Annotated in this window: 51 protein-coding genes and 1 pseudogene (1 of these 52 cut by a window edge); 32 read left to right on the forward strand and 20 right to left on the reverse strand. The window is 39.6% G+C overall.

Annotated features, from left to right (window positions below):
• From C9J47_RS05705 to C9J47_RS05745, 9 genes are all read left to right on the forward strand, one after another.
• Window positions 1–518, forward strand: partial view of a tail fiber protein gene (locus tag C9J47_RS05705; protein WP_107252629.1) — the 3' portion only. Its footprint begins 178 nt before the window's first position; the window shows 518 of its 696 coding nt (coding positions 179–696); its start codon lies off the left edge, out of view; the stop codon is at window positions 516–518.
• A complete protein-coding gene (locus C9J47_RS05710; RefSeq protein ID WP_107252630.1) occupies window positions 515–1,567 on the forward strand; it encodes a glycine-rich domain-containing protein in 1,053 nt (350 codons plus the stop codon). Before C9J47_RS05705 ends, C9J47_RS05710 begins: the two co-directional genes overlap by 4 nt.
• 413 nt (window positions 1,568–1,980) lie before the next feature.
• Entirely contained in the window at window positions 1,981–2,394 is a 414-nt protein-coding gene (locus C9J47_RS05715; protein WP_170107431.1) for a GNAT family N-acetyltransferase, read from the forward strand.
• A 125-nt stretch (window positions 2,395–2,519) separates the two neighbouring features.
• Window positions 2,520–3,329: a hypothetical protein gene (locus C9J47_RS05720; protein ID WP_170107432.1), complete on the forward strand. Its 810-nt coding sequence runs from the start codon at window positions 2,520–2,522 to the stop codon at window positions 3,327–3,329.
• A gap of 148 nt (window positions 3,330–3,477) precedes the next feature.
• Window positions 3,478–4,272, forward strand: a complete 795-nt coding sequence (locus tag C9J47_RS05725; protein ID WP_107252632.1) for an endonuclease NucS domain-containing protein — start codon at window positions 3,478–3,480, stop codon at window positions 4,270–4,272.
• Window positions 4,273–4,452: 180 nt separating this feature from the next.
• Window positions 4,453–4,983 carry a hypothetical protein gene (locus C9J47_RS05730; protein ID WP_146150839.1) on the forward strand — a complete coding sequence of 177 codons (531 nt, stop codon included), beginning with the start codon at window positions 4,453–4,455 and terminating at the stop codon, window positions 4,981–4,983.
• Window positions 4,984–5,108: 125 nt separating this feature from the next.
• The gene (locus tag C9J47_RS05735) at window positions 5,109–6,092 is read left to right on the forward strand and encodes a hypothetical protein (protein ID WP_107252634.1); all 984 of its coding nucleotides are present in this window, start codon (window positions 5,109–5,111) and stop codon (window positions 6,090–6,092) included.
• Window positions 6,093–6,865: 773 nt separating this feature from the next.
• Window positions 6,866–7,306: a PDZ domain-containing protein gene (locus C9J47_RS27505; RefSeq protein WP_107252635.1), complete on the forward strand. Its 441-nt coding sequence runs from the start codon at window positions 6,866–6,868 to the stop codon at window positions 7,304–7,306.
• A 185-nt stretch (window positions 7,307–7,491) separates the two neighbouring features.
• Window positions 7,492–8,946 carry a cobyric acid synthase gene (locus tag C9J47_RS05745; RefSeq protein WP_107252636.1) on the forward strand — a complete coding sequence of 485 codons (1,455 nt, stop codon included), beginning with the start codon at window positions 7,492–7,494 and terminating at the stop codon, window positions 8,944–8,946.
• A 132-nt stretch (window positions 8,947–9,078) separates the two neighbouring features.
• Here C9J47_RS05745 and C9J47_RS05750 read toward each other — a convergent pair whose 3' ends face one another.
• Window positions 9,079–10,182 carry a YdcF family protein gene (locus C9J47_RS05750; protein WP_107252637.1) on the reverse strand — a complete coding sequence of 368 codons (1,104 nt, stop codon included), beginning with the start codon at window positions 10,180–10,182 and terminating at the stop codon, window positions 9,079–9,081.
• 181 nt (window positions 10,183–10,363) lie between these two features.
• Here C9J47_RS05750 and C9J47_RS05755 point away from each other — a divergent pair, with 181 nt between their 5' ends.
• Window positions 10,364–10,915 (forward strand): GNAT family N-acetyltransferase, encoded by a 552-nt coding sequence (locus C9J47_RS05755; RefSeq protein WP_107252638.1) that lies wholly within the window; start codon window positions 10,364–10,366, stop codon window positions 10,913–10,915.
• A 137-nt stretch (window positions 10,916–11,052) separates the two neighbouring features.
• Here the strand turns inward: C9J47_RS05755 and C9J47_RS05760 are convergent, their stop codons facing one another.
• The 4 genes from C9J47_RS05760 to C9J47_RS05775 all read right to left on the reverse strand — a co-directional run bounded on the left by C9J47_RS05760 (window position 11,053) and on the right by C9J47_RS05775 (window position 14,668).
• The gene (locus C9J47_RS05760) at window positions 11,053–11,625 is read right to left on the reverse strand and encodes a hypothetical protein (protein ID WP_107252639.1); all 573 of its coding nucleotides are present in this window, start codon (window positions 11,623–11,625) and stop codon (window positions 11,053–11,055) included.
• A 258-nt stretch (window positions 11,626–11,883) separates the two neighbouring features.
• A complete protein-coding gene (locus C9J47_RS05765; RefSeq protein ID WP_107252640.1) occupies window positions 11,884–12,411 on the reverse strand; it encodes an NUDIX hydrolase in 528 nt (175 codons plus the stop codon).
• Between the two features lie 159 nt (window positions 12,412–12,570).
• Window positions 12,571–13,620 carry a GGDEF domain-containing protein gene (locus C9J47_RS05770; RefSeq protein WP_107252641.1) on the reverse strand — a complete coding sequence of 350 codons (1,050 nt, stop codon included), beginning with the start codon at window positions 13,618–13,620 and terminating at the stop codon, window positions 12,571–12,573.
• A gap of 127 nt (window positions 13,621–13,747) precedes the next feature.
• Window positions 13,748–14,668 (reverse strand): alpha/beta fold hydrolase, encoded by a 921-nt coding sequence (locus tag C9J47_RS05775; RefSeq protein WP_107252642.1) that lies wholly within the window; start codon window positions 14,666–14,668, stop codon window positions 13,748–13,750.
• Between the two features lie 348 nt (window positions 14,669–15,016).
• Here C9J47_RS05775 and galE point away from each other — a divergent pair, with 348 nt between their 5' ends.
• Together galE and C9J47_RS05785 are read left to right on the forward strand one after the other, a co-directional pair.
• Window positions 15,017–16,033 (forward strand): UDP-glucose 4-epimerase GalE, encoded by a 1,017-nt coding sequence (galE, locus tag C9J47_RS05780; protein ID WP_107252643.1) that lies wholly within the window; start codon window positions 15,017–15,019, stop codon window positions 16,031–16,033.
• A gap of 254 nt (window positions 16,034–16,287) precedes the next feature.
• Window positions 16,288–17,631: a DEAD/DEAH box helicase gene (locus tag C9J47_RS05785; protein ID WP_107252644.1), complete on the forward strand. Its 1,344-nt coding sequence runs from the start codon at window positions 16,288–16,290 to the stop codon at window positions 17,629–17,631.
• Between the two features lie 129 nt (window positions 17,632–17,760).
• Here C9J47_RS05785 and C9J47_RS05790 read toward each other — a convergent pair whose 3' ends face one another.
• Window positions 17,761–18,729, reverse strand: coding sequence for a LysR family transcriptional regulator (locus C9J47_RS05790; RefSeq protein ID WP_107252645.1), 969 nt, complete (start codon window positions 18,727–18,729; stop codon window positions 17,761–17,763).
• Between the two features lie 170 nt (window positions 18,730–18,899).
• Here C9J47_RS05790 and C9J47_RS05795 point away from each other — a divergent pair, with 170 nt between their 5' ends.
• From C9J47_RS05795 to C9J47_RS05820, 6 genes are all read left to right on the forward strand, one after another.
• A complete protein-coding gene (locus tag C9J47_RS05795) occupies window positions 18,900–20,309 on the forward strand; it encodes an MATE family efflux transporter (RefSeq protein ID WP_107252646.1) in 1,410 nt (469 codons plus the stop codon).
• Window positions 20,310–20,523: 214 nt separating this feature from the next.
• Window positions 20,524–22,533: a prolyl oligopeptidase family serine peptidase gene (locus C9J47_RS05800; RefSeq protein WP_107252647.1), complete on the forward strand. Its 2,010-nt coding sequence runs from the start codon at window positions 20,524–20,526 to the stop codon at window positions 22,531–22,533.
• 17 nt (window positions 22,534–22,550) lie between these two features.
• On the forward strand, window positions 22,551–24,668 hold the full coding sequence (locus C9J47_RS05805) for a TonB-dependent hemoglobin/transferrin/lactoferrin family receptor (protein ID WP_107252648.1): 2,118 nt from the start codon (window positions 22,551–22,553) through the stop codon (window positions 24,666–24,668).
• Window positions 24,669–24,680: 12 nt separating this feature from the next.
• Window positions 24,681–26,984 (forward strand): proprotein convertase P-domain-containing protein, encoded by a 2,304-nt coding sequence (locus tag C9J47_RS05810; RefSeq protein ID WP_107252649.1) that lies wholly within the window; start codon window positions 24,681–24,683, stop codon window positions 26,982–26,984.
• A 14-nt stretch (window positions 26,985–26,998) separates the two neighbouring features.
• Complete coding sequence (locus C9J47_RS05815) at window positions 26,999–28,477, forward strand: Lcl C-terminal domain-containing protein (protein WP_107252650.1); 1,479 nt, start codon at window positions 26,999–27,001, stop codon at window positions 28,475–28,477.
• Between the two features lie 12 nt (window positions 28,478–28,489).
• Window positions 28,490–29,059, forward strand: coding sequence for an Lcl C-terminal domain-containing protein (locus C9J47_RS05820; RefSeq protein ID WP_107252651.1), 570 nt, complete (start codon window positions 28,490–28,492; stop codon window positions 29,057–29,059).
• A gap of 127 nt (window positions 29,060–29,186) precedes the next feature.
• Here the strand turns inward: C9J47_RS05820 and C9J47_RS05825 are convergent, their stop codons facing one another.
• Window positions 29,187–29,591 (reverse strand): SPOR domain-containing protein, encoded by a 405-nt coding sequence (locus C9J47_RS05825; protein WP_107252652.1) that lies wholly within the window; start codon window positions 29,589–29,591, stop codon window positions 29,187–29,189.
• 250 nt (window positions 29,592–29,841) lie between these two features.
• Here C9J47_RS05825 and C9J47_RS05830 point away from each other — a divergent pair, with 250 nt between their 5' ends.
• The 3 genes from C9J47_RS05830 (at window position 29,842) to C9J47_RS27005 (ending at window position 31,888) form a co-directional block, all read left to right on the forward strand.
• Entirely contained in the window at window positions 29,842–30,228 is a 387-nt protein-coding gene (locus tag C9J47_RS05830; RefSeq protein WP_107252653.1) for a LexA family protein, read from the forward strand.
• Window positions 30,228–31,532, forward strand: coding sequence for a Y-family DNA polymerase (locus C9J47_RS05835; protein WP_107252654.1), 1,305 nt, complete (start codon window positions 30,228–30,230; stop codon window positions 31,530–31,532). The genes C9J47_RS05830 and C9J47_RS05835 overlap by 1 nt, the downstream gene beginning before the upstream one ends.
• A 146-nt stretch (window positions 31,533–31,678) precedes the next feature.
• Window positions 31,679–31,888, forward strand: a complete 210-nt coding sequence (locus C9J47_RS27005; RefSeq protein ID WP_170107433.1) for a hypothetical protein — start codon at window positions 31,679–31,681, stop codon at window positions 31,886–31,888.
• Between the two features lie 395 nt (window positions 31,889–32,283).
• On the opposite strand, the gene C9J47_RS05845 is transcribed toward C9J47_RS27005, so the two are convergent.
• The 4 genes from C9J47_RS05845 to C9J47_RS05860 form a co-directional block, all read right to left on the reverse strand.
• On the reverse strand, window positions 32,284–33,264 hold the full coding sequence (locus tag C9J47_RS05845; protein ID WP_211321687.1) for a YeiH family protein: 981 nt from the start codon (window positions 33,262–33,264) through the stop codon (window positions 32,284–32,286).
• A gap of 197 nt (window positions 33,265–33,461) precedes the next feature.
• The gene (locus C9J47_RS05850; protein ID WP_107252656.1) at window positions 33,462–33,785 is read right to left on the reverse strand and encodes a YdbL family probable chaperone protein; all 324 of its coding nucleotides are present in this window, start codon (window positions 33,783–33,785) and stop codon (window positions 33,462–33,464) included.
• Between the two features lie 18 nt (window positions 33,786–33,803).
• A complete protein-coding gene (locus C9J47_RS05855; RefSeq protein WP_107252657.1) occupies window positions 33,804–34,013 on the reverse strand; it encodes a YnbE family lipoprotein in 210 nt (69 codons plus the stop codon).
• 49 nt (window positions 34,014–34,062) lie between these two features.
• Complete coding sequence (locus C9J47_RS05860) at window positions 34,063–37,359, reverse strand: intermembrane phospholipid transport YdbH family protein (RefSeq protein WP_107252658.1); 3,297 nt, start codon at window positions 37,357–37,359, stop codon at window positions 34,063–34,065.
• Window positions 37,360–37,989: 630 nt separating this feature from the next.
• Here C9J47_RS05860 and C9J47_RS05865 point away from each other — a divergent pair.
• Window positions 37,990–39,267, forward strand: a complete 1,278-nt coding sequence (locus C9J47_RS05865) for an NRAMP family divalent metal transporter (RefSeq protein ID WP_107252659.1) — start codon at window positions 37,990–37,992, stop codon at window positions 39,265–39,267.
• Between the two features lie 127 nt (window positions 39,268–39,394).
• Here C9J47_RS05865 and C9J47_RS05870 read toward each other — a convergent pair whose 3' ends face one another.
• Window positions 39,395–39,718, reverse strand: a complete 324-nt coding sequence (locus C9J47_RS05870) for a hypothetical protein (protein ID WP_107252660.1) — start codon at window positions 39,716–39,718, stop codon at window positions 39,395–39,397.
• A gap of 235 nt (window positions 39,719–39,953) precedes the next feature.
• Window positions 39,954–40,805 (reverse strand): DUF4344 domain-containing metallopeptidase, encoded by an 852-nt coding sequence (locus C9J47_RS05875; protein WP_107252661.1) that lies wholly within the window; start codon window positions 40,803–40,805, stop codon window positions 39,954–39,956.
• Window positions 40,806–41,005: 200 nt separating this feature from the next.
• Between C9J47_RS05875 and C9J47_RS05880 the strand changes: the two genes are divergently transcribed.
• On the forward strand, window positions 41,006–41,899 hold the full coding sequence (locus tag C9J47_RS05880) for a LysR family transcriptional regulator (RefSeq protein WP_107252662.1): 894 nt from the start codon (window positions 41,006–41,008) through the stop codon (window positions 41,897–41,899).
• A 133-nt stretch (window positions 41,900–42,032) separates the two neighbouring features.
• Here the strand turns inward: C9J47_RS05880 and C9J47_RS05885 are convergent, their stop codons facing one another.
• Both C9J47_RS05885 and C9J47_RS05890 read right to left on the reverse strand, forming a co-directional pair.
• Entirely contained in the window at window positions 42,033–44,762 is a 2,730-nt protein-coding gene (locus tag C9J47_RS05885) for a bifunctional acetate--CoA ligase family protein/GNAT family N-acetyltransferase (protein ID WP_107252663.1), read from the reverse strand.
• A gap of 179 nt (window positions 44,763–44,941) precedes the next feature.
• The gene (locus C9J47_RS05890) at window positions 44,942–45,451 is read right to left on the reverse strand and encodes a DUF2301 domain-containing membrane protein (protein ID WP_107252664.1); all 510 of its coding nucleotides are present in this window, start codon (window positions 45,449–45,451) and stop codon (window positions 44,942–44,944) included.
• Window positions 45,452–45,622: 171 nt separating this feature from the next.
• Between C9J47_RS05890 and C9J47_RS05895 the strand changes: the two genes are divergently transcribed.
• The 5 genes from C9J47_RS05895 to C9J47_RS05915 all read left to right on the forward strand — a co-directional run bounded on the left by C9J47_RS05895 (window position 45,623) and on the right by C9J47_RS05915 (window position 49,029).
• Window positions 45,623–46,162, forward strand: a complete 540-nt coding sequence (locus C9J47_RS05895) for an SPOR domain-containing protein (protein WP_107252665.1) — start codon at window positions 45,623–45,625, stop codon at window positions 46,160–46,162.
• Between the two features lie 61 nt (window positions 46,163–46,223).
• Complete coding sequence (locus C9J47_RS05900; RefSeq protein ID WP_107252666.1) at window positions 46,224–46,787, forward strand: sugar O-acetyltransferase; 564 nt, start codon at window positions 46,224–46,226, stop codon at window positions 46,785–46,787.
• A gap of 219 nt (window positions 46,788–47,006) precedes the next feature.
• Complete coding sequence (locus tag C9J47_RS05905) at window positions 47,007–47,999, forward strand: D-alanine--D-alanine ligase (protein WP_107252667.1); 993 nt, start codon at window positions 47,007–47,009, stop codon at window positions 47,997–47,999.
• Between the two features lie 180 nt (window positions 48,000–48,179).
• The gene (locus C9J47_RS05910) at window positions 48,180–48,404 is read left to right on the forward strand and encodes a YhfG family protein (protein ID WP_107252668.1); all 225 of its coding nucleotides are present in this window, start codon (window positions 48,180–48,182) and stop codon (window positions 48,402–48,404) included.
• The gene (locus C9J47_RS05915; protein WP_107252669.1) at window positions 48,394–49,029 is read left to right on the forward strand and encodes a putative adenosine monophosphate-protein transferase Fic; all 636 of its coding nucleotides are present in this window, start codon (window positions 48,394–48,396) and stop codon (window positions 49,027–49,029) included. The genes C9J47_RS05910 and C9J47_RS05915 overlap by 11 nt, the downstream gene beginning before the upstream one ends.
• Window positions 49,030–49,068: 39 nt before the next feature.
• On the opposite strand, the gene C9J47_RS05920 is transcribed toward C9J47_RS05915, so the two are convergent.
• Window positions 49,069–50,040 (reverse strand): tyrosine-type recombinase/integrase, encoded by a 972-nt coding sequence (locus C9J47_RS05920; protein ID WP_107252670.1) that lies wholly within the window; start codon window positions 50,038–50,040, stop codon window positions 49,069–49,071.
• Between the two features lie 236 nt (window positions 50,041–50,276).
• Here C9J47_RS05920 and C9J47_RS05925 point away from each other — a divergent pair, with 236 nt between their 5' ends.
• Window positions 50,277–50,642, forward strand: coding sequence for a DUF3319 domain-containing protein (locus C9J47_RS05925; protein ID WP_107252671.1), 366 nt, complete (start codon window positions 50,277–50,279; stop codon window positions 50,640–50,642).
• 102 nt (window positions 50,643–50,744) lie between these two features.
• Here C9J47_RS05925 and C9J47_RS05930 read toward each other — a convergent pair whose 3' ends face one another.
• Both C9J47_RS05930 and C9J47_RS05935 read right to left on the reverse strand, forming a co-directional pair.
• A complete protein-coding gene (locus tag C9J47_RS05930; protein ID WP_107252672.1) occupies window positions 50,745–51,257 on the reverse strand; it encodes an ATP-dependent zinc protease family protein in 513 nt (170 codons plus the stop codon).
• A 111-nt stretch (window positions 51,258–51,368) separates the two neighbouring features.
• A complete protein-coding gene (locus C9J47_RS05935; protein WP_107252673.1) occupies window positions 51,369–51,974 on the reverse strand; it encodes an HAD family hydrolase in 606 nt (201 codons plus the stop codon).
• 119 nt (window positions 51,975–52,093) lie between these two features.
• On the opposite strand from C9J47_RS05935, the gene yciH reads away from it, so the two are divergent.
• A complete protein-coding gene (gene yciH, locus C9J47_RS05940; protein ID WP_041395101.1) occupies window positions 52,094–52,417 on the forward strand; it encodes a stress response translation initiation inhibitor YciH in 324 nt (107 codons plus the stop codon).
• 65 nt (window positions 52,418–52,482) lie between these two features.
• Here the strand turns inward: yciH and C9J47_RS05945 are convergent, their stop codons facing one another.
• Together C9J47_RS05945 and C9J47_RS05950 are read right to left on the reverse strand one after the other, a co-directional pair.
• Window positions 52,483–52,671 (reverse strand): hypothetical protein, encoded by a 189-nt coding sequence (locus C9J47_RS05945; RefSeq protein WP_107252674.1) that lies wholly within the window; start codon window positions 52,669–52,671, stop codon window positions 52,483–52,485.
• 211 nt (window positions 52,672–52,882) lie between these two features.
• A complete protein-coding gene (locus C9J47_RS05950; protein WP_107252675.1) occupies window positions 52,883–53,251 on the reverse strand; it encodes a DUF3693 domain-containing protein in 369 nt (122 codons plus the stop codon).
• 119 nt (window positions 53,252–53,370) lie between these two features.
• Between C9J47_RS05950 and C9J47_RS05955 the strand changes: the two genes are divergently transcribed.
• Both C9J47_RS05955 and C9J47_RS05960 read left to right on the forward strand, forming a co-directional pair.
• Window positions 53,371–53,595, forward strand: coding sequence for a hypothetical protein (locus C9J47_RS05955; RefSeq protein ID WP_107252676.1), 225 nt, complete (start codon window positions 53,371–53,373; stop codon window positions 53,593–53,595).
• A pseudogene (locus tag C9J47_RS05960) lies at window positions 53,592–54,141 on the forward strand (replication endonuclease); the annotation flags it as partial. The gene C9J47_RS05955 and the pseudogene C9J47_RS05960, both read left to right, overlap by 4 nt.

The following is a 54,141-nucleotide window of genomic DNA, read 5'->3' on the forward strand; positions in this document are numbered from 1 at the left end:
TTCAAGGCACTAATGAAACAGTAGTGTTTCGAGTATCTGATATTGGCAAATTTATAGCTCCAGCAGCATCGAATACAGTGGCTGGTATTACTAAGTTGAGTAGTGCGACTGATAGTGACTCTGAAATTGCAGCAGCAACACCATATGCTGTTTACCTAGTATCGCAAGCAATCTCTAATGTATCTGATGCGGCTTATTTGAAAACTGGTGGGAACATTACTGGTGATTGTTCAGCGGATAATTTGACAAGTCGAGGGCGTGTTTCAGCCACAGGATCTCTTGAGGGGGCGAGCTCTTCTGTAAATGGGACCGCTTCTGCTGGTTTGGTTAAATCGAGAGCTGATGTTGTGGCATATGACTCATCAGCAGCACCGTCAACTATATATAAAAAATTGAGTCGTGTTATAGGGTCGGATGCAGTTGAATCACTTGGTACGATGGATATGCTAGAGATCATTGCTACTAAGTTTGACGATCTTACTGTTAAGTTAAAGCGAGGTGGAGTGCCAGTAAAATGAATATCGAATTAACCTCTATGAGTGATGATGATTTTATTTTTCATTGCCGAACAATTAATCCTGACTCCTATCAAGAATGGCTTGATGACAATATTCATAATTTAAGTTGTTGGCAGGCATTACGAGCGATAAGAGAAAGCCCAAGATTTAGAACGTTACCTCCTTCAGGTCGGATTTCAGCTTCAGACATTAATAGTGAACTTGGGCGGCCAGCCACACAGAAATTATCGTTAAATGATTCAGAGGCAAGGGCGTTAGCAGGAAAACCAAGTGGGAGAATCGCATACAGTGATTTCTACGGAAAAACATTCAATCCGTATATTGGGCAAACTGTATATCAAAACGTTGGCACCTTTACCCATACTTTAAATCCTAAAACAAAATATGTTGAAATTATAGGCATCGGCGGTGGTGGCGGTGGAGGCAAGGCTATAGAAGATCAATGTGGCGGTGGCGGCGGTGGTTCGTCAAAAGTTGTCACTGCTGGATATTCAGTAACTTCAAGCGGCTCAATGACTGTTGTTGTCGGTTATGGGGGTAGCAGTAATCAGAACGGGCAATCATCATCTGTTAATGGATCCGGCACTTCTTGGGCGTCTGCTGGTGGTAGTAAAGGCGGTCAGGGCAACAGATTTGAAGGTACTGGAGGTCATGGTGGCAACGGTGGCGGCAGTGCTGGTGGCGCTGGTGCTATATATGACTCTGTTAATGGTAGCGTATCGGCTAAAAGTGGCGGTTCACCTGACGGTGGTGGCGGTGGTGGTACATATAAAGGTTTGGCATCTGCAGGTGGTTTCGGGGGCTCTGCGGGGGCAAGTGTTGCTAGTGGGGCTAATTGTTCCGGCGGTGGCGGTGGTGGCAACTACTACGGTGGCCGAGGCGGTAATGGCGGTTATTATAACGGAGATACTAGCTTTCAAAACGGTAAAAATGCAACCGGACATGGTAATGGTGGGGGTGGTGCTGGCGGTTCTGTTTATGACACGTTTAACGGTGGTAAAGGGTCTGGTGGGTATATATTGATAAAAGAGTATAAGGTTAAACCGTAAAGCTGCGTTAAACATCCCATAGATAAGTGAGTTTCGATACAGTGAATAGAATCCCCCCCGTTAATCTGCATGACTCTCTCATGTTCCATTACCCTCCATTTTATTGTTAGAACAAGAACGACACTCTTTGTGAGTGTTGAACTCAAGTGCTTTTGATTAAAGTTACATTCTGTAAAGCTATGATTTCGTATCCTTTTTGCACAGTATTGCGCTCTGTAAGCAGTAATGTGCATTGATAGGCATACTTGCGTGCTGATTTTTGTTACGTTTAGAGGTCAAGATAGTGAATTTAATTTGGTAACATACGATATCTTCTTGTTTATTTTCTTCGTATATCTTTGATTAAATACTGATAGACGAAAGAAGTTCGCATAATAAAATGTTAGACAGTTATCGTACTGAGAGGAGTTTTAGTGTTGGAAATTCATCAAATTGAAACTTTCGAAGATGTAAAAGATGAAACTCTTCGTTACCGTGTGAAGCGAGCTAGTACTGGTAGATCTTTAGAGTGCATTGCTAAATTGGACGGTAACGAGGTAGGTCTTTTATCACTTGACATCGGAAAGCGTCCAGAGGATCTCGATTTCATTTATGAGGTTTATGTTTTGCCTGATCATAGATCTAAAGGAGTTGGTGAAAAGTTAGTGAAATATGCGGAGTGTCAAGCAAGGTCACGTGGTTGTTTAGGTATACGACTTGAAGCTCGAGCGTTTGATCATACGATAGATACCCAGTGGCTAATATCTTGGTATGGTAAGCAAGGCTATGTAATAGCAAAAAACAGCAGTGAATATATGGAAAAGTCATTCTCTTTGGTATCGATCTAACAGGCTACTTAAGAGGGATTTGCAACGCGTGGTATTTTGATTATGCATTGGTTTATGTAAGGCGGTTTGCAGAGATTTTTGTATTGGTCACCTCTCCGCTGGGCGTTAGTACAATAGAGGAAATAATGAATAATAACGAAAGTGTTAATTTTTTCATTCGTTTTGTGACTGAGAAATACAATAGTGTTGTTTCTGCTACTGATCTGCTAGTAAGAAGCTTATCTGGCGAGAAGGCACAAGATAAAAAAGAGAAAGCATTAGCCGTAAACAATAGTACCGGTGACTTGTTATCTGCACTGGCTAAAAACGATCAACCAGTATGGTTGACGGGACTAAATCAGCATACTAGATCTTATGCTGAGGGGAGATCAACTAGCTATCATTTGATGCAGTTTATTCTAGAAAATCGCGTAAATATCACTACTCATTCTTGGGTCTTTGATCAAAAATCCGAAGCATTCGATTTCGATTCAGTTTTCGAGCGTTATCGTTCAGAAAGCAGGCTTCCAGAGCTCTTTGACGAGATAGTTAGAATATTAGAAGAAATCCAAAATAGCGGCGAAGTGGATAGCGTTACTATGATGTCAGCTTTAGGCAAAGTCATAGCAACGTTGAAAAAGAGTAAAGATGGCTCTTACTTTTCAGTAAACAGTGCTTGGTCATTCCTTGTATCTTTTTTGCAAAATTATATGTGGGCAGAGCTAATTAAATTACCTGTGCTAGGTACAGCAATGGAAGCTCTTAAGCAGACAATTGAGCAAACGAACCAAGAGATGTTTAAAGTTCACACTGAAGTACAAAACGAGATGCAACGCACAGTGGAAGAGCAAGTTAAAGGCCTTAATAGGTCTAATTTTAAGTTCATCGGTTATGATAAAAATGGGCACAACCTTGAAATATCATCTGAAGTAAAAGCTCTTTCAACAACGGTGTGATAATTGTACTAATCGTATCAACATGACTTACTACATTCGACATTGTAGGTTCACTTTTAGTTTTAGTGATTAAGGTACTAAAAATTCAGGTTAATCTGCATAGTAGCAAACGTGTTATGCAGGCGTTATATCGTATAGGAAATAATTAATGTCAAGTGTATGGATATTTTCCAATAAAAAGAAGGGATCGTATGGGGAGTCTGATTGGGACACTGATACTATCCTCAAAAAGAAAAGATACTACTTTAAAGAATCTGAGCCTAACCGTAAAAATATAAAGAAAGGAGATTTGGTTTTGTTTAGGGTGTATGGTTCTGGTTTTTGGGGGAGTTGTGAAATTTCAGATGATTGGGTTCCAGATGAAAAGTGGCGAGATAAAGGGCGTGACGTAGCAACAGGATGGTTTCCAATAAAAAGTGTTATCAATTGGAATGTTGTTCTACCTTATGAAATTATTCGCTCAGAGTTATCTAATAAAAACTCACGTATGAGAATTGCAAAATCCAACTCTGAAGAAAAAAGCAAAATTGAATTTGCAAAAAAAATATATATTGATCTAGGTTATGGCGCTACTGATGGTAATTTCTTTGTACTTGAATCTGGTGTTGAAGAAGCTGTTAAAGCAAATATTTCTCAATTAAAGCTAAAGTTGGCTGAAGATTCTATTCAGCAGCAATGTGACCTTGGTATTGGTGTTGGTCGAACAGATTTAATTTGCCGAGATGAAGATAATAACTTCGTTGTATTAGAACTAAAAGCTACCCAAACTTCTGATTATGTTGTTGGACAGATATTAAGATATATGGGTTACATTCAAGAGAATTGGGCTGAAAAAGAAAAGGTTAAAGTAAAAGGAATTATCATGACGCCGTCTTATGATGAGCATTTACGGCTTGCGGCTAAAGCTGCAAATATTCAAGTTCTGCGTTTAAGAATAACGTGAGTATACGATATAACAAGGCAATGCGTTGCACTCGGCGGTTTTGGTATTGCTGGCGTTATATGCTCTTTGAGGGAAAATGATGAGTTTCGTGGGTTCGCTACGTAAAAGTATTGTAAGTACTTTATCAATTTATAGTAAGAGTGATTTTAATCCACAATCAGGATGGAAAGTTTTTTTATCTTGAGTGCTTGGTGGATTGTTCCTACGGTGGTAGCTGTTGCACTTGTTGAGGTTTTAGGGCGTAAGTTTTCAGTTACATATCTACAGAAGGCGATTGGTCAAGGTGTTAGCCCTGAATTATGGAATACTCTTGGTGTTATTGCTTTAATTTCGATGGGGGTAAGTATTCTCCTATCAAGATTTGATGCTATTCATTCATTTTCGGCTAAAATTGCAAATAAACTATTATTGGTGAGTTTTGAAGTCGGTCTGCTTGGGTTGGGTGTTATTATTGGTCAAACAATATTTGGATTTGAAAAATCTCAGTTTCTGAATTGGCAAGTATGGTTTTTTGGCATTGGTTTTGTAAGTATGATTCTAATTGCCATCTTATTAAATTTTATTTTGTGGTTTTGTTCCCAAATAATTTATTCGCAAGATGGGAAAACAAACTTTATGCAAAAAACGGCTAGCAACCACTATTTTTTCATCTTTTTTTTAGGTTTATCTTTAATCTTTGTACCAATCATTTTATTGGTACTAGAAAGATGAATATATCAAGTTGACACGTTTAACCCCAGCCTTGGTATGGGATTTGATAGGCTTTGTGAGTACCTAGAGGTATACCTTATTGCAGGTGCCATACAAAGTTTTTATATAATTATAAGTAAGTGATTATGGATTTTGAAAGAAAATTATCCTCTCTAGAAGAGGAGTTAGCTAGTCTTAAAAAAGAAGGTACGAAAATATCAGATGATACGCGAAAAGCATTGATTTTTGATATTGTAGAAAAAAGTAAAAATAGTAGGTACAAAGCATTAACTATTGGTGTTGGTATTATGGCTGTGATTTTATCACTTGTTGCAACGATTGGCTTCCAATCTGTGCAGAACAAAACAGCAGAATACATAGTTGGCTCTGAGTTAAAGAAACAAGTTTTAAGTGAATTATCACGAGAGAAATTGGAGTCTGAAAAGAACTTAATTGAAGCAAGGCTGATCGTTGAACAATTGAGAACTGAAGAAAATAAATTAGAAAACAGAATTGAAAAATTGCTTAGTAAAGTTGATGCAAAGCAAAAATCATTAGAAAGAGTATCTAATGTTATTGCTAAACTGGGTGTTGCAAATAGAGATATAGCGACAATAATTGAACCAGAAATGCTTAATGCGATTAATGACTCAAATATATTTATTTTTTTTAATTCATTTGGGATTTCTAATGTTTCTGTTATTAAGTTGTTAGCAACAGAAACCGAAGGATTTAATTTTCATAATATTACAAAAAATAGTATCCGCGATAATGTCAAACAGATTCAAGAGCGGTATGAATTGTCTGTTGATGGTAATTTAGGCCCATGTACCTCATTGGTTATTGGTTCATTACTTTTAGACAATTATGAGGTGGAGACGAGAAAAGAGTTGGAGATGTCATCATTTAATTCTGAAAAATGGTTAACGAATTCATATCAAACCTGCTCACAAAGAGATAAATCTCAGATTCAACGATATGTAGACTATCCCGATCTTCCAATGCATATACAGTTAAATAACTTTATTACAGCGACTGGAATACCAAGAAAGGATTTTCTCAAAAATTTAACAAAAAATATGCCAGAACCAATTGCGTATAAAGCATTGAGCTATATTGGCTATGAGTAATGCGTAGATTTTGTATAACAAATTTATCAACACGATTGATGACATCATTGGTTGTGATTGTTCTTTAATTCAATGTCTTAAGGAATAATTTCAACGTGGTCGTTATGGTGGTATGCAGCAAAGCGGAAATTATTAATAAGTGGTAGATAAATAATCAAGTGGATTATTTTGATGATATTTGGCTCTGGAGGGTTACCAGAGCCAAATGGAAGTTAAGGCTTTAGTTGTTCAAGTACTTTGCTAAGTATAACGCAGCTTGAACTGACTAAGGTCATTGCGAAGAGATTGGATGAATTCTCTAGTCCTAAGAAAACCCCTAACGCAGCAAGTAGGATAGCAAATACTGTAAGGAACAGTATATATATCGCTTTATATGACAAAGTCGTAGCTCCTTATGTTAGCGAGCGCCAAAACTCTGTGTATATGAAATCAACAACACACAGACTCTAACGCTGGCGTCTGAGTTCTAGTTTCTTGTGACTTCATCGATCCACACTTGGCATCAAGTTTCTTTATTTAAAACTATCCGCACTTCCGTTTCACAATTTCATACGGTATCGTAAATTATATGCAGTGGTTCTGTTTGTCAATCTTCCTTCTTAAGTAATCTCAATAGGTTAGATATATGTGACGAGTGCTAAAAAGGGGAGGGCGGCGAACTATGAGAGTAGCGCCCTTACAAGCAATTAAGATGATGTATTACACTCGGCGGTCTGGGGTCTTTTATCAATAGATATTAGTCTTTGTTAACTAGTTAATATGAGAGTAGAAAATTGAGCAAATTGAAGGTTGTGTTTGTAGAGGATGGCGGGCAGGCAAGTCAACTTGGAATAATAGTTGGTGATATTGTCATAAGTTATAATGGAGAGGTGGTCAACTCAAAGGAAGTGTTGCTGTCTTTGATGGAGTTAGTAAAATCACACCCGCAAGATATAGTGCCAATTTTAGTTCAGAGAGGGGGCAGCTTTCTATCTTTTGACGCTAGTTCTAAGTCTTTAGGAGTTAAGCTTGAAGAGGTACTAGAAGAAGCGCAGGAGGAAAAGATTACCTTTAAAGCTAATAACAATAAAATGACCATTGTTGATATACAGATGCCATTCTGGTCAATGGTTGTATTTATGGTAAAGGCTGCAATTGCGTTTATTCCTGCATTTTTTATTTTAAGCGTTATTGGTACTTTAATTTTTACGTTCATGTTTGCCGCTATTCAATAATCACATGATAAGATGCAATGACCAACGCTAAGTTGCTGTTTGTACCAAAATTTCAGTGTACCAAAAAGTGTACCAAATTTTGATTGTGCTAACTTTTTACAATTAGTGATGATTTTTATAAATGTAATTATCATTAATCATACCGTCTCTTTATTGGTTGTAATCAATTGAAAAATAACTGTTTAATGGTTCAAGGAACCACCTCTGACGCAGGGAAAAGCGTATTGGTCACTGGATTGTGTCGAGTTTTGGTAAGAAAAGGTATAAAGGTAGCGCCATTCAAATCTCAGAATATGGCTCTCAATAGTGCAGTAACAAAGGATGGTGGTGAAATTGGTCGTGCACAAGCGGTTCAAGCACAGGCCGCATGTATCGAACCGACAGTACACATGAACCCTGTATTGTTGAAACCCAATACCGATGTTGGTGCTCAAATTATCGTTCAAGGTAAAGCTATCGCAGATATGGATGCGATAGGCTACAACGGCTATAAAAAAGTCGTGATGGGACCTATCATGGAGTCTTTTGGTATTTTACAAGATGAATACCAAACTGTGATCATAGAAGGTGCGGGTAGCCCAGCAGAGATTAATTTACGTGAAAACGATGTCGCGAACATGGGTTTTGCAGAAAAGGCAGATGTGCCAGTTATCATTATTGCAGATATTGATCGTGGTGGTGTTTTTGCGCATTTGTACGGCACATTGGCGTTATTGTCGGAATCAGAACAGGCACGTGTGATTGGCTTTGTTATTAATCGTTTTCGAGGCGATATAAAATTACTTGAATCTGGGCTTGATTGGCTTGAAGAAAAAACCGGTAAACCAGTCTTGGGTGTTTTACCGTACTTACATGGCTTGATGCTAGAAGCGGAAGACGCGATCAATGTTCAGCAAGTTGAAGCCGCAGACGAGCAACTCAATGTGGTTGTGCCGGTATTAACCCGAGTAAGCAACCATACCGATTTTGATCCGCTGCGTATGCACCCACAAGTGAATTTACAATTTGTCGGTAAAGGGCAAGCAATACCTCCTACAGATCTTATTATTATTCCTGGCACCAAAAGTGTGCGCAGCGATTTAGCTTTCTTACGCGAGCAAGGCTGGGATAAGCAAATTGAACGTCATTTGCGCTTAGGGGGCAAAGTGATGGGCATTTGTGGTGGTTATCAAATGTTGGGTGAAAGTATTGCCGATCCTGATGGAATTGAAGGGGAAGCGGGTGAAAGCCAAGGTCTGGGCTATTTACAAACATCCACGATACTTGCACCACAAAAGCAGCTTAAGCAAACCGTTGGTACACTTCAATTATCTGAACAACCAGCTGTACCTGTACGTGGTTATGAAATTCACGCTGGTATTACATCGGGCATTCAGGCTAATGCCCCAGTGCAACTTCAAGACGGACCAGATGGCCAACTCGGTATTGATAATCAAGTGTTCGGAACATACCTACATGGTATTTTTGAACAGGCAGAAGCATGCAATGCCATTTTATCTTGGGCTGGATTAGAAGCCACGCAAACCCCTGATTTTGATCTAATACGCGAGCAAGGTATTGATCGTGTTGCCGACACACTTGAAGAGTACATGAAGCTTGATAAATTGTGGCCTGAATGGGCTGATAAGTTTACTAAGTAATATGCGATAAAACCTTAAAGCACATTATTCAGAGAATCAAAAAAGCCCGTGTAACATCCGATATTATCGCGATGTGGCACGGGCTTTTGTTTTATGTATTACTACATTGTTCTTTTAGAGGAAACGTCGAAATTAACGTTGCTCTAATGGGTACGAACGGTAGCTCCACATGCCATACGTACGAAGTGCATCGCGGTAGATACCTAGAAGCTCACCATCTGTAGGTACTTTTAATTCGTCGAGTGGTTTGTCTGCGGCTGAAACAGTATCAAACGTAATGTCTTTAGGACCAGTCTGCCAGCTTGCGATTTCAAACAATGTTTGTCCGCGGCGTACATGGCTTGCAGAGCTAATAATAGTGGCATGATCAATATCGTGACGGGCTAGGGCATAGCTGCTGTACAGCGCGTTCTCTACCGTACTGCGTGCATAGTTATCTTCAATAATACGGCTGCGGTCTATCCCTTTTTCTACCAGCCAATCAGCCATTAACTTACCTTCAGTTTTATGGTTTTTCGGCACACCACCAGTCAGTACGATTAGCGACTTAGGCTGTTCTTTAGCAAAGGCTAATGTCATTTCTAAACGTTGAATGAGTATGTCATGCATGCTGCCATCTGGATTTAGGGCATAGCCTAATGTGATGATAGCGGTATTGCCATCTTGTGCTTTATCAAATGTGGTTTTAAGTGGTGTTTCCACTATGCGATTCACGGTATCAAAAATGCGTTGCATGTCTGCGGCACGTCCTGGATTAAGTGATTCCAGTACCTTCATGTGTTTTGCTGATTCTGCATCGTTACCTGTAAAGTGCTGCCACACAGCAAGGTAAGAATGTGCATCTACATCTTCAGGTGCAACACTTAATACTTTTTCAAAAAGCTCAATTGCGCGGTCAGCATTCTTGTTATAGATCTGTGCATTCGCGGCAGAAATTAACAAATCGGTACGATAAGGTTCTAAGTCGTAGGCTTCTAGCAGTCGATTAGTCACTATCTCCATGTTACTTGGCATTTTTGCGGTAAAGCCAGCATGTGAGATACGAGCGGGTGATTTGAATGCAGTTGCCGCATCAATGAGTAATTGGTCAACAACCTGACGTTTTGTGGTGAACTGACTATATTCAACAGTTGCTTGAATGCTTTGTTGAGTATCGGTTTGATTTGCAGCAAAAAGTGAGGAAGAAGAAAGGGTTAATAGGCTACCAAGAGTAAAAGCAAGAATTGTCTTTTTCATTATATTAGTCACTTAAGTTCACAGTTTGGACTGCAATATAGATAATTCTCGAAGAGAATTTTGTGATTTATGATTGAAAATTACAGTTATTTTGCAGGAATATGTGAAATTGGAATCAAGCTCCGCTTTGATGTATGTTCAGTTAAACGAAACGCTAGTCTAAAAGACAACAAGGTGATGCATGACTCAAGAATATAGTTTTCGAACGTGCTCTTTTGACACTGAACGGTTAAAGGTGAGTAATGTACTGAGTGTTTTAAATCAGTCTATTTCTGAAGCAGAATTATCTGATGTTGCTTTAAAAATATTAACACCAAATGTAACTCAATCTCTTCCTCCAGAGTTTCAATCAGTTCAGTGTGTTGAATCTGCAAGTAAATGGATAAATGAGATGGTTACTAATAGCCATTTCCTCATTATTCAGCAATTAGAGAGTCATCAAATTATTGGTTTCATTTTTTTCTATGTATCCAGTCCAAAAGAGTCTGGCTCCAATGTACATATTGGTTATCTTCTTGATGAGCGGTTTTGGGGAAAAGGTTATGCGAATGAATTCATGGAAGGGCTAATTGAATGGTGTAATCGTTCTCAGTTAGTCTCAAAGTTACTCGGTGGCGTTGATGTGGGTAATGCTCAATCAATTAAGTTATTACAAAATAATGGGTTCAAGGAAGCAACAGGCGATTCACCAAATGGGGTTGTTTTTTATGAACGTTCATTTAGTAAATGTTGAATTTTTGTAGTGACAAAAAAAGTCTTAGTACTGTCGTTGTGAATACGACAAGTATCTAAGACCTTTTATTTTAAATCTGTATTTAATCGCTCTATGTAAGCACTGTTAGAGATGAATCAATTCATACTCTATAGTACTTAGCTTTGTCCGATGATCAGCTCTTCATCAAGATCCGTTAAAATCATTTTTTGAATATCTAAGCCAAGATACATCAAAATCAGACACCAATTTAGAAAAGGAATATTGTTCTTTTCTAAGTTGTCTTCAAAGTGGTCTAGTTTCCAGTTGAATGATTCAGCTAAATCAGTAAACGTCAAACCAGTGAATACGCCTTCACCGACAACGCGATTAAGCTGTAAACGTGAAGGGGAAACAAATTTATTAGCAGGTAAAAAAGCATTGCGATCAAATGCAGATAATACTTTACGTACATCGACAGAAAGCGCATTACCGCGATTATTTATATTAGGCTTGCCTACTAAAGCAACAAGAAAACACCAGCAAGTATATGGAATGTATGAAACCTCGTACGGTTCTTTCTTATAGCCAGCAGTCCAATCACAAAATCTGCGTTCAGAAATGCCAGTAAGTTTAACTAACTTAGCTGATTCATAACCGTATTCGCGTAGTAATGCTAAAACCTCTGCAACTTCAGAAACGAAAGGCTTGGTCCAATTGTTGACTGGTGTAAATGTATTTTCTCTAATCACGAGCTAACCTTTTTGCAAGAATAAGCTTATTGAAGCATATTCACATGTTTGGTGTACAAATAACGTACTTTATTATGAACCATTTACATGAACGAAATTGGATCATCGAGGGGAATGATACTGATAAGTTCCGAGATGTCTATTAAAGCTCATAAAAGTTGAACATTTCATGCCAATTGATACCAGTATCAGCACTTTTTGCTGCTAAAATTGATGACCATTGACTAGTTTATAGAGTATTAGATTATTTAAAGGACATTAAACAATGCCCATCATCTTTATTTTAAGATAGGTCGCTAATGTTTTGCCATCTTGAATCTCATTATTTAATACTTTTTGTTCAAACTCATTAACAGACATGGTGACGACTTCAATTATTTCATCGTCATCTAATTTTCCAGCCGTTTCTGATAATTCTTGAGCGAGAAATAAGTACTGAACCTCATCGCAAAACCCTGGTACAGGCAGAAGTTCACCAAGGCTTTGCCAACTTTCAGCTTTCAGGTTTACTTCTTCTGCGAGCTCTCTTTTCGCGCAATTTAGTATGTCTTCTTTGCTTTCTAACGTACCTGCTGGAAATTCAAGAATCCATTGCTTAATCGCTGGGCGATATTGATGTACCAAAACAAGATCGCCGGAGTGATTAATCGGCACAATGATCACGGCCCCAGGATGTTTTACTGTGGTGAATTCAATGTTTCGACCATCAGGTAGTTGGTGATGCTCTTGCTCTATTGAAAAGCATTTCCATTGGTAAAGTGTTTTGGCAGATGTTTTGGTAGACATTGGCAACTCCGTTACATTTAACAAGCCAGTAGCTTGGGCATATATAATATAAAAAAAGCGATTTCATTGTAGGTGATAAACCTGATGAAATCGCTTTTTGATACTGCCAAGCTTATCCATAAACCATGAACATTGAGTGAAAATCAGAATGAACCACTTCTAGCTAATTGCAATTTGGCTGCGTCCCCAGCTTTTTGCACGATGTAGGGCGCTGTCTGCTTTCATGTAATCAAAGCTATATTCCTGAAACTCGATAGGCGTAATACCAATGCTAACGGTAATACTGACTTTATGACCCGATTCTAATTCTAAAGACCAACTGGCAATTTCGTCTTTTAAGTGAGATGCGAATTCTTCAGCGGCTATTATGTCAGTTTCGGGCAGCAGTAAACAAAACTCTTCACCACCGATTCGAGCGAGGTGATCGCCTTTACGGGTATTCTCGCGTAAGCACTTGGCGAGCATCATCAATACTTGATCGCCGGCATGTAAACCGTAGCGGTCATTGATGGCTTTAAATCCATCAATGTCTAAAACGAGCATAGAGAAATCACGTAAATAACGTTGACTACGTGCTGATTCACTTTGATAAATCGGCAATAGCCCAGAACGATTGTGTAAGCCGGTTAAAAAATCGGTAGTTGCTGTTTGTTTTACTCGTGCTATCGCTTCGTTACGATGACGAGCAAGTAAATAAGCCATAATTACAACAATAGAATATGCGCTGATGTTTTGTAATGCTTCCGTTATTTGAAGTTGTTTATCAGAGACTTCAGCGACGCCCAGTACAATGTAGAAACAACCAAATAATGAGCTATACCACCAAGCGTATTTCTGTTGTAACGCAAAGAAGCACAATAATGGAATAGTCAGACCAATGGTATTGCTGATATGGCGAGAGCTGTCGGCATAAAACCCTAGTGCACAGGCTGCTGTTGTTGAAAAGATGAAAACCCAAATAAGTAAATAGGGGTTTATTTTATATCTATTAATGACTGAAAGTGTATAACAAATGACCATGCCGATAACTGCAGAAAATGTGAAGTTAACAGGAACGTTAGAGACAAAATAGGTGAAAGCAATGATAGCGCAAATCATGCCTGAAAATGGGAAGAGAATAGTTAGTTGTTTTTGAAGCGTTTTCTCACTTAATTCTATGTATGCAAAATTAGAGGATTCAAGTTGAGTACTTTTTATAACTGTTGCCATAATACGGTCTTACATCCTTGTTACACAAAAAAACCGCCAATGCGCAACGTGATGCATTGGCGGTTGTAGAATAACAGTAATGTCGAGTATGTCTAATTATTTTTAGCAACAAATGTAATCTATTGATTTAAGACAAGAATGATTTTATCAATTTAACAACAACTTCAGGTTGTTCGTTCGTGACCCCATGACCAGTTTCAGGAATAACGACAATCGGGGCATTCAAATACCCACTGAGCTGAATGCCACTTTTTAGCGGGAAGATCTGATCACTGTCTCCCCAAATCACCATGCTACTGGGTAGGTTGTTAGGCGGGAATTCTGCAATACGATCTCTATCTTTGATGAGCGTTTGAATCAATGACGTTCTTTCTGCTTGCCAAGGCGAGAAGTAGCTGGTGTAGATTTGATCTGCAATGAAGTCAGGCATGTATTTTTTTTCATAAAAAACGTTGTCAAATAATCGCCTTACTTCATCACTGTTTTGAGGAACAAATAAATTCTCGGGTTTATCAACCCCTGCGCGTAGGCATAAATCGTCAAGATCTTTCTCTGAAAATAACGGACCTGGGCTGGCAATGATGATCGATTTATCAATGCGTTCAGGTGTGGTCATCATGTTGTAGGTTACAAATCCGCCATAGGAGATGCCAGCGACATTCACTTTGTCTATTTTTAAATGATCCATAAGTTGCCAAATGGCATTTGTTTGGGTGGTTAAATCGGCTAGACCTTTACTGTGTGAATCACCAAACCAAGCAAGATCAGGAGCGATAACTTGATAGTCTTGGCTTAGAGCCATCATTTCTTTTTGCCATGTAGAAATTGCAGTACCACCAAACCCATGAAGTAATAATAATGGTTTACCCGTACCACCAATCCAGTACTTTATATTGCCACCTTCTTTCAAGGGCAAGAACTGCTCAGAGTAACCTGCATTGACTAATGACTCTCCGTCTTGCGTGGCTTTCCATTTAACAATTTCACATCCCGAAAGGGTAAATATAAGCACAAAAAAAAGCACAATATGTCGATATAGTCTTGGCATCAAAGGTTCCTTTTAGGAGATGGCATGAACTGGTTAAAGTGTATTATACAGTGTTTAACATGATTCATTACGGCAATGTTTATATGCGGATGTTTTATATACGAATTGCATAAAAGTACGAATAATTCCCGTTTTTTTTGCATGACTTTGGCTTTATAATTGCTTTATCAATTTTTATAGCATCTACTTTTCGATATACTCGTTTCTATTCATATAGAATATGAACCATGTCATGTCAGTTTTGAATAACATGCTATAAACTTTTTTTGAATATCTTGTTGTAAAAAAAGCGTTTATAAATAGCGTGTTGTTTAAAATTCATTAACAATCAAAATTTAGGGAGAGAACATGCGTGTTTTAGTTACTGGAGGAATGGGTTATATCGGTAGCCATGCTTGTGTTCAAATGATTGAAGCAGGAATGACCCCAGTTATCGTTGATAACCTATATAACAGTAAAGAAACAGTATTGGCTCGCATTGAAGCATTAACGGGTGTTATGCCTGCGTTTTTTCAAGGTGATATTCGTGACCGTGCTTTTTTAGAAAAAGTTCTCTCTGAAAATGATATCGATGCTGTTATTCACTTCGCAGGCTTAAAAGCGGTGGGGGAATCTGTTGTTAAGCCTTTAGAATACTATGATAACAACGTGCACGGTACCTTGGTATTAGTTGAAGCAATGCGTACTGCTGGTGTTAATAGCCTTATCTTCAGCTCTTCTGCAACTGTATATGGCGATCCTGCATCTGTACCAATTACAGAAAACTTTCCAACAAGCGCAACCAACCCGTATGGTCGTAGTAAGTTAATGGTTGAAGAATGTCTAACCGATATTCAATTGGCTTACCCTGAAATGAGCATTACGCTACTACGTTACTTTAATCCTGTTGGCTCTCATAAATCGGGCACAATGGGTGAAGATCCGCAGGGCATTCCAAACAATTTAATGCCGTTTATCTCTCAGGTTGCGGTTGGTCGTCGTGAATTCTTATCTGTGTTTGGTGATGACTATCCAACAGTCGATGGTACCGGTGTGCGCGATTATATTCACGTTGTTGATCTGGCTGATGGTCACTTAGCAGCATTGAACTACAAAGGCTCAGAAGCTGGTTTGCATATCTACAATCTTGGTACTGGTAATGGTAGCAGCGTAATCCAAATGGTTGATGCATTCTCAAAAGCATCAGGTGTTGAGGTTGCCTATAAAGTTGCACCACGTCGCCCTGGTGATATTGCTGAATGTTGGGCGGATCCTGCAAAAGCAAAGGCAGAACTTCATTGGGAAGCAAAACTGTCGGTTGAAGACATGACGACAGATACATGGCGTTGGCAGTCAAATAACCCGAACGGTTACCCTGACGCATAACGAGACGATTAGTAAGAAAAAACTAAACCGCTATATCAACTGTGAAAACAGATTGAATAGCGGTTTTGTGTGTGTAATTACAGAAATTACGTGTTTTATTGTGGTTTATATCATGAGGTCTAGATGTACCTTAGAAATACTGTGCTATAATCTGCAGCTAACATTTTTCACTTTTGTGTGAACTTAATCACATAAAGGTCGAGATATTATTGATTGTAAACTCTGAATCAGAGCGTTTTTACCGGAGCATCATTTTGCATTTTAAAGATCTTGGATTAGACCCACGCCTTCTTAAGAAACTGACACACCTTGGGTTTGATCGAGCAACTGAAATTCAGCGAACAGCCGTCCCCGTGGCTATTATGGGGAAAGACGTGCTAGCCTCGTCGAAAACAGGCTCTGGTAAAACACTGGCGTTTTTATTGCCTGCTATGCAGCGTATGTATCGTGGTAAGCCATTTACTCGTCGCGATCAACGTGTACTTATTTTAACGCCAACGCGTGAGTTAGCAAAACAAGTGTTTGCTCAATTACGTACGTTAAATGCGGGTACACCGTATGATGGCGCGCTGATTGTTGGTGGTGAAAACTTCAACGATCAAGTGAAAGAATTCCGTAAAGACCCAATGTTTGTTGTAGCAACACCAGGTCGTTTTGCCGATCACCTTGAGCACCGTAGCACAAGCCTTGATGGCCTTGAAATGCTAATTCTTGATGAAGCTGACCGTATGCTTGATCTTGGTTTTGCACCTCAACTACGTCGTATTCACGAATTGGCTAATCACCGTCGTCGTCAAACTCTAATGTTCTCTGCAACAATGGATAATGAAGATGTGATTGAAATGGCGTCAGAGATGCTAAATGCACCTAAGCGCCTTTCGGTTGGTAACTCAAATGAAGAACATACTGATATTACACAGCGTTTCTACTTGTGTGATCATCTCGATCATAAACAAGCACTACTAGATAAAGTGCTTGAGACTGAAGATTACAATCAGGTCATTATCTTTACGGCAACGCGTGCAGATACTGACCGCTTAACCGCTGAGCTGAATGAGCGTAAACTGAAAGCTGTCGCATTAAGCGGTAACTTAAATCAGAATCAACGTAACAGCATCATGAGTCAATTTGAGCGTGTATGTCATAAGATTCTGGTAACAACAGATGTCGCATCTCGTGGTTTAGATATTGATGGCGTATCGCACGTTATTAACTTTGATATGCCAAAGCATGCTGAAGAATATGTTCACCGTGTGGGTCGTACTGGTCGTGCTGGTAACAAAGGTGACGCAATTTCACTTGTTGGTCCTAAAGACTGGAAGAGCTTTAAAAGTGTTGAAGCCTACTTACAGCAATCTATTTCTTTCAGTGTAATTGAAGGTTTAACGGGTAAGTTCAAAGGTCTTAAACCTGCGCCGAAGAAAAAGTTTATTAAGAAGAAACCAACAGATCAAAAAGCATCTGCAGCTAAGAAATCTACAGCGCCTAAAGCGAAGAAGAAAGTTGATAAGCGTTTTTACGATAACGTAGCAGTGGGTGAAAATGTATTTAAGCCTAAGAAAAAACGTAACGTTGATGTGAGTAAAGACGACGCATAAGTACGGTAATTATACTGCGTTTATATCAGTGTAATCTGTAATAGAGAAAGGCGTTTACTGTTATTAACAGTGGCGCCTTTTTTGTTTGTTGCTTTTATCAAGGTTACAGTCGCCTTATAAGTGACGATGTCACTTATTGGTCGGGTGCCAGTTATGTTGGTTAATAAGGCTAAGTAATTGTTCAGTTTCCAATTCTAACTCTTTGATTAACCAGTTAACAAAGTTTGTGACGTTGTCACTTTTTGTTCGGCAGTAATAATAATACTTCCATGGGCTATCAATGATTTTTGCTTCAAGGGGCAGTTTTAAAAAACCTTGCTTCAATTCGTTGGTCACAAAAAGTAAATCGGTAATTGTAGCTCCTTGCCCTGATAGGCAAGATGTTAGCGCCATGTCTAATGTATCGAAAGTGAGTTCTGTATTGCCGAGTGGTTGCTGTATACCCGTTTGGGCAAACCAAGCTCGCCAATCAGAACGATCTTTTGTTGGGTGTAGGCGAGGGTAAGTCAGTAATTCATCGATCGTTAGTTGCGTATCGCCCTTTACCAATAACATCGAATAAACAGGTGCTAGATACTCTTTGCGTAAAAAGATGACTGGCTGTTCGATTGTTGTGGGATCTTGGTAGTTTGAAATTGCAATATCATAATCATCAGAATCGAGATTCAACTGATCACCATAATTGCCGTTATTACCAATATTAGATGAAATAATGATATCTAAGCTGGGGTTCTGTTCTTTAAAGGAATGCAAACGGGGGATCAACCAACGTACCGCAAAGCTCATTGAAACATTTAATTTTAGGGTGTTATCTTCATGCTGTTTAAGTTGGTGAATGGTATTATTTAGTTCACTGAATTGGCGAGTCAGTATCAAAGCAATTTCTTTGCCTTCCTCTGTTAATATTAACGCACGGTGCTGACGAATAAATAGTGTAAAACCAAGTTGTTCTTCTAATAAACGTATCTGACGGCTAACTGCACTTTGTGTCACATTTAGCTCTTGTGCGGCAATGGTAAAACTAAGGTATCTAGCTGCCGCTTCGAATACACGAAGCCCATTTAATGACGAAGGCAGTAGAGCATGTCTTTTAATCATTAGTCACCATTTCTTTGCATGAGTTTTTAGAATGCTAAAGTGTCATAAAAGTCGTTTGAAAAGCAAGACTAAATTTTTTACATTAAGCTGATAATGTTTCTTGGGTTCAAATAGTAAGTGCATAACCATTTAATGAATAAGCATGGTTAGTGACTTAGATTAGGTAATAAATGAAAAAACTGCTCACTCTTGCAATACCTCTTATTATTTCTCAACTGGTTGCACAATTACTGGTCTTTACCGACGTCTGGATGATGGCAAAAATGAGTGTACTGGCAATTGCTGGTGGCGGCTTAGGTGCATCTGTTTATTCATTTGTCTTTATTATTGCGGGCAGTACAGTCGGGTGTGTCGCGAACTTAATTGCTATCGCGTATGGCAAGCGAGTACGACAGCCTGATGCGGGTAACACTGAAATTCGCGCCGCAGTAAAGGGCGGAATACTGTTATCTTTATTACTTACCATTACACTTCAGCCATTTTTTGTCATGCTTAAAGATTGGTTATTAATGGCTGATCAAGATCCACAAGCTGTTGCCTTGGCTATGGATTACATAAATGCATTAAAGTGGTCAATGCTTCCAACCTTAATGTTACTAGTATTACGAAGCTTAGTCAGTGCGTTTGGTGATACGCGTTCGATAATGGTGATGTCGGTAGCAACGGTTATTTTGAATGTACCTATCAGTTATGTTCTCGCATTCAGTATGGATATGGGAATTGCGGGTTTAGGTTATGGTTCGTCATTGGCGTCGCTGATTATTATGGTTGTTTATGGGCATTGGGTCTTTAATCGTCCTCGTTATCGTCAATTTAATCCATTTTCTAAGTTATATGAATACCGTTTGGGTACCATAAAGCCATTATTGGCCATTGGTGTGCCAATTATGATCGCGACATTACTCGAGCATGCTTTGTTTTCTGGTGGCGCATTATTGGCCGGTACATTGGGTGCCGTTTCATTAGCGATCCATCAGATTGCGATGCAATGTTTGAATTTTTCATGGAATATCGCTTTTGGTTTTTCACAAGCGGCTTCTATTTTAGTTAGCCAGCATTTTGGTCGTGGTGAACCTCAGATGGTACGGCAGTATGCTAAACAAGGATTATTCGTTGTAACCGCTACCAGTGCCGTTATTGGTTTATTCCTGATTATTTGGCCTGAATTTTTAACACAAGTATTCAGCATAGAAGGGGATGCAATGGCACAAGAGCTAGTTGCAGCCTTACCTGCTGTAATGATCATGGTTGCACTGTGTTTTGTGGTTGATGCATGGCAGTTAACAGCGATTAGTGTATTACGTGGTATGAAGGTGGTGATAGCCCCAACGATTTCGACTGTGATCGGTTATTGGTTAATTGGTTTACCTGCCGCGTGGTTGCTTATGAAATTAATGGGCGTAAAAGGTGTATGGGCGGGTTTTGCTGTTGGTTTAGCGGCAACAGGATTAATGTTAGTTATATTGTTATTTAAATCTCTAACACGCTTTGAAAATCAGATTGAAAAACAAAATGATGACGTCGAGCATAACCTTAATAATAACGATAATGTAACCCCGCAAACGATTACGCTGCTGTAGTTTTCAGCAAAAAGCAGTAAACGTTCACTGTAAGTGATATTGAAATTTAATAACTTATTAAACCGTTGCTTCAACAAGCAGCGGTTTTTTTATCGCCTAAGCATTGTTATTTTGTATCTCTTGACTGCAATCAATAACATTAAATGAGAATCATTCTTGATCTCATTCGTGTTGATGTGTATTATTTGCAAAAAATCGCTTCTATAAGTTTATTATGTTGTTAAGTTCTGTGTTGTTAGCTTCGATGCTACAGAATCCTCTTTGTGATGTATGCTGGTTACGTGATGATAGTCGTAAAAATACGACGGTATTGGCATATTTAAAAAATGAAAATAAGACATCTGAACACTATTTAAAACCATTGATGGGCACACAGAAAAAGCTGCTCGATGAATGGGAAGCTATGGCTGGAAATAAAGCAGAAAAACCTTGGTTAGATATTAATGGATACCACTATAAAACCTTAAATAAAGGTGTTCGTGGCGTAGTGGTTCGAAAAAACCAACAACGTGAAGATGTTGTGATTAATATGAATCTGCGTGCTGAAAACCATGCTTATTATCGTTTAGGGAATTGGAGTGTTAGCCCCAATAACCGTTTAGTTGCAATTGCAGAGAATATCGTAGGTGATGATAATTATATTATTTCCGTTATCGATATAGCATCAGGTGAAACACTAACTCAATTTTTGGGTGAGTATGCTGATACCTTGGTGTGGAAATCAGACAAAGAAGTGATTGTTGTTGAAAATGAAACCAACACATATCGACCATATAAAGCGGTGTTACGAAATATTAAGACAAACACGTCAGTCACGTTATACCAAGAAACAAACCCTGCTTGGTTAGTTTCTGCTTATATGGCATCCGATGCGAAAAGCATTCTTATTCAGAGTAATAATCATAATACGAGCGTTCAATACCTATTACGCTCAGAAGAAAAATCAGGTATTGATCCAAAGGCAGCGCTTCGATTAGTTAAACCTCGAAAAAGTAGTGTCGAGTATTATGTCGATGTGCTGGATGGCAAATATTACATAAAGTCTAATCAAGGTGGGAGATTTGCAATTTACACTGCGCAGGATGTGCAACGTGAATGGACGCCAATTATCCAGCCAAATGGTGAGATCACTCGCTGGCATCTTGCTAATCGTCGTATTGTGATTGAAGAAAAAAAACAAGGGATAACATTACTGGAAGGTTTTGATCTTCAGGGCAAAAAAGTATTCAGTAATAACCTGTCAAAAGCGGCATCTGTTGGATGGATGGCTCGCAATACTAACCCCGCCAGTCAGACGATTAATGTACGTACCATGGGGTTAAGCCAACCACCTGCATGGACAAAGCTTAATATAGAGACAGGTGAAACAGTCAGTTCAGATGCTGATGTATATAACCAATTTAGTACAAATAACTACGTATCAGAATTGATAAGTGTAAAGCATCAAGGTGTAGAGGTACCTGTATCTCTGGTATACCGCAAAGATATGCTTACCGACGATTCCCCCGTATTTCTTTACGGTTATGGTGCTTATGGCGTCACTATGCGCCCTTATTTTATGCCACAGATTATTTCATTGGTTGATCGCGGTGCAGTTTATGCCATTGCGCATGTTCGTGGTGGCGGATTTAAAGGTGATGATTGGTATCAGGCGGGCAAAGGCGTAAACCGACTTAATAGTATTCAAGATTTTATTGCTGCTGCTCAGGTCATGAAGCAGTTTCGTATAGAGTCACCGTCTGAAAAGAAAGTGGACCGAGACATTTTAGCACTAGGCAGTAGTGCAGGTGGTACGCTTGTCGCAGCGGCAATCAATCAGCGTCCTGAATTATTTAAAGGGGCTGCACTGCAGGTGCCATTTGTTGATGTATTAAGCAGTATGTCTGATGAATCTATTCCATTAACTCGCCAGCAATACGCTGAATGGGGAAACCCGAATAAACCTGAAGAACGTAATGTGATGCGTGTTTATAGTCCGTTTGACAATATTTCAGCAAAAAACTATCCCGCTCTGTTGGTTCGAAGTGGCTTATTTGATAGCCGTGTACCTTACTGGGAAGCAGCGAAATATACCGCACGTATTAAAGCATTATCGACAGCAAATAATCCTTATTTGTTAGTCACCGATTTGCAGTCTGGACATAGTACAGACCGCACTAAGGCACTACGCCAACAAGCGATGGATTACGCATTTTTGCTCAATCTGACCAACCTTAATAAATAATAATAAGTAGTATACCCATGAATAAGACAGTGCTTGCTGTAGCGGTTTCTGCACTCTGCGGAAATGTACACGCTGCTGATATGTCATCAACACCATCACAAAATACATCTGTTTCTCAAACAAATGTTGTGATGGTAACCGCTCAAAAAATTGAAAAAGCGCCTTATGAAGTGAATGGCTCCGTAACGGTTATTACATCCGACGAACTGGAGCGCGAAGGTGCAACAGAGCTTTATGATAGCTTGAAAAATATTCCCGGTGTCAGTGTTAGCGGTGGTGCGGGGCGTCCTCAGAATATCACGATCCGTGGTATGCGCGGTAACCGTATCAAAATCATTGAAGATGGTGTTGAAACGGGTGACGGTTACGGTGCTGATGATTTGAGTGACAAAGTGGGGCGCAATAGTTTTGATCTGTCTGCGGCGAAACAGCTCGAAGTCGTAAAAGGTGCAGGATCTTCTCTTCATGGTTCTGGCGCCCTTGGTGGCCTAATCGTAATAACGACCAAAGATGCATCTGATTATTTAACACCACATAAAAATACAGCAGTTGAAGTCAGCACTAATTATGTGGGTGAAAGTGACAAAATCAAAGGCACAGTAAACTTTGCACAGCGCATTGGCTCTTCAGAGCATCTAGTACGTTATAGCCAATGGACGGGTAGTGAATCTGAGAATTATACTGGTGAAGTATATGATCGAGATGTTGACGGATTTGATCTTTCTCTAACCAGTAATTTTTATATTGGTGATCACCAAGAAATTAAAACCAAAGTCTCTTATTACGAAGATACAATGGATCGTAATGACCATGATAATTATAAGTCTGGTGATTTTAACGAAAATACAGTGACCTCTTCTAATAAATATCAAGCGACGTATTTGTATAACGATGCTGACTTTGTATTATTTGATGACGCGAAAGTGCTGGGTTACTACCAATCTACCAAAAGCAACAATAACAAAACACGGTATAAAACTAAGCTAGTTCAAAATATAAATTACAAATTGCTGTTACTTGAGAACGGTCAGTTTGATGAAGAAAAAGTGGGACTGAAAACAGAATTCCAACGCCACCTTGATAACCAAAATATAGTATGGGGTGTTGATACTGTTTTTAAAGAGCACTCACGAACGCTTGGAAAAGCCGTTATTAGCGATGGTTCTACATCTACTTCCCAAACGAATCCTTTTGCTGATGCCAATACATTTAATATTGGTATGTATGCACATGATGACATTATGTGGAATGCATGGGATATCGGTTTCGGTGTTCGATATGATTTTCACCAGTTAACCCCAAAAGATAAAAATCAACTAGCCAGCAATGGTTATAACTTCGCACTTAGTGATACCACATCAAGTGAAATATCACCGTCATTCTCGATAGGTTATAACTTTACCGATGAGCTGAAGACGTATTTTAGCTATAACCACGGCTTCAATTCACCTAATTATGCCAAAGTGTATGGCTATGTACCTCATGATGGTGTACCGCCATTTGAGATAGTACCGAATTATAATCTGAAAGCTGAAACCAGCGACAACTTTGAGATCGGTGTGAAATCTCGCATGGGTATTTACAGTGTCAATGCTGCTGTGTTCTACAGTGATTTCGATAATTTTATTCGCACAAACCGAACGGGTATGAACAGTGATAATGGTCGTATAACCATTCAATATGTGAATCTTGACAAAGTGAAGTCATACGGTTTTGAGATGGGTGCGAGCGCTGAAGTAAGCGAAACAGTAACCGCTTCTGGTAGTGTCGGCATAGTGACCGCAGAAGAAGAGAACGGCGCATACGTTGAAACATCGACCCCGTGGGAAGGTAATTTAGCGCTTGATTACAGCCAAGATTTTGATGCGTTTGTGCGTTGGAATTTTGCGGCTGCGATGAATAAAGTACCAACCTGCTCTGATGGTGAATGTGTGACCACAGCAGGCTGGGGCACGGTTGATTTAGGTTTAAGTTATGAGCCTATTACGGATCTATTTATTAGTGGCAACCTTAATAACCTCTTTGATCGCGAGTATGTACGTTACCAAGATGTAGGTGGCATGTCGGATGCGCTATCAAAATATAATGCTGAAGCGGGACGTAATTTCAACGTCTTCGTGAAGTATAACTTTTAAGGGGGTGTTGTAATGAAAAAGCACCTTTTAGCACTCTTGCTCCCTATTGTAGGCTCTTACTGTTCAGCACCGTTAGCAAGTATGATCGATTTTCCGTTAGACCCTTTTTATGTAACGTCTAGCGATGAAGCAAAGCAACTGCTCGCGCAGCGTTATACGTTAACTGGCTTAGTGAATGAAAGCGTTTCAACGAGTTTGTTGTCTACGCAATATCGATTTTATCAAGGCTTTGCTAACGCTGTAGCGTGTAGTAGCTCGGTGGTTGTTACCGTCGATAGAAACACCAAAGAAGTGATGCAAATTTACACGCACCTTCTAGACGAAAGTGAATGCCAATCAGCGAAAGAAGATAATCGAGCGATTGATCTTGATACACCAGAGCAAACCTATGGTCCTCATGTTACGGCGGGTAATGTAAAACAAATTGTTACCACGTCACTTAATGTTTTTGATCCTGATCCACTAACGGCGTTGGAAGATACAACATTGGAATATTCCGATGTGATATCAAATGCGGCCTATTCACTGTATTCCGATATTGAAGTGACAGAAGTGGCTGGTACACGGTATTTAGAAAATAGCCGTGTTAGGGCTGTCGATGTACGTGCTTTTGACCTTGATGGCGATGGTACCTTGGAAGCTGATGTTAGCCAGCAAGGGATCATAACGTCGGCAAGTGATTTCACGATAGAACGAGATATAAGGGATTATGAAAATAAGCATACCCAGTTCTTAGATACTATGGCGTTTTATCACATTGATAAATCAGTGCAGTATTTACAGCAACTTGGCTTCGATATTGTCAGTGAAAAACCTGTTCAGTTTGATGCTTTCTTTGGCAATAAAGATAATTCAACTGCGTACTTAGCCCAAAATGTGATTGTATTTGGCAATGGTGTATCTGCCGATGCAGAAGATGCTGATGTGATTTTGCACGAGCTGGGTCATATGATTAATTTCTCTTTAGTTAAACGCTGGCGTGACGGTGATACCGGTGCGATTGGCGAAGGATTGGGAGATTACTGGGCGGCTTCTTCTCGTTATCGCAGTAATAAAACATTTCAACCCGATACCGTATTTCGTTGGGACGGGATAAATACGTCGAAAACAAGTACGCGTATTTTGAATGATACCGAAGCGCGCTATCTACCTGGTGCATCGTATCCTGCGCATGTGGTCAGAAATGGCTCTAATGTGGATCAGTTATGGTCAACGCCTTTATTTCAAGTATTGAAGCTTGCGATTGCTGAACACGGTGAGCCCGCACATGAACATATCGATCGCATTATTTGGGAAGGTATTGCGGCATTAGGTGGCGGAGTAACAATGCCAGATGCAGCTCTAAGTATCGTAAAAGCGGCAGAGCGGCTCTATCCTCAAAGCAATTACAGTGACTTATTTGTTAAGCAGTTTAAAGCGCACAATATTTTAACGAATGCTGTTGCTTTTTATGCGCCACAGTTCTTGATGATTAAAGATGGGAAAACCAAGGTTACACTCGATCTGTTTAATCTTTCAGGTAAAAACATTCATACATTTACAGGGCGTTTTGAACAATCTGATGATGTTCTTTCGTTTGATACCGCTTTAAGCAGTAAGAAACAACAAGCCACGATCACAGTAAAAGTACCCGATAGTGTGCAGTGTGGTGATGCATTTACGCTTAATGCTGAAACGGTTACAGATTTCAATAACCAGCAAATTCCCACTAAAGGTGAGTACAGTATTCCGTTTATAGTGTGCACACCCAAACTGACTCACACTCCAAAAGTGGAAAATTCAACCTTGAGCGATGCAACCTCTACAGAAGAGGGGCTTGGCGGTAATAAAATTGGGGTTAAATCGTATTTACTGACCTTAGCAGACACCGCCGTACTGGATAACGATTTTGCAGTTTCACTGCATATCAAACATAAGCGCATGTCTGATTTAAAAATCACGCTAACGCCACCTGTCGGCGATCGTGAAATAACATTGCTCGCTTATGACAATATTCAGCAAGATGAATTTAACCAGCAATTAATGTCTCGATTTAACCAGCAAGTTAACCGCTTAAAGGGCGAATCACTTGAAGGTACGTGGACGTTAAAAGTAACCGATCGGGCTGTGGGTGAAAGTGGAGAGTTGGTCTCTTGGGGAATCGCGAATATCTCAGGTTATAGCAAACCAGAAACAGCAACCGATGAAACGAATAATAACAATAACAATGGAAACAATGAAGCGACGAACAGTAGCAGCAAGTCGGGCGGAGGAAGCCTAGGTTGGTTGTCGTTGTTTATGCTTGTCATCATTAAATTAAGAAAAAACACTCCGTAATAATAGGTGAAATAATGAATTTTAAACTTTCCGTCGTTGGTGTAATTGTCAGCATTGCACTAACCGGTTGTAATGGATCTTCCGACTCTGTTTTAGATGGTGTTTCCAGTGGCGCCACAGACTCTAAATTAACATATACGTTAACAGGTAAAATCAGCGAAGGTTTCAGTGACGGCATAATGGCCTGTGTCGATCTTAATAGCGATTTGACGTGTGATGATAGTGATCTTGTTATCGAATCAACGAATGGTACTTTTACGCTTAAAAGTGAAAGCTCTTCGTTATTGACCAAACCTATCGTGGTTTATGGCAGTAACGTGAATTCAGTGAAGCTATCAAATGGATATGATTTTAAGCTGGTAAGCCCAGCATCGAAAGAGTTTGGAGAAGGTAAGGTTATTACGGTATCAGCCGTATCATCGCTTGTTTTTTCTACAATGAATGATGCGATAAACCCGTTACTATTTTCAGATGCAGTGAAAAGCGTTAAACAATCCCTTAATACACATATCAGCAGTGATATAGATAATATTTTTGAGATTGAATTATCTGATGAGGCAGAAAAACAGAAGCTCAATCATTTTAATGACAACTTTGTGCAGTACATGAAAGAACTTGATTCAAACGGAGGGTTTAAATCAAGCTTATTGAAAGCCGGAGCTGAAGTTGAATATGTTGTAAAAGCCTTTGCAGCCAATGATAAAGATGCGATGGCGATTGTTAAAGATAAAATTAAAAACAGCACTATTAAAGCCTTTGGTTCTAATGATACGGGTGTTACTCAACATTTTATAAATGGTGAAATGCAAGTTCAAGCCAGCGATGAGTTTCCTGGGCAAGATGCCGATTATGGTCTTGATAGCTTTGGAAAGTCAGGGTTCAACTTAGTTAAAATTGACAATAAAGGTAACGAGCTTACACAAAGTGCCGAAAAGTGGGATTGTGTAAAAGATCTTAATACCGGTTTGATGTGGGAAGTGAAGGTTGATGATGTAACTAGCCCACGCCATAAAGCCCGAAGCTATGAACTGAAAACGGCAACCTATACACCTAACAAAAACGATCACGCTCTTGCGACGTGCAGTACTGATGGAAATAGTGATTTTTGTAACACCGAGCAATATGTTAACCACATCAATACAATTAAGCTGTGTGGCAACAGTGATTGGCGTTTACCCACCGCTAACGAGCAATTTGATTTACTGGATCTGAGTGAATCGCGCAGACTGCCCGATGCTGATTTATTAACGGGTATGAACTTGAATTTTTTCCCATATATAAATGGTGGTAATGATGATCTGGGTTGGTATTGGAATACGACCCGTTTTACAACGGATGATCCCGAAGCGCTTATTTATACCAGTGTAGATCAAGCAGGAGATACCATTGGGGATCTGACTTACGGCATTGATCTTTGTAAGAGCGATAAAGCCGTAGATGAAGATGATTGTATTTCCGAAAATGCACTATTAGTTCGCTTGGTTACAGAATAAGGGATAAGAAAAATGAATAAGACATTAACGGCTGCATTATTGGTTGTCTCTGCGTGTTCTAGCCATGTACAAGCGGCCACAGAAGCTCAAATTTGTATTCAAGCACCCCGTACTGCACCTGATGGGCGTTTTGAAGTAGATCAAAACGGCACAGTGAAAGATCTAAAAACGGATTTAACATGGATGCGCTGTTTAGTCGGTATGAAATGGGATGGCACTAGCTGTATTAACGAGCCTTTATTGCAAACATGGCAGCCAGCCCTTCAAACAGTAAAAAACATTAATACCAATACGAAACATTATTTATATCAATTTGGTGGGGTAAAAGAGTGGCGTTTACCAAATATTAAAGAGCTGCAAAGTATTCATGAGTCGTCATGCTACCAACCAGCACTCAATGAATATGCATTTCCTAACATAGGTAAAGATATTTATTTGAATGCTAGTACAGTATGGTCATCAACCCCGGCACATTGGTCGAAAGAGCTCTTTGTGTTTGGTATAGGTGATGGCTCTGTTAGTAGACGAGATGGCAGTTCTGCCTGGGCTGAATATTCAATGTTATTAGTGGCTAATAAATAAGCACTGTTTAAAAAATTAGTTGAAATAAAAACGCCAGCTCAGTGTATGAGTTGGCGTTTTTGTATCTGCTTCTCTTGATTAGTTATTACTTTTATAAATACTGATATTACGGCTTAGTCCACAGCGATTAACGCATACGGAACACGTCTGTTTTCTGATCACTTTGCACATCGGCAAAACTGCGTACGAAAGGGCCTTGTTGACGAATGCTAGAAGATAGCCCATCAATCACACTTTTCGCTTCATCTTTTGTTGCGAAATCACCGTAAATAACAGCGTACCAGTTTTGACCACGACTACGCTTCCAATTCACCCAGATAGGATCTTGACCTTTTATCTCGCTGATATAGCCCCGCACATCACGCTCTTCGCTGATTGCGAGTATCTGAATGGTAAAACGTGCTGGGTCCATATGCCCATACGCTTCGGTGGTGGTCATTACCCCCACGCATTGAGAAGCATCATTTGAGGTATTGTTGGTGGCACAGCCAGAAAGAAAGAGTAGTGCTACAAGAATCATTACATTACGCATCAATTGTCTCCATACAGATCTTTATAGTGTTTATAGCGGCCAATGGTGAAAAAAATAAAGCTGAATCTCGAATAATATCGAGATAAAACCAATGAACCAATACAAACGAACCAATGGCTTAGGTGAAATATTGTTCATGTGAAGAAAAAAAGGCTCACAAGAAGTGACTATTATACGAAGTTAAGATTAAACTGTATATATATACAGTTGCCCGTGTAATGCGAGCACAAGAAAAGTACACGAGGACGTTATGCTTACGCTGCCTATATTTATGGAATCGGTGAAATGTGGTTTTCCATCACCAGCTGATGGGCATCAAGAACAATTAGAACTTGATGAATATTTAATTCGAAATCCGAATGCCACGTTTCTGTTAAGGGCGTCTGGTGAATCGATGATCGGTGCTGGTATTTACGATGGGGATTTGCTGGTGGTTGATCGGGCAGAGCAGGCTGTTGCAGGGCGAGTTGTGATTGTGCGCATTTATGATGAATTTACCTGTAAACGTTTAATGCGTTACAACGATGAATGGTGGTTAAAAGCAGAGAACCCAACATTTAAAGCCTTTCCTATACCAGAAGATGCTGAAATATTTGGTGTGGTTACACGTAACATACATGACTTGTTGAAAGCATAATGGCACATCACCTTAGTGGCTATAAAAATCAGGTATGGGCACTGGTCGATGTAAAGAGCTTTTATTGTTCTTGTGAGCAACTGTTTGATCCCTCATTAGTCAATAAACCCGTGGTGGTATTGTCGAACAACGATGGTTGTTGTGTTGCCGTTTCAGAGCAAGCGAAAGCATTAGGTATACAGCGTGGCGCACCTTGGTTCAAAATTGAGCGCGAAGCTCGGCGTCTAGGTGTACAAGTTCGCAGCTCTAACTATACGTTATATGCCGATATGAGCCGACGCTTTATAGAAGAACTACATTGTTTTTCCCCTCATGTAGAGCAATATTCAATAGACGAAGCCTTTGTTCGTTTAGATGGCTTCAGGCTTGATACTCTTGAACAATACGGTTCAACAATACGAGAAACCATTCGTGATCATATTGGTTTGCCAGTGCGTGTGGGTATCGGTGCAACACCGACATTGGCCAAATTAGGTAATCAGGCAGCGAAGCAATTTGAATGTCGAGTGGAAGGTGTCATTAAAATTGATTCAGATGTACGTCGCCAATGGATTCTTGAACGAACAGATATACAAGATGTATGGGGGATAGGTGCTAAAACAGCCTCACGGTTACGTGCTACAGGCATAGATAACGCGCTGCAACTGGCGAACAAGACTCCTGCAGATATGCGTCGACTGTGGAATGTTGGTTTAGCGCGCACAGTCATGGAGCTGCAAGGCGTTGCGTGTATCGATCCTGGAGACATTGATGAAAAGCGGAAACAAATTTTATCGAGCCGAAGTTTTGGATCGGGTATTTCTAATTTTGATGAATTAAAAGCGGCATTAGCTTTTCATTGCCAGCGTGCGGGAGAAAAACTGCGTAAGCAAGGAAGCCAAGCAAATGTTGTTGGTGTGTTTTTACGTACGAATAGGCATAAGAACCTGCCACAGCATAATAGAAGTAGTGCTGCGCCACTAAGCTGCCCCAGCCAAGATAGTTACAAGTTTCTTGATCTTGCTTTGTTGCAGTTAAAGCAACTCTACCGACCGGGCTATGAGTACCAAAAGATTGGCGTAATTCTAGATGGATTAACAGAGGCGAATAATGACAACTTCCAGTTGGATATGTTTGATACAAGTGCACTTGATGAGCATAAACGGCGGGATCTAATGGCAATTACCGATCAAGTGAATGCTCGATTTAAAAACGGTATTAAGCCGGCATCTGTTATTGGGTCGACAAACTGGCATATGCGGCAAGCTTTTCGTTCAAACCGTTGGACAACGAGGCTTGACGAATTGCCTATCGCGAAGTGCTAGGGTCAGTTTTAATATCCGCCTTATATCAAAATGGATATTAAGGCGCCCTACTTATAGCTTTTATTTATGTTATAGAGGTAAACGGTATTTTTCTTTCTCCCTGATCTTTCACGATAATGATAGAACAGAAAAGAAGGATAATACTTATGTATAAATGGATTGGTGCCGTGGTTGTTTTATTGTTGATACTTGGGTCTTTGATGACATCAGGCTTAGTAACGGCATTATTAGATCTTACCGCTTTTTTGGTTTTATTAGCCTTGGTGTGGATTCGAGCTGTTAAATCATCAGATAAGAAACAGAATAACGAAAATGATAATAGGAACGAGAGCACCCCCGTTTTTAAACCAGATTAGATTATACCCAAGTTACCTCAAGATGCAGGATTCAGAGTGATCTCTGCGTATTTAATTCAAGGAAAATGTGTGTAGGAATAGTTTTCTCTTTCAAACACATTTGACACTGAAGTAGATACGCTGAATCACTCCCGAAGGGCGAGTTTTATTGAGCTCTATGCGGCGTTGCTCATTTTCAACCTAGAACCGCTAGGTATTTAAATGAACGCCTTGCCTACAGCTCAACAAATTCTCGCTGAAACGAGCATCTTGAGGTAACTTGGGTATAGCAGTAAAAATATCGATATTACCCCATAAAAAACGAGTGCGGCTGCACTCGTTTTGTTTTGCAATTTCTGCCTTGTTATCTGAAAAAATCGCTCTCAGCAGGCCGAATCTTGAAACCTCAACACGCCCTAGGCGACATTGAGTAAGATATAGCTTAAAGAGCCCACGCCAATAGCCACCCAGAGTAAAACGCCTAATAGCAGCGGCTTCAACCCTGAAGCGCGTAGTTTCTGAATGGTAATGCCTGAACCGATTAAAAATAAGCACACAACTAATAACCGTTTAGAGGCAACGAATATGTGGCTATAAATATTTTCTAAAGACGGAACAAAGTGCGCGAATACAATCGCAAGGCAATAAAACAAAATAAAGTAAGGAATACCAATTTTCTTATTGTCTCCTTTGAACAGTAATGCACTTAAAAAGGCAATAGGCACAATCCATAATGCACGTGCCAGTTTAATTGTTGTGGCCGTTCGTAATGCTTCATCACCGTAAGCGCCCGCAGCACCCACCACCGATGATGTATCGTGAATAGCAATAGCAGCCCAAGTGCCAAAAGCGTGCTGGCTCATTTCAAGTAAATGACCAATCGCCGGGAAGATAAACAGTGCAATGGAGTTCAGTACAAATACCGTCGCTAATGCTAAAGAGGTTTGATCATCTCGAGCATTAATTGCAGGGGCGACTGCTGCAATGGCACTGCCACCACAAATCGCCGTGCCAGAAGCAATTAGATGTCCGGTCTTTTGCTCTAAACGTAGCGCTTTTGTAAGAAACCAACCGAAAGTCAGAGTGAAAAATATTGAGCCAACAATTAAACCAAAACCTTGTGTACTTGCTGCTATTGCTTGGTCGAGATGAATACCAAAACCAAGACCGATGATTGAGTAAGCGAGTAACTTTTTAGTGGCTGCGGCTATGTTTAGTTTAGTTGGAACAAATCCAAAGCTGGCTAATGTAAAGCCTAAGATAAGCGCGACTGGTGAGCTGATAATAGGCAGCAGGCATAAAAGCGCAATGATAAAAAACAGAGAGTCAGACGCTTGAAGTTGCTTCCCTCGGAACTGAAAGGTATGTGGTTTACGAGAAGGCTTATTAGAAGACATTGATTACACTAAAATGAGGAAATAAAAGTAAAAGCAGTATACGTGCTGAAAAACATTCCGTAGATTTAAATCTTTTGATGCGGGGGTTCAGTATTATTGAATGTACAGTTAAAAAGTTCTAAATAGCTTTTCATCTTGATCACGGTAAAATATCTATCAAAGCAAGAAATAAACCCAAGATTTACAAGGTAAAGGTATTATTTCTTATTCCATTTTCCCGAAGGTGTTTGGTAATAATGTCCACGTTGTGTTTTTTCGAGTGCTTTTTTGGCAGCAAGCTTACCGACTTCTGCTTCGCTTAATCCGTGAGAGACAGCAATTTTTTTATAGCTATTTTTACGCTGTGAATTGACTTGAGAAACGAGTTTTTTGACATCAGAAGATGCGCTAGAGGTGACAATAGCAATATAGCCTTTATTGGTTTCACCCACTAAGCCTTGTGATTTAGCTTGCTGTAAGTCAAGTGCGAATACACTTGTACTCATGAATATTGCGATACAAATTAGTAGTAAATTCTTCATGGCATTCTCCCTGCGCATTCAGAATACATCATCATCACTAAATAAATCATCAATTTCTTTATCAACTTTTATTCTGATTTCATGTTCAATCTTAACATTGAGGTTAATTTCGATGGGCTTATCGGATGCTGCTACCTGTACGGTTGGCGTACAGCCAGTCGTCATCGACAACATTAGTACCAATGTCAGAACCGTGAGTATGAACGAAAACTTTAGTTGTATATCCATGGGGCTGTAACCTTCTTAGCCTTTGTTTAATGCTCGCGCGAAAAAATAGCTACTCATCTATACCCAATTGTTTTAAAAATAGACCTTCCAATTTTGATGAATCGATAGCGTTCATCGTTTTTAGTAATGCTGGAATGTCGTCTTCAATATTCAGATTTAAATTCACAGGTCTTCCATTTTGAAACTGAGGATTACGACCTTTAAATCGTGAACTTGCTTTTAATTTACCTTCTTTAGAATAGTCTATATCAATAGCAAGCGCGTCGTAGTTATAATTTTTGAGAATCTTACTAACGACTAGTATGCTATTTTCTCCTGCTGCCTCTACATTTTTGTCGATACGCGAGCCTTCTAAGTAACGTAATACGCCACCAGGGTAGCGAGAGTGTAGTTTACCATTCGTTACAACAGGCAAACCGTCATGAATAGCCAATGGGATTTGACCATCTAAAATACCCGTTAACTCTATTTCTTCATGCTCGATGTGTGCCAAGGCTTGTTCAAGGTGCAGGTTATGTATCACGATAGGAATACGTTCAATCGTAGTAAGGCTATTACTTGATACATTGTGCGTACTAATATTGCCCCCGAAAACCTCTGCAAATACACGGTGTAACTGGTATTTTTCTTTTGCTGTATCTAATTCAAATACCATAGAAACATTGCTGAATAGCACGCCTAAATGTACTAATTCGGCATGAATACTAATGGGAAATTTTGATTTAATACCCTGAGGAGAAAATAATAGTGTGGTCGATGAGTCGACATTCGCAAAATGAAATCCTCTATAGTAGCCCGACAAACTATTTGCAAAGAGTGATATATCTCCAGAGGTAACCCCTTTATCGATAAGAATATTTGCCTGCAAGGCAACAGAGCCTTGGTTAAGATCGTAATCAATCGGTAAATGTGGCAAAAAGTGTTTTTTCAAAGAGTTAGTTGATGAAAATGAGACTTCATTACGGTGTAACTCTATTTGTGTTTTCTGACGTTTCAGATAAGAATTAACGGTAAAACGGACTAAACGTGCTGCTTTATAATTGGTCAAATCACCCGTGATCATTAGCTTTTCAGGGTTGAAAGAAAGGTTTCCTTGGCTAGAAAAAGGGGGTAAGCGTTGCTGATTCTGTTTCATGCTTATTGTTGTTTGATAATTACTTTTTAGTTTTAGTGGCTTATCAATAGGCTTGTTTAAACGAAATTCAGCGATGCTAAGTTCAAGCTTTCCACTGTATTTTTGAGTGGGGAACGGTGTGTTTTTAGCTACAATCTGTTGGTGATTTTTCTCTGAAATAGGGGCGTTATTAATAATTTTTTCTGCATATAAACTCGCAGAAAAAGAGGCATCTGTTGGTTTGGCTTGGGTTAATGTTAAACCATTCACTGTGTTGTAGTTGAGTAATAGATTATCGATGCTTAATTGGGCATTAGAGGCTTCAGAAACCAGAAACTCAGGATGACCGGAATAGACTAATCGCTCGCTTGCTATTTGAGTATCAAGAAAAGAGATTGCTGTATTTCCCCCTAGTTGCATATCAAGGCTTGAGTGCAATGATAGTGTTTTTAGATGAAGCTTTTCGATGGGAGATAAAAACGCTATCTTCGCTTTTATATCTCCCTTTATGTGACATTGTAACGTGTGTTGTGGTGTCTCGCTTTCGCACGTTAATACTTTGAATACATGTGTAATTTCTGATTGTGTCTTTTTGTTTTTTAAGCGTATTATTTCCGACTTATTGATTAAGGTTAATTTGACGTTTTCTTTATGGTATCGCGCGATTAAACGTAATTGTCCGTCTGTTATGAGTTCGATATTGGCAACAGTTTGTAACGGTGAATTAGGTTTAGTGAATTCACGCGGTGTACTTGTTGCCGTGGAACTGTTGGTAAATAGTCCAGCCACATACACAGCATAATGATTGAGTTCGACGGGCAACGATTTTGGCAATGATATGTCGATCTGATACTTTGCATCGATTACTTTGTTATCAATCACCACGTTTTTCTCATCACTCTCCAATTGCTTTGCTGTAATAACAATAGGGTGAATGAGCTTCGCACTGGGGATATTGTTGAGTTTGAATCGTTCGGTAATATCTTTGGTATTTTTAAAATCAGCAGTACAGGTTAGGTCTTTAGGTAATGGCTGGCTAAAGCGAATGTTTGCCTTACAGTTAAGTGAATTACCTTTAGGACCCGACATCAAGCCAGTAAAATACGCATCGTCTTGATTTAAATGTTTGATGTGTACATTAAGGTTGTAAGGCTTGGGTGCGAGTGCTTTACCTTTTAGAGTGAACCTCGCCAGTTTAGATTTTTTTCCTGATTGTAGTGTTGGTGTTTCAAGCACGAGCTTGGCATCAAGAATCAATTGTCCGTAAGTAAACTTCTTCACTTTTAGCTTTTTAAAGGGCAATTGGGCGAGGTTTGCAATGGTTTGCCCTAAATGAATGCTTTTGTTTTCGTTATCAGGTTGTTCGATAAAGCTAGGCAGTCGGGTAGGTTGATCGAGTAAGGCCGTGTCTGCATGTAACATCATGGTTTTTGTTGGGCGGTTGATATCCATTTCTAGCGATGCATTGGTAACGTGCTGTTTAAACCCTTCATTAATGGTTTTCCACCTTGGTTCAATTTTAGCGATATGAATGGATAACGGTGTACTGTTAGGACGCCAAGCAATTGAAAAGTTAGCTTTACTAAATTGCAGAGGATAATGGGGGGATGTTTTTAAGTTAGGAAAAAAGAGTGAAAAGTCCCCTTGTTGAATCATCCCACTGATCGTGAAGTCTGGTTGTGTTGCGAGCACTAAATCCACATTGTTAACTGCTTGCTTTGCTCTAAGTTCTGTTCCGTCAGAATGAAATGCAGCAGTTGTGATACGTTTAGCGTGGGCGCTGAATATATAGGGGGAAGATAAATCGGTAAAGTTGAGTGAGGTGTCGAATAAGTGAATGTATTGTAGGCGTATCCCTTGCTTATTTAGCGTACCCTCTAGCTTTGTGGGTAATCGAATGTCTGTCTTTTCTGCAAATAAACGCCACGAGGCGGCAGATATAGCACTTTCATTATCAATAAATCGCCCGACAGAAATGTTGGTGAACCTTAATCTATATTGGCTTATCACTACAGAGATCTTCTCTATCATTAAACCATTCTTAAAGTTTACGCCTGAAATTGAGATGATCTCTATCCCTTTAGTGGCTAGCCAAGGTGGAATGAAAATGCTGGGTAATAAAAGGCTGATTAATAAAAACAGCAGAATGAAGCGTAGGTAACGCTTTTTGTGAGTTCTTGATGGTGTTGAACTCGTTGTTTTTAATGGAACGTCAGATTCGGTTTGCGTCATATCCTTCAGTAATTACTTCACCCTATAAATGCGTTGTTTGGTGTTTTGCTGTGTTCCTTTTTCTATTCGTTTTGTTTTCTATGCACTTCCCAATGAATTTGAATGTGTTATTACGGGACATAATTATTATCTGTATCAGGTAGATAGCTGTCTGATAAGGTCTTTTAAGCATAAACCGTGAAGCGTGTATTAGGCGGATTTTTTTCGTCTATATTATGAGAAAAATGTTTTGAGAAGAAATGTACATATTAAAGAGAGAAAACCAAGAATAGTGCTTGGGTGAGGCTTTATACCAATGATTCGTACTATTTTCCACTATCGGCATGCCGCCGAGGTGAGTGAGAGTTATCTAGATGTAAATTCTGCTTTTCTCAAATAGTACTGAAATAAAAGGTTTTTTTATTGTTTTTTTTATCATTTATACCTGATAACAGATCTGTTACACACTCATAAAATAGAGGTAATAACTGGGTATTGATTATTTTGTGGTTTTATTCACTTTACGGGTTATTTTGAAGGGTTGCTAATTTTGTTTAAAACTGAGAAAAAAGGCTATCAGCGTTAAGAAATAACCTGAAAGCACTAAAAAAATATAAATAAAACAACTATAAAAATCATCAGGATGTGATTATGCAAAATACCGCTTCAGCTTCAATTGGTTCAGTGCCGAGTAACCGGTTAAAACAACTGATACATTCCCTTGGTCCTGGCATTATGATGGCAACAGCAGCTGTTGGCGGATCACACCTTGTTGCTTCGACGAAGGCGGGGGCAATTTTCGGCTGGCAATTGGCGGGACTAATTCTATTAGTTAACTTTTTCAAATACCCATTTTTTAGAGCTGGTGTTCAATATACGATGGGCACGGGTAATAGCCTTATTCAAGGTTACAGTGAAATGGGACGCGGTTACTTATGGTTATTCGCTGGGCTTAACTTAATTTCAGGTATTGTGAATACGGCAGCCTTGCTGCTATTTAGTGCGAGCTTATTAGGGTATTTCTTACCATTCGAATTACCGTTAACCACTTTAGCGGGTGTCGTGATGGTGGCATGTCTGGCTATTTTGTTTGCAGGGCATTATAAGGCACTTGATGCACTGTCGAAAACCATCATGGTTGTACTTGTTATAGCAACGGTAAGTGCGGTGATTGTAGCGGCAAGTAAGGGCAGTGTTGCACCGACGGATTTTGAAGCACCATCACCTTGGGCCATTGCCTCTATTGGTTTTCTTGTTGTCATGATGGGATGGATGCCAGCCCCAATTGAAATTTCATGTTTGACGTCTTTGTGGTTGAAGAGCCAACGTAAAGAGCAAAATGTAACGGCGAAATCGGCTTTGTTTGATTTTAATGTAGGCTATATTGGCACTGCATTATTGGCTATCGTCTTTTTAGCCTTAGGGGCATTAGTATTAAACGGTAATGGTGCAGAGCTGAAAACATCAGGCATTGGATTCTCGCATCAGCTGGTGGGTATGTACGCCTCAACGATTGGTGAGTGGTCTCGCTACCTTATTGCTGTTATCGCCTTCTTTTGTATCTTTGGTAGTACTATTACGGTAATCGATGGCTATTCACGTGCATTAGCAGAAGCCAATTTACTGATTCAGAAGAAAGAGCTTGATCAGCGTCGCTACCATAATGCTTGGATGCTAATTGTTGGCGGTTGTGCAATGGGAATCTTACTATTCTTCACATCGGCGCTTATGCCTATGCTTGATTTCGCGATGATACTAGCATTCATGACCACGCCAATCTTTGCTTTAGTTAACTACTTGCTGGTAACACGTACTAAGCTGCCTGAAGAGTTATCGATGAGCCGTTCGATGAAAGTGTTATCTTGGGCGGGCTTGACGTATCTATTTGGCTTCTTGGCGATATTCATTTGGTGGAAATGGTTAATGTAATCGCGCTAGCTTAAATGATTAAGTAGCCAAATCGGTAAGCTTTCATAACTAAGCATTTAAATAAAGAAGCCCTCAAACTGTGAGGGCTTCTTTTGTGCGATCAATTTGTTTATACCGCTCTGACGATTTATCCAGCAAGAGAAGGGGCGCTTTCGTATTTGTCAAAAGATCTCACTGGCGATTGATGGTTAATTGCATGCATGGCTGAAAATAACGCATCTTTGAGTAAGTATTTATTGTCGGTATCAAGCGCATTGATTGCCGTGTTAAGGGATGCTTTTATGTGTTCAATATGTTCTATCGTGTGTTCTATTTCGAGCAATTCAGTTAGCGCCATTTCGCGAATATCATGGGGTATCACGTCATCACTGCTTTGGTTCGATATCTCTATGATTTGAGCAGTGTGTTGCTTTAACGATAAAATGGTATCTGTAAGAGATTTCGGTGTCATGCGTATTATCCTTAATATTTGCTTTGAGTACGGTTTACTTTTCGTTTGTAGAGGCAATACTCTAACAACATTGGATAGATATTTTTTTATGTAGATCACACTCTTATAGAAATCCCGCTTATTCACTCTAATGACTAAATTATCGTTAAGGTTAGAAAATTACCGAGGGTAATACTTATATTCCTGAAATTATATTCACTTTATTGATTATTTGAATGCGGCATGATGCCTAGTTTTAGTGACGAGGTTTGTTTAAATACCTTAACCAATTTCGAGAAATTGATTCATATTCATAGATGCAGGTATCTTCACGTTCTTGTCGTGATCCATCATCGATTTCTAATAGTAAACTTTTATATTCGTCAGGATCACTACCATAGATTAAGCACAACATATGAAAGTAACGTTGAATATCTAAACTATGTTCATCGATAAAATCGAGGTCATCAAATGTGTCTATGTCTTGATCTTCAAAAGCGAATAGGTCAGCTGAACTGATTGCAATGTCGGCACCATTGTCGACATAGTTGAGTAGTATTATTGTTGCTAAATTATCGACGGCATCTTCTTCCTTACCCAAGATGGGAATGTCTCTGTCTGCGATAAATGCATGCCCTAACTCATGAAGTAATGTATGCGCTAAAGTGTCGAGTGTCGCTTGAATTTCATCTATGCCTGTTTCTGCATAATGGTTTTGAGTAAAGCGTATCATCGCGTCATTGATATATTGATAGGGAACCTGAATTTGATGGATTTCAGGATCATAGAGTGGACCATCCTTTGCACCGAAAACAATAGTGAGCTTGGGTGAAAAATGCACATGCTGGCGGCTTATGTCACTTACCATCTTAATCGCGTCAGATTGCTTAATTAATTGCATCACTTTTTTATCTTGAGCTGAATTGGGCTCTATGAATTGGTATGTAACGGTAGGAATAGACGTTATTGGCGTTGTCGAAGCTTGTTCGGAATTGGCATGCACTGAAAACGAACGGGCTAGCCACAAGATAACCGCAGGTTTAACACAAGAACGAATACACAGAGAAGAAAAGCTTAATGCGATAGCTAAGGAGGGGCTTATATACATAGTGGTTAGCATCCATGATGTAAAAAACGAATAAGTATAGTCAGTTAACAAGAAATTGCTGCTATGGTTGTATGTCCTCCTGAAAGCGTTGACTTAAAAACCAGTGACCTATAACGTGTCATTATTGTGCAAAAAGTGTTTGATTTCTATTAATTAATAGTGGCATATATACGCTAAATAATTCATAGATTGGAGATGTCGTGAATAAATTATTATCTTTTGAAGCTTTGATCGTACTTGATGCGATAGATCGTCGGAAAAGCTTTGCAGCAGCCTCAGAAGAATTAGGCAGAGCACCATCTTCATTGAGTTATCAAGTTCAGAAGCTTGAGCAAGATCTGGATTTAGTTATTTTTGATCGTTCAGGACACCGAGCTGTTTTTACCAAAGCAGGGCAATTGTTGCTTGAACGTGGCCGGTTATTATTATTAGCTGCCGATGAAATGATTGCAGATGCAAGTGCCCTCGCGCATGGATGGGAGCTTGATTTAACAATTGCCTATGATGGGCTAGTGAGCGTAAATAGTATGCTACCGCTAGTGGCAGAATTGGGAAAAAAAAGCAAAACACGTATTCGCTTTAAAGAAGAGATTCTTGCCGGTTGTTGGGAAGCATTAGCGCAAGATCGTGCCGATTTATTGATTGCTCCTGCACCGACTGTTGCACCTCCTGAAGTGAAAATTCAACCGTTAGGTAAATTAGCGACGCTGTGGGTTGCTCACCCTGATCATCCTATTCATAAACAAGAGAACCCATTAGATCCTGCTGTGCGTAAACAATATCTAGCGATTGCGGTTGCTGATACAGCACGTAATATGCCACCTATGTCGCATAATATTCTAGAAGAACAAGCACTTGTTACTGTTAGTACCATGAATGATAAGCTGGCGGCACTGAAAACAGGTATGGGGATTGGTACATTACCGATGTGCTATGCCAAGTCGGCACTTGATAGCGGTGAGTTGGAAGTTATTGGTGACGATCCCATTTACGAGCTTGATATGGTTCTTGCATGGAATCGAAATCAAATGGGTAAGGCAAAAGTGTGGTGCATTAAAAATATTGAAAAGCTTTGGAAAAAACAGCTTAACTGATACTTAATTCAGCGTTGATTTTTGGTGATATTTTTCGGTTGTATACTAGCACTAGAATAGTGTCGTTAAGGTTAAATAAGAAGGCGAGTAATAACTGTGAATTTTATCGTTATTAACTCGCATTTTTTGAAAGTTATGCTGGTGTTTTGCTTGCTAATGGCAAGAGCATTTCAACAACGCCATCAGCCATTTGAACGTCAATCTCAAAACCCACCTTTTGGGCGAGCATTATCATGCCTCGGTTCGACGGCATCGTCATTCCGGTTATTCTTTTAACACCACTTTGTGTGCAGTAACGGATGATTTTTTCCATTAAGATCCGGCCTAAGCCTACACCTTTCAAATCAGATCTTACTAAGATCGCAAATTCAGACTCTATATTTTCAGGATCCGATAAAGCGCGAGTAACACCAATGATAATTTCTTCTGGTTTTCCTTCATCGTTGGTGATTAGGCTGGTGGCTACGAATGCCATTTCTCTGTCGTAATCAATTTGGGTGAAATTAGCTAACGCTTCATGATTAAATTCGCCAACATCTGAAAAGAAGCGCTTATATAAGTCGTCAACAGACACATGTGAGATGAAATCTTTATGCTTGGGTTCATCTTCTGGCAAGATTGGTCTTAATAAAATTTTACGCCCATCTTTTAAGGTAAATGATTCTTCGTGTTCTTTGGGGTATGGGCGAATAGCCAAGCGTGCTTGTTTGTCGCCACTGAACGGATGTAACGTCATTGATGCATCAATCACTGTCATATCAGTGCCCGATGCTAACAGTGGGTGAATATCAAAATCGACGATTTCAGGGCAATCGATAATCAGCTGCGATATCTTCACTAATAAATTACACAGTGCAGGAATATCAATTTGTTCAAGGCTACTGCGTTGTTTAATTTTGCCCGTTTTAATTGCATTGATAACCATATAGCGGGCTAACGCCATATTCAAAGGAGGAATCGCAACAGCGGCATCTTTGTGAATATTCCACGCAGCAGCATCTTCACCCATTAAAATAACAGGGCCAAACACCGAATCATTGTGAACAGAAACACGTAATTCCTGTGCGCCAGAGCGGCTTGCCATGCGCTGTACTAATAAGCCATCAATACGGGCAGTTGGGTAATTCATTGAGACGCGATCTAAAATAGCTTGTGCGCCATTGGCTACTTCATCGGCAGTACGTAAGTGCAGCAACACACCGTGTACTTCTGATTTATGGCGAATATCTGGTGAGCGAAGTTTAATAGCGACGGGGTAACCAATTTGTTCTGCAATATGCACGGCTTCAGCAGGGTCAGACGCAATCCATGTTGGTAGTGTTTTAAAGCCATAGCTTTCAAGTACAGGGCGTACTTCATGTGTTTCTAGGTGGGTGATGTCTTGTGCTAGCAAGTGGTTCAATACATCGTGAACGTGGCGTGGGTTACGTTTATTTTCACCCGATACAATCGATGTATCACCAAATGAAATAGGTGTTTCCATCAATTGTTTTTGATTTCGTCGGTATTCGACTAAGTGCATGAAAGCTGAAATAGCACTTTCTGGGGTGCGATAAGCAGGAAAGCCCGCTTCAGTAAAAATTTTACGCGATTGTGCTGCTTCGTTTTCACCCGACCAATTGGTAAGTACATTAAAGCGCTTAGTGCGAGGGTGAGCTGCTAATACTTCCGTTAAACGTTGTGCTGTTTTATTACCAGGAGCAATCGCTGATGGTGAATGCATGATCAATAACGCATCGAAATCATCGCTGTCTAACAATACATTGACTGCTTTTTCATATCGTGTGATATCAGCGTCGCCAATAATATCGACGGGGTTTGCATGTGACCAGCAAGAGGGTAAAATGTCTGATAACTTCTCGATGGTTTCATTGCTTAACACTGCCAGTTTTCCGCCGCGATCAGATAGCGCATCTACCGCCATAATTGCGGGCCCGCCACCATTGGTGATGATGGCGAGTCGTTCACCACGTAACGGCACTGAGTGCGCTAATGTTTCTACTGCTGCGAATAACTCGTGGGTATTGTGTACGCGTAACATACCTGAGCGTCGAATAGCCGCATCATATACCGCATCAAGCCCAATTTCACCGCCTGTATGTAGGTGTGCAGCTACACTGCCAGCTTCTGTTCTGCCACTTTTTAATACAAGGATTCTACGGTTTCGTGCAGCCGCTCGTGCAGCAGACATGAATCGACGAGCGTCTTTTATTGAGTCGACATACAATAAAATGGCTTCGGTTTTACTGTCTCTGCATAGGTAATCAAGCAACTCTGCAAAGTTAACATCACACGCATCACCCAGCGAAAGGAAAGTAGAAAAACCAATACTTTTGTTTTTCGCCCAATCAAGAATCGTGGTACAAACTGCAGCAGATTGAGAGATAAATGCAATGTTACCTTTGTTGGCTGAAATCGGGGAAAACGAGGCATTCAAATTCAACCAAGGCAAGATTAGCCCCATACTATTAGGGCCAACAATACGCATTCCGTATTGCTTGGCGATGTTATACATTTTTGCTTCTTCAGTTTCACCTTTTGACGAAACAGTTAGATTCATACCTGCAGCTAAGACGATAGCGAATTTCACGCCTTTTTTCCCCAGCTGATCAATAATATCGGCATTACGATGAGCATTGGTACAAAGTACAGCGAGATCGGGAACTCGGGGAAGGCTATCAATAGTAGGATAAGCAAGCACGCCGGCAACGGCATCATACTTTGGCGTAACGGGCATTATCGGTCCATGAAAACTTCCTGCGAGCAAATTACGAATAACAATATTACCTGCTCTATTTGGGTTATCTGATGCACCAATAACGGTAATGGATTTTGGCTTAAGCAGTTTATCCAATCCGTTCATATTCTCACCCCGAATTTATATTGAAATATCATAATGATATTAGCGGATGACGAGAGGAGTTTCTGACTAATGTATGGGAGCTGTGATCAAACCCAAGGACTTTCTATCCGTTGCATCCTTGAGTTTATATTTTAAGTAAAGAGTGCCAACTACCTTGAAAAACACAGCTGAGAGGGTATTTATACTTGGTAACGGGTCTTGTCACCAATATCGTAATGCAGTGGCATACGCCATTTAGAGAAAGCCGTAACCGCCAGTAAAATTGAACCAGACATGCTAAAAGCAATGCTAATGTGCTCTTGTCCGAACACGAGGCAGAACCAAAAGCCCGCAAGCGCAATAGGTGTTAGCATTAATATTTTTAGCTGAAAGCAGAAGTATTCTTTAATTGCTAATGCACTAAATGCAAACAGCGCAGCCCCTAATGCTAAAGGTTGCCATAACCCTGAAATTAACCATATTGCTGCAAACAAGCCACTGCCTTGAATCAGCCAACGAAAACGCTTGTCGTAAATGTGTACAGTTGATGATGCAATCAGTGCCGCTATAACCAAGGCTGGAATAGCAAATGTAGGCTCCCATGCAACAATAGACATGATAATTGCAGAAAAGGTAAGGGCGCAGCGGTACAGTAGAACGGTAAGTTTATCGAGTCCGTCTAATTCGCACTTAATATGAGGATCTGCCATTGAAAACTCCAAAATTATTGATAACGAAGTATTGTACGGCTGTTATATGGCTAATTGAACCCAATTCATGTGACTTATGACAGATAGTTATTGATCTATCTTAAGCTTAGGCTTGATCAGTAATCCATACAGCTGCAAAATAAAAGCAGATATCGTTTTGGCAGAGAAGTAATGAAAAAAATAGCTGTTTTAGCCGTAGTTACGGTATTAGCGGGTTGTGCATCAGATTCAGAAACAATGCAACTGACGACGTCTTCATCTGAAGAAGTGTATTCAGCAGAGCAAATTGCAATGATGGATCATCTGCAAGAAGCAAAAGTTGAAACCACAACGGAAGATACAACCGTTGCCTACCAAGAAGAAGCTGTTTCTGAGCCAGTAAAGCCAGTAGAAAAACCTAAAAAAACGGTTTATAAGTACGCGGATGTAACAAAGCAAGGTTACACTATTCAAGTGCTAGCATTGAGCCATAATCAAAACTTCACAACTTACATGAATAAGTTACCGTCGAACCAACCGGTGTGGATGAATAAAAAAGAGTTACAGGGACTGCCGTGGTACACCTTATTGTACGGACAATTTGATAGCCGTATAGAAGCTAAGCGTTTTCTTAATGCTTTACCGCAAGATGTTAAAAATTATGGCCCATTTATTCGTAGCCTAGATGATATTAAAGCCTCATCTACGCCAAAACTTTCCCGATTGAATTAATCCTAAAAAGAGAGCCCTAAAGCTCTCTTTTTCTTTTGGTTATAAATTTTAAGTAAACAAGATGAATGAATTAGAGAAAATGCGAACAGGGTTGTTATACGACGGCAATGATGTATCTATTGATACTTTGCGTCAGCAATCAGAGTTACTGATTATTCAGCTACGATCGTCGCCTTCATCTCAACATCAGGCTTTGTTGAAGCAACTACTTGGCTCTTTTGGAGATAACTCAGTAATACGCATGCCTTTTAGCTGCGAGTTTGGTAAAACTATTCATATAGGCAACAATACCTTTCTGAATGCTGGTATCGTGATGCTAGATAATGCCGATATTTATATTGGCGATAATGTGTTAATTGGTCCGTCGACACAGTTTTTTACTCCAACACATTCACTCGATCACGCATCTCGTCGACGATGGGAATCATGGTGTAAGCCAATCACTGTCGAAGATGATGTTTGGATTGGTGGTAATGTATCTATTTGTCAGGGGGTAACCATTGGCGCCCGTTCAGTCGTGGCGGCAGGTAGTGTTGTTACACATGATGTTCCGCCTGATACACTCGTTGGTGGTACGCCTGCGAAGGTTATTCGAGTAATTAACAGTAGCGATACAGCTGATTAATGCTATTTAGCTGGTCATATCGTCTGGATTTAAGTGTAAAACTGAGATATTTAACCAATAGAAGTAAGAGAAGGTGCAATAGTTCGCTTTTTTTTATTAATATGGGGTTCTATTTATTGTGTTGGCGTGCTTTTTTGCATTTTTCTGCATACGTCATTACAGACAAACTAATTTAGTCGGTCGATACATTTAACCGACAGTGTACAACAAGGGATGAAAATGAGCTCGATCCATGTTTTATTACTCTGCGGCGGTGGCAGTGCCGAACACGAAGTTTCTCTCGTATCGGCTAATTATATCGAGCAACAATTACAGAGCATTGAAGGGATTTCTTACACCCGTGTTGAAATGAAAACGGAAGGTTGGTTTGATTCTAATAATGCATTGTGCCAGCTAAACCTCGATCGTACGCTTCAAATTGGCGACGAAAAAACACCGATTAATTACGTTATTCCATGTGTTCACGGTTACCCTGGTGAAACAGGTGACTTACAATCATTTTTAGAAATGGCAGGTCTGCCTTATTTGGGTTGTGACGCTGAATCTAGCACGAATTGTTTTAATAAGATCACCACTAAACTGTGGTTCGACGCATTAAATATACCGAATACCCCCTATGTTTTCTTAAGTGAAAATGATGATGCTGCACACGAATTAGCGGCGAAAGCATTTGATGATTGGGGTAAGGTATTTATTAAGGCGGCCTCTCAGGGGTCATCGGTAGGTTGTTACAGTGTCGCAAATAAAGATGAGCTGGTAGAAGCGGTAAACAATGCGTTTACCTACTCTAATCAAGTGCTGATTGAAAAAACAATTAAGCCGCGTGAGTTAGAAATTGCTGCATATCAATACGGTGATGAACTGGTTATTTCAAAGCCTGGTGAAGTTGCTTGTCCTGAGGATAAGTTCTACAGCTACGAAGAGAAATACAGTACCGATAGCCATTCAGTTACAACGGTTGAAGCTGAAAACTTAACGGATGAACAAGTTGAGTTAATTCGTGAATATGCGCGTAAAGCTTTTACCCAGATGAAATTGAAAGATCTTTCTCGTATTGATTTTTTCTTGAGTGAAGATAACGAAATCTTACTGAACGAAATTAATACGTTCCCAGGTATGACGCCAATTTCAATGTTTCCCAAAATGTTAGAACATCATGGGCATAGTTTTGCTGGCTTTATCGAAACAGCAATCAAAGCTGCAGCTAAGTAAAAACGTAATGCATGCTTAGTGTTTTAGAAGCCACTCTGGTTATAATCAGAGTGGCTTTTTTTTCGAATAATTGAAACAACAGTGACGCCAAAGAATTGAATCTCCTTATACCTAAATGCGACAATTGGCGTTTTTTCTTAATCCTGTAATACTGGAAGTAGATACCCATCAAGGAAGATCATGCAAAAAGAAGCGCATATGCTAAAAGCTGAAACGACGGAAAATGCCGAATCAAAGCTAACAAAAGATCAAATGCGTAAACAATTTAAGCGGTTGTCTTCACGTAACTACAAGGCAAGCCTTCAATTGGAAGGGTTTGATATAGAGCCGACAAAACGTGAAACTAAGAGCACTCAATCGGAAAAAGAACAGATAGAAAGTTTGATACAATATTATGATAGATAAGTATGGTGTTAGTCATGATCCGGATTGTTACCCAAATACATCGGTATTGATTAACCGGTTATCGATTACTGACGAAGATACTCTTGCCTTGGCTGAAAGAGATTTCACAAAAGTGCGAGCAGAACATTTTGAGCCTGAATTCGAGCAATTTAACCTACAATATCTCTGTAAAGTTCACTTCACTTTATTTCAAGATCTGTACAGTTGGGCTGGTAAAATCCGTCGCGTAGATATAACTAAAGGACAAACACGTTTTTGCCATGTTCATAATATAGAACGTGAAACAGAACGTCTTTTTATCCAGCTTAACAATGATAATTTACTGTGTAATTTACCGTTCGATGCTTTCATTAAACGTATCTCCCATTATTACTGTGAGCTTAATGTTATTCATCCGTTTCGAGAAGGTAATGGAAGGGTACAGCGGATATTTTTTGAAATTCTAGCCATCAATGCTGGCTATGAAATTTGCTGGGAAGGCATTAACTTAAAAGAATGGGTTGATGCCAATCAAGCTGGATACTTTGGTGACTTGCATCCTCTAGAAAAACTATTTGAACGAATTACGGTATATATAGATGTTCAACAAGGCTATAAAGAACATTGGACCGATAGCCCTCGTTAGAGATACACATGGCAATTATGACCCTCTAAACAAGGAATATCAGTTATCCCAAGGCTTATCTTTTAAAAATTTCGCCATTTCTTGGTCTCTTTTTTCTGTATTTCCCACATATTGAGCAGGCATAGCAGGGCTCTTCCAACGACCATGGCTTTGTATCTCACTGATCGACAATCCTGCATCAGACAAGTCTTTAGCAGCTCCTACGCGAGGTGATTGGCCTGAAAATATAACATTGGCTGGTAAACCTAATTCTTCGCTTGCCCTACGGAATACGCGATATATTGAAGAATGATCTAAGGGTAATACACCTATATTACTGTGGCGATCAATTCGTCTAAAAATGTAACCAGTATCAATAATGCCGATAGTTATCCAGCGCTGTAGGGCGTTTGACGCAATAGCGCTGAGCGGGATAACACGGTCACCTAATGTTATATAGATTAAGCCTTTTGAGTCAGTCTCTAATTTATCAACGGTCAAATCTGATAACTCACTGCGTTTTAGCATTGCTTCAAATGCAACCGCCCAAATAGCCATATCTCGAATATCTTTTACTTTTGGAGAGGTTTCAAATAGAGTAAGCAACTGTTGTAGATGGTCATCTCTAAATGCACGAGCATTGTTATAATCATCATGTTTATCAATGCGTTGCTTTCTCATCACTAAGCGAATCTCAGTGTGAGCACATGGGTCTGGTAGGGCATGGCAACGATGCACCAACCCAATAGTAACAATGTAACGTTTTAGGCTGGCTAGTTTTCGCTTTTTTGCCATTAACTCGATAAATCCATGCACTGTGTCGACAGATGCTGGCAACACAGTGCGCTTATGACTCTCGCAGTAAAGGATGAAGTTATTCCAATCGTTTTTAAAAGCGAGGAGCGTATTTCTAGCGTATTTTTTATGCGTTAATGATTGCCAAAGATCAATGCTATCCATAATAATGGAGAATGCAGAGCGGCTACGTTTTAGTTGTTTTGTGTCTTTTATCGCCTGTATGCCTTTGGTCATGATTATTACCCTAATGCACTATAACTATATTTATGCTACTTATTACAATAACAGAAATATCAATAATTGTAGACTCGCATACAAAATTAACATTTATTCGCTTGGAAACAAAATGCGTGCTATACAGATAAAGCTGTTAATAATATAAAGACTAGAAAGAAGAATATGGATGATGCTTACTATTCAACATTACAGCCATCTATGTTATTCGAAACTTCCAACAAGGAGTTGCTGATATGAAAAAACGCCTGCTTCATCGTAGCTATATATTAGAAAATAGCTCAGGTGCACCTGATGGTTGGAAGGCAGTGATTAATGGTCATCCCATATCAGGGCAATTGTCGTTACTTAAAAAAAGTGTCGATTGGTGGTGTGATATGAAAGCATTTTTACCACCAAACAGTTTTGAAGGCGTTAACTCTCTTAAGAAAGAAACAGCAGCTCAGCAATCAGAAAATTACAGAGGTTTTAAGCTAATTAATGATAGTGGTAAACCCAATGAATGGTATGTGATCTTACGTGGTCAACTATTGAAAGGTCCAGCGGTTAAGATAAAGAAGCACCTTGATATGGTAATACTCAAACTCAAAGCACAAAAGTAACACCGCTATATATTTACGACTTCTTATAATAAAACTCCGTAAGCAAAAACGCCCAATTGGGCGTTTTTAAGTAGGGTGTATAATCATGAGGCAATAGGGGGGTTAATCGTCATCATCCGACTTTTCCACATCAACCAAATAACTTCCCTCTAGCCAATTACGACCAATTAGAAGTTTGTAGTCAAGCTTGCTGCGATTGCGTAAGTTAACCGCAACGGCTTTATGTTGACCATTCCATCCTAAATCCATAACAACCGCATAACGGCGTTCAACACCTTGCGCATTACGAATTTTGCTTACTTTGATAATTTTCCCTTTATATGTCGCTTCTTTTCCATCTTCATTTTTTGTTTTAAATTCAACCATGCCACCAAGGTGATCGCGCATATCTTCACTGTCGCTATCTTCACCGGTCACTTTAATATCATAGGCGTTTATCGATGTGGTGGCAGCACCCGTATCAATTCGTGCTTTATAATCCATCCCAAGCTCATGAATCTTAATCGTTTCCACTTGACCGACGATAGATTTATCACTTGACACTTTACTGCCTGCCATTACAAAAGGTGAAGCGGTTGAAAATAGAATCAAGGCTGATAAAAGAACTTTCTTCACATTGTCTCCTAACTATAAATATTCGTATTACTATGAATAATAGACATTGATTCAGTGTTGTTGTTCAACGTATTAAAAAGAATTAATATGCAGAGAGCACTTAACACTCATTCAATTTATGTTAAGTGTGCTTTTGATTAGTTTATAACAATCACTGGACTGATTAAAATGTATCGTTTTAAAACCTAAAGAGCGAGCGGTATTGATATTTTCTTCATTATCATCAATAAAAAGTGACTCAGAGGCATCCAATTCAAAGCGTGCTTGTAATAACTCAAAAATTTCAGCTTCTGGTTTAATGACTAACTCGTTACCTGACACTAGACCTCCTTTAAAAAAGGAAATAAAAGGGTGACGTTCATTGAGCGTATCAAAGAAAGCATTACTCATGTTGGTTAGGTAGTATAATGAGTAACCTTGATCTAACACTTTGTAAAAAATAGATTCCGTTAAGCTGATTTTCTCAAGACTGTTTTGAATATGTTCAAAAAAATCTTCCATTCTAGCTTCAGGGAATCCAGTGCGCGCTGCAAACTTAGGAATAACTTCAGCCATAAGCATTGTACCGCGATCAAGAGCTACCCAATCAGGATGATAGAGTACTTCATTTAATAGCATCTCTTGTTCAAAGACTGAATCAGTGTAAGTTTGAACAATTTTGGTCGGTTTCCATTCAAATAGAACAGCACCGAAATCAAAAATCACGTTACGAATCATTAGAGTTTCCGTTTAACTACCTTTTATTGATAGTATGCGATAAAAGGTAATACGCAACTTGAATGCGTAATCTTAATACCACACTCACAATTAACTGAAAATTCATGGATTATTACATAATGAATGATAACAGCCGTTTAGTCTTCTCGACCGAGACAGGTCGCATTCCAGAAGAAAAAGTCAAACCTCAACGTCCAACTGGTGACGGTATTGTCCGTATCCAGCGCCAAACTAAAGGCCGTAAAGGTAAGGGTGTTTGTATTGTGACTGGTCTTGATATGGAAGATGCACAACTAAAATTGTTGGCAGCTAAACTTAAAAAAGTATGTGGTTGTGGTGGCTCTGTAAAAGACGGCACCATTGAGATTCAAGGTGATAAGCGTGAAGTGATTAAAGCAGCGCTAGAAAAAGAAGGACACACTGTTAAACTTGCCGGCGGCTAAGTAAGGCTAAACGATGGCAACAATTGCCTCGTTGTTATTGAGAAAGCCTGAAACTGAACAAATATCTAGCAAAAGTATATCTTCAGGCTTTTTTGTTTAATGTGTAATAGAGAACCAATGAGTTGTCGGCCATCAACAACAGCAAAGGCTATTTGTTGTTGTTGATCTTGCCGTTGGTATATTTCATTTGCTGTAGCAACAACGCGTAGCGTAGTAATGAATACAGAACTTGAAGTACCAAGCAAACTGACCATTTGCAGCAGTACCTTAAAGTAAGGTGTTAATTACCTATTTTATGGTAAATATACTCAATACTGTTAAATAGACATGAACTTATAACTCCCCACAAAGAATCAAGCTATGAAGTTACGTTACATACGGTTCATTAATTTTGTCACTATAAATTACATGTTTGTAAGTCATTGAGGGTCATAGTAAATGAAGTTACGCTACCACACGGACTATTTAACATAAGGTACATAATGCGCACTGGGCTACTGCTTTAACCTCGGTTGATAGACCACCCAAAATCGCCACTAAACCAAGGCTATGTAGCTGATTACCTTGGCTATTAAGCTTTTTTGCAATTTCATCCCACAACTGTTTAATGTGTGAATTTTGTGTACGGTCAGCGTGAACACCAATTAATGCTTCTTTCTCATCAATTTTGCATTCCTGCGCCAAGAAAACGGCTTGTATATCAGACATATAGCGTTTGCCACTACGGTATTCTGAGATTCTCTGCTTTGGAATCCCTAAATCTGCTGCAATTTGCTTGTCTTGTATATAGTTTTTCGCCGTTTTAAAGGCATCTAACAACTGAACTTGATACATAAATCCTCCGGCGTTTTGTTGATTGTAACCCTAAAGTCACCATTTTGGGTGTCTTGCAGTCACCATGCTTGGTGTTTATAGTTACCGAAATTGGTGACTTACAGTATTGAGGTTCGCATATGGCTATCAACATTCAACTTAATGACGGTGTTCGTTTCTTTGATAACGGTCGAGAAATCGTTGTTGTTACCGCTGCATACGCTCCTAAGTATTTAAAAGCTAAGGTTTACTCAAACAAAGAAGTTTTCGAGGTTGCTGACTTGGCAACTCAAATTGCTGATGGTCGCTCGCTTTCGTTCTGGTCTGGTGTTGTTCAGTCTGTTGGTCAGGATGCTCAATCATGATGTCGCCTGATGTTGTCCTTCAAGCTGAGCAGCCAGAGAAATCAAACTGGTTCACGCGTAACGAACTGGCAGAAAAATCAGCATTAGAACTAAAGTTACCTTGTCACTTCAAGTCTGGTTCAACTCAGCCAGTAATGCCAGAGTGTTACAACGTGGTCGCGTCTATCTTCACTGATGAGTTTGGTATCAATCCATTCTATGCAGCGCCCCAGCCTCACTTAGTCCCGCGTTTTGATGACAATTCAAAGAAGACGTTTTTCGTTCCTGAAAAAAGTTGGGTTGTCCGTGCATTCGATGCGTGTAAGTCACATCGAGAATTTGCACCGGTGATGACACGTGCCTTCATCAACATGACTAAAAAAATTGATTACCTTGATGCCGTTCGTGCTGTTGAGTCAGCTAACGAACGTCTAACCAAGATGGAATTTCGTTACACCTCAACCGATGAAGAATTATGTGAGTTTGCAAAAGCCAAGTCTGCACATGTCATGCGTAAGGTTGCGGCCATTGATGACACACAAGCTGCTTTTGAAGTCGCACGTAACA

This window comes from Photobacterium indicum (assembly GCF_003026215.1).
In the GTDB taxonomy this organism is placed as follows: Bacteria; Pseudomonadota; Gammaproteobacteria; order Enterobacterales; family Vibrionaceae; genus Photobacterium; species Photobacterium indicum.

Excerpts from the sequence above, each read along its gene's own strand:
- C9J47_RS05710 (WP_107252630.1), top strand. The coding sequence starts at position 515 with ATGAATATCGAATTAACCTCTATGAGTGATGATGATTTTATTTTTCAT.
- C9J47_RS05720 (WP_170107432.1), top strand. The coding sequence starts at position 2,520 with ATGAATAATAACGAAAGTGTTAATTTTTTCATTCGTTTTGTGACTGAG.
- C9J47_RS05725 (WP_107252632.1), top strand. The coding sequence starts at position 3,478 with ATGTCAAGTGTATGGATATTTTCCAATAAAAAGAAGGGATCGTATGGG.
- C9J47_RS05735 (WP_107252634.1), top strand. The coding sequence starts at position 5,109 with ATGGATTTTGAAAGAAAATTATCCTCTCTAGAAGAGGAGTTAGCTAGT.
- C9J47_RS05745 (WP_107252636.1), top strand. The coding sequence starts at position 7,492 with ATGGTTCAAGGAACCACCTCTGACGCAGGGAAAAGCGTATTGGTCACT.
- C9J47_RS05750 (WP_107252637.1), bottom strand. The coding sequence starts at position 10,182 with ATGAAAAAGACAATTCTTGCTTTTACTCTTGGTAGCCTATTAACCCTT.
- C9J47_RS05755 (WP_107252638.1), top strand. The coding sequence starts at position 10,364 with ATGACTCAAGAATATAGTTTTCGAACGTGCTCTTTTGACACTGAACGG.
- C9J47_RS05765 (WP_107252640.1), bottom strand. The coding sequence starts at position 12,411 with ATGTCTACCAAAACATCTGCCAAAACACTTTACCAATGGAAATGCTTT.
- C9J47_RS05770 (WP_107252641.1), bottom strand. The coding sequence starts at position 13,620 with ATGGCAACAGTTATAAAAAGTACTCAACTTGAATCCTCTAATTTTGCA.
- C9J47_RS05775 (WP_107252642.1), bottom strand. The coding sequence starts at position 14,668 with ATGCCAAGACTATATCGACATATTGTGCTTTTTTTTGTGCTTATATTT.
- galE (WP_107252643.1), top strand. The coding sequence starts at position 15,017 with ATGCGTGTTTTAGTTACTGGAGGAATGGGTTATATCGGTAGCCATGCT.
- C9J47_RS05790 (WP_107252645.1), bottom strand. The coding sequence starts at position 18,729 with ATGATTAAAAGACATGCTCTACTGCCTTCGTCATTAAATGGGCTTCGT.
- C9J47_RS05795 (WP_107252646.1), top strand. The coding sequence starts at position 18,900 with ATGAAAAAACTGCTCACTCTTGCAATACCTCTTATTATTTCTCAACTG.
- C9J47_RS05800 (WP_107252647.1), top strand. The coding sequence starts at position 20,524 with ATGTTGTTAAGTTCTGTGTTGTTAGCTTCGATGCTACAGAATCCTCTT.
- C9J47_RS05805 (WP_107252648.1), top strand. The coding sequence starts at position 22,551 with ATGAATAAGACAGTGCTTGCTGTAGCGGTTTCTGCACTCTGCGGAAAT.
- C9J47_RS05810 (WP_107252649.1), top strand. The coding sequence starts at position 24,681 with ATGAAAAAGCACCTTTTAGCACTCTTGCTCCCTATTGTAGGCTCTTAC.
- C9J47_RS05815 (WP_107252650.1), top strand. The coding sequence starts at position 26,999 with ATGAATTTTAAACTTTCCGTCGTTGGTGTAATTGTCAGCATTGCACTA.
- C9J47_RS05820 (WP_107252651.1), top strand. The coding sequence starts at position 28,490 with ATGAATAAGACATTAACGGCTGCATTATTGGTTGTCTCTGCGTGTTCT.
- C9J47_RS05825 (WP_107252652.1), bottom strand. The coding sequence starts at position 29,591 with ATGCGTAATGTAATGATTCTTGTAGCACTACTCTTTCTTTCTGGCTGT.
- C9J47_RS05830 (WP_107252653.1), top strand. The coding sequence starts at position 29,842 with ATGCTTACGCTGCCTATATTTATGGAATCGGTGAAATGTGGTTTTCCA.
- C9J47_RS05835 (WP_107252654.1), top strand. The coding sequence starts at position 30,228 with ATGGCACATCACCTTAGTGGCTATAAAAATCAGGTATGGGCACTGGTC.
- C9J47_RS27005 (WP_170107433.1), top strand. The coding sequence starts at position 31,679 with ATGTATAAATGGATTGGTGCCGTGGTTGTTTTATTGTTGATACTTGGG.
- C9J47_RS05845 (WP_211321687.1), bottom strand. The coding sequence starts at position 33,264 with ATGTCTTCTAATAAGCCTTCTCGTAAACCACATACCTTTCAGTTCCGA.
- C9J47_RS05850 (WP_107252656.1), bottom strand. The coding sequence starts at position 33,785 with ATGAAGAATTTACTACTAATTTGTATCGCAATATTCATGAGTACAAGT.
- C9J47_RS05855 (WP_107252657.1), bottom strand. The coding sequence starts at position 34,013 with ATGGATATACAACTAAAGTTTTCGTTCATACTCACGGTTCTGACATTG.
- C9J47_RS05860 (WP_107252658.1), bottom strand. The coding sequence starts at position 37,359 with ATGACGCAAACCGAATCTGACGTTCCATTAAAAACAACGAGTTCAACA.
- C9J47_RS05865 (WP_107252659.1), top strand. The coding sequence starts at position 37,990 with ATGCAAAATACCGCTTCAGCTTCAATTGGTTCAGTGCCGAGTAACCGG.
- C9J47_RS05870 (WP_107252660.1), bottom strand. The coding sequence starts at position 39,718 with ATGACACCGAAATCTCTTACAGATACCATTTTATCGTTAAAGCAACAC.
- C9J47_RS05875 (WP_107252661.1), bottom strand. The coding sequence starts at position 40,805 with ATGTATATAAGCCCCTCCTTAGCTATCGCATTAAGCTTTTCTTCTCTG.
- C9J47_RS05885 (WP_107252663.1), bottom strand. The coding sequence starts at position 44,762 with ATGAACGGATTGGATAAACTGCTTAAGCCAAAATCCATTACCGTTATT.
- C9J47_RS05890 (WP_107252664.1), bottom strand. The coding sequence starts at position 45,451 with ATGGCAGATCCTCATATTAAGTGCGAATTAGACGGACTCGATAAACTT.
- C9J47_RS05895 (WP_107252665.1), top strand. The coding sequence starts at position 45,623 with ATGAAAAAAATAGCTGTTTTAGCCGTAGTTACGGTATTAGCGGGTTGT.
- C9J47_RS05900 (WP_107252666.1), top strand. The coding sequence starts at position 46,224 with ATGAATGAATTAGAGAAAATGCGAACAGGGTTGTTATACGACGGCAAT.
- C9J47_RS05905 (WP_107252667.1), top strand. The coding sequence starts at position 47,007 with ATGAGCTCGATCCATGTTTTATTACTCTGCGGCGGTGGCAGTGCCGAA.
- C9J47_RS05910 (WP_107252668.1), top strand. The coding sequence starts at position 48,180 with ATGCAAAAAGAAGCGCATATGCTAAAAGCTGAAACGACGGAAAATGCC.
- C9J47_RS05915 (WP_107252669.1), top strand. The coding sequence starts at position 48,394 with ATGATAGATAAGTATGGTGTTAGTCATGATCCGGATTGTTACCCAAAT.
- C9J47_RS05920 (WP_107252670.1), bottom strand. The coding sequence starts at position 50,040 with ATGACCAAAGGCATACAGGCGATAAAAGACACAAAACAACTAAAACGT.
- C9J47_RS05925 (WP_107252671.1), top strand. The coding sequence starts at position 50,277 with ATGAAAAAACGCCTGCTTCATCGTAGCTATATATTAGAAAATAGCTCA.
- C9J47_RS05935 (WP_107252673.1), bottom strand. The coding sequence starts at position 51,974 with ATGATTCGTAACGTGATTTTTGATTTCGGTGCTGTTCTATTTGAATGG.
- yciH (WP_041395101.1), top strand. The coding sequence starts at position 52,094 with ATGAATGATAACAGCCGTTTAGTCTTCTCGACCGAGACAGGTCGCATT.
- C9J47_RS05945 (WP_107252674.1), bottom strand. The coding sequence starts at position 52,671 with ATGGTCAGTTTGCTTGGTACTTCAAGTTCTGTATTCATTACTACGCTA.
- C9J47_RS05950 (WP_107252675.1), bottom strand. The coding sequence starts at position 53,251 with ATGTATCAAGTTCAGTTGTTAGATGCCTTTAAAACGGCGAAAAACTAT.
- C9J47_RS05955 (WP_107252676.1), top strand. The coding sequence starts at position 53,371 with ATGGCTATCAACATTCAACTTAATGACGGTGTTCGTTTCTTTGATAAC.